Annotated in this window: 46 protein-coding genes (1 of these 46 running past the window's edge); 15 read left to right on the plus strand and 31 right to left on the minus strand. The window is 38.6% G+C overall.

Features of this window, described 5'->3' with window-relative positions; genetic code table 11:
* The 5 genes from GA0116959_RS12715 to GA0116959_RS12735 form a co-directional block, all read right to left on the minus strand.
* Window positions 1-288: isocitrate lyase/phosphoenolpyruvate mutase family protein (locus tag GA0116959_RS12715; protein WP_171256923.1), on the minus strand; the 288-nt coding region annotated here is incomplete at its 3' end.
* A gap of 39 nt (window positions 289-327) precedes the next feature.
* Window positions 328-1,959, minus strand: a complete 1,632-nt coding sequence (locus tag GA0116959_RS12720; RefSeq protein WP_092720990.1) for a long-chain-fatty-acid--CoA ligase — start codon at window positions 1,957-1,959, stop codon at window positions 328-330.
* 354 nt (window positions 1,960-2,313) lie between these two features.
* Window positions 2,314-3,351, minus strand: a complete 1,038-nt coding sequence (locus GA0116959_RS12725; RefSeq protein ID WP_092720991.1) for an AraC family transcriptional regulator — start codon at window positions 3,349-3,351, stop codon at window positions 2,314-2,316.
* 133 nt (window positions 3,352-3,484) lie between these two features.
* Complete coding sequence (locus tag GA0116959_RS12730; protein WP_092720992.1) at window positions 3,485-5,320, minus strand: DUF1302 domain-containing protein; 1,836 nt, start codon at window positions 5,318-5,320, stop codon at window positions 3,485-3,487.
* 368 nt (window positions 5,321-5,688) lie between these two features.
* The gene (locus tag GA0116959_RS12735; protein WP_092720993.1) at window positions 5,689-6,255 is read right to left on the minus strand and encodes an RBBP9/YdeN family alpha/beta hydrolase; all 567 of its coding nucleotides are present in this window, start codon (window positions 6,253-6,255) and stop codon (window positions 5,689-5,691) included.
* 460 nt (window positions 6,256-6,715) lie between these two features.
* On the opposite strand from GA0116959_RS12735, the gene GA0116959_RS12740 reads away from it, so the two are divergent.
* Window positions 6,716-7,729, plus strand: coding sequence for an AraC family transcriptional regulator (locus tag GA0116959_RS12740; RefSeq protein ID WP_092720994.1), 1,014 nt, complete (start codon window positions 6,716-6,718; stop codon window positions 7,727-7,729).
* Window positions 7,730-7,944: 215 nt separating this feature from the next.
* Here GA0116959_RS12740 and GA0116959_RS12745 read toward each other — a convergent pair whose 3' ends face one another.
* From GA0116959_RS12745 to GA0116959_RS12775, 7 genes are all read right to left on the minus strand, one after another.
* The gene (locus GA0116959_RS12745) at window positions 7,945-8,937 is read right to left on the minus strand and encodes a YeiH family protein (RefSeq protein WP_171256924.1); all 993 of its coding nucleotides are present in this window, start codon (window positions 8,935-8,937) and stop codon (window positions 7,945-7,947) included.
* A 37-nt stretch (window positions 8,938-8,974) separates the two neighbouring features.
* Window positions 8,975-9,292, minus strand: coding sequence for a Rieske (2Fe-2S) protein (locus GA0116959_RS12750; RefSeq protein ID WP_092720996.1), 318 nt, complete (start codon window positions 9,290-9,292; stop codon window positions 8,975-8,977).
* Window positions 9,289-9,945, minus strand: a complete 657-nt coding sequence (locus GA0116959_RS12755; RefSeq protein ID WP_092720997.1) for a DsbA family oxidoreductase — start codon at window positions 9,943-9,945, stop codon at window positions 9,289-9,291. The genes GA0116959_RS12750 and GA0116959_RS12755 overlap by 4 nt, the downstream gene beginning before the upstream one ends.
* Window positions 9,939-11,267 carry an MFS transporter gene (locus GA0116959_RS12760; RefSeq protein ID WP_092720998.1) on the minus strand — a complete coding sequence of 443 codons (1,329 nt, stop codon included), beginning with the start codon at window positions 11,265-11,267 and terminating at the stop codon, window positions 9,939-9,941. The genes GA0116959_RS12755 and GA0116959_RS12760 overlap by 7 nt, the downstream gene beginning before the upstream one ends.
* Before the next feature lie 127 nt (window positions 11,268-11,394).
* Window positions 11,395-12,447 (minus strand): beta-keto acid cleavage family enzyme, encoded by a 1,053-nt coding sequence (locus GA0116959_RS12765; RefSeq protein WP_092720999.1) that lies wholly within the window; start codon window positions 12,445-12,447, stop codon window positions 11,395-11,397.
* Window positions 12,448-12,508: 61 nt separating this feature from the next.
* Entirely contained in the window at window positions 12,509-13,357 is an 849-nt protein-coding gene (locus tag GA0116959_RS12770) for a TauD/TfdA dioxygenase family protein (protein WP_092721000.1), read from the minus strand.
* 13 nt (window positions 13,358-13,370) lie between these two features.
* Window positions 13,371-14,357 (minus strand): quinone oxidoreductase family protein, encoded by a 987-nt coding sequence (locus GA0116959_RS12775; protein WP_092721001.1) that lies wholly within the window; start codon window positions 14,355-14,357, stop codon window positions 13,371-13,373.
* A gap of 293 nt (window positions 14,358-14,650) precedes the next feature.
* Between GA0116959_RS12775 and GA0116959_RS12780 the strand changes: the two genes are divergently transcribed.
* The gene (locus tag GA0116959_RS12780) at window positions 14,651-15,349 is read left to right on the plus strand and encodes a DUF1826 domain-containing protein (protein WP_092721002.1); all 699 of its coding nucleotides are present in this window, start codon (window positions 14,651-14,653) and stop codon (window positions 15,347-15,349) included.
* 187 nt (window positions 15,350-15,536) lie between these two features.
* Here GA0116959_RS12780 and uraH read toward each other — a convergent pair whose 3' ends face one another.
* Together uraH and GA0116959_RS12790 are read right to left on the minus strand one after the other, a co-directional pair.
* The gene (uraH, locus tag GA0116959_RS12785) at window positions 15,537-15,935 is read right to left on the minus strand and encodes a hydroxyisourate hydrolase (protein ID WP_092721003.1); all 399 of its coding nucleotides are present in this window, start codon (window positions 15,933-15,935) and stop codon (window positions 15,537-15,539) included.
* Window positions 15,936-15,961: 26 nt separating this feature from the next.
* Window positions 15,962-16,441 (minus strand): heme-binding protein, encoded by a 480-nt coding sequence (locus GA0116959_RS12790; protein WP_092721004.1) that lies wholly within the window; start codon window positions 16,439-16,441, stop codon window positions 15,962-15,964.
* 118 nt (window positions 16,442-16,559) lie between these two features.
* On the opposite strand from GA0116959_RS12790, the gene GA0116959_RS12795 reads away from it, so the two are divergent.
* A complete protein-coding gene (locus GA0116959_RS12795; RefSeq protein WP_053577938.1) occupies window positions 16,560-17,231 on the plus strand; it encodes a heavy metal response regulator transcription factor in 672 nt (223 codons plus the stop codon).
* Complete coding sequence (locus GA0116959_RS12800) at window positions 17,228-18,601, plus strand: heavy metal sensor histidine kinase (RefSeq protein ID WP_092721005.1); 1,374 nt, start codon at window positions 17,228-17,230, stop codon at window positions 18,599-18,601. Before GA0116959_RS12795 ends, GA0116959_RS12800 begins: the two co-directional genes overlap by 4 nt.
* A 158-nt stretch (window positions 18,602-18,759) precedes the next feature.
* On the opposite strand, the gene pobA is transcribed toward GA0116959_RS12800, so the two are convergent.
* The gene (gene pobA / locus GA0116959_RS12805) at window positions 18,760-19,962 is read right to left on the minus strand and encodes a 4-hydroxybenzoate 3-monooxygenase (protein ID WP_092721006.1); all 1,203 of its coding nucleotides are present in this window, start codon (window positions 19,960-19,962) and stop codon (window positions 18,760-18,762) included.
* A 140-nt stretch (window positions 19,963-20,102) separates the two neighbouring features.
* On the opposite strand from pobA, the gene GA0116959_RS12810 reads away from it, so the two are divergent.
* Window positions 20,103-20,918: an IclR family transcriptional regulator domain-containing protein gene (locus GA0116959_RS12810; RefSeq protein WP_092721007.1), complete on the plus strand. Its 816-nt coding sequence runs from the start codon at window positions 20,103-20,105 to the stop codon at window positions 20,916-20,918.
* A 274-nt stretch (window positions 20,919-21,192) separates the two neighbouring features.
* On the opposite strand, the gene GA0116959_RS12815 is transcribed toward GA0116959_RS12810, so the two are convergent.
* The 10 genes from GA0116959_RS12815 to GA0116959_RS12860 all read right to left on the minus strand — a co-directional run bounded on the left by GA0116959_RS12815 (window position 21,193) and on the right by GA0116959_RS12860 (window position 35,853).
* The gene (locus tag GA0116959_RS12815; protein ID WP_092721008.1) at window positions 21,193-21,684 is read right to left on the minus strand and encodes a flavin reductase; all 492 of its coding nucleotides are present in this window, start codon (window positions 21,682-21,684) and stop codon (window positions 21,193-21,195) included.
* Window positions 21,685-21,879: 195 nt separating this feature from the next.
* Window positions 21,880-22,908, minus strand: a complete 1,029-nt coding sequence (locus GA0116959_RS12820) for a methionine synthase (RefSeq protein ID WP_092721009.1) — start codon at window positions 22,906-22,908, stop codon at window positions 21,880-21,882.
* A gap of 24 nt (window positions 22,909-22,932) precedes the next feature.
* Window positions 22,933-23,925, minus strand: a complete 993-nt coding sequence (locus tag GA0116959_RS12825) for a DUF1852 domain-containing protein (RefSeq protein WP_092721010.1) — start codon at window positions 23,923-23,925, stop codon at window positions 22,933-22,935.
* 762 nt (window positions 23,926-24,687) lie between these two features.
* The gene (locus tag GA0116959_RS12830) at window positions 24,688-26,082 is read right to left on the minus strand and encodes an efflux transporter outer membrane subunit (RefSeq protein ID WP_092721011.1); all 1,395 of its coding nucleotides are present in this window, start codon (window positions 26,080-26,082) and stop codon (window positions 24,688-24,690) included.
* Window positions 26,083-26,094: 12 nt separating this feature from the next.
* Window positions 26,095-29,199, minus strand: a complete 3,105-nt coding sequence (locus tag GA0116959_RS12835) for an efflux RND transporter permease subunit (RefSeq protein ID WP_092721012.1) — start codon at window positions 29,197-29,199, stop codon at window positions 26,095-26,097.
* Window positions 29,196-32,291, minus strand: a complete 3,096-nt coding sequence (locus GA0116959_RS12840; protein WP_092721013.1) for an efflux RND transporter permease subunit — start codon at window positions 32,289-32,291, stop codon at window positions 29,196-29,198. Before GA0116959_RS12840 ends, GA0116959_RS12835 begins: the two co-directional genes overlap by 4 nt.
* Before the next feature lie 3 nt (window positions 32,292-32,294).
* Window positions 32,295-33,500: an efflux RND transporter periplasmic adaptor subunit gene (locus GA0116959_RS12845; protein WP_092721014.1), complete on the minus strand. Its 1,206-nt coding sequence runs from the start codon at window positions 33,498-33,500 to the stop codon at window positions 32,295-32,297.
* 9 nt (window positions 33,501-33,509) lie between these two features.
* Window positions 33,510-33,863: a DUF3325 domain-containing protein gene (locus GA0116959_RS12850; protein WP_092721015.1), complete on the minus strand. Its 354-nt coding sequence runs from the start codon at window positions 33,861-33,863 to the stop codon at window positions 33,510-33,512.
* Complete coding sequence (locus tag GA0116959_RS12855) at window positions 33,860-35,545, minus strand: PepSY-associated TM helix domain-containing protein (RefSeq protein WP_092721016.1); 1,686 nt, start codon at window positions 35,543-35,545, stop codon at window positions 33,860-33,862. The genes GA0116959_RS12850 and GA0116959_RS12855 overlap by 4 nt, the downstream gene beginning before the upstream one ends.
* Window positions 35,542-35,853 (minus strand): hypothetical protein, encoded by a 312-nt coding sequence (locus tag GA0116959_RS12860; RefSeq protein ID WP_092721017.1) that lies wholly within the window; start codon window positions 35,851-35,853, stop codon window positions 35,542-35,544. Before GA0116959_RS12860 ends, GA0116959_RS12855 begins: the two co-directional genes overlap by 4 nt.
* A 223-nt stretch (window positions 35,854-36,076) precedes the next feature.
* Here GA0116959_RS12860 and GA0116959_RS12865 point away from each other — a divergent pair, with 223 nt between their 5' ends.
* The 4 genes from GA0116959_RS12865 to GA0116959_RS12880 all read left to right on the plus strand — a co-directional run bounded on the left by GA0116959_RS12865 (window position 36,077) and on the right by GA0116959_RS12880 (window position 42,814).
* Window positions 36,077-36,592: a sigma-70 family RNA polymerase sigma factor gene (locus GA0116959_RS12865; protein ID WP_092721018.1), complete on the plus strand. Its 516-nt coding sequence runs from the start codon at window positions 36,077-36,079 to the stop codon at window positions 36,590-36,592.
* Between the two features lie 21 nt (window positions 36,593-36,613).
* Window positions 36,614-37,585, plus strand: coding sequence for a FecR family protein (locus GA0116959_RS12870; RefSeq protein WP_092721019.1), 972 nt, complete (start codon window positions 36,614-36,616; stop codon window positions 37,583-37,585).
* Between the two features lie 57 nt (window positions 37,586-37,642).
* The gene (locus GA0116959_RS12875; RefSeq protein WP_092721020.1) at window positions 37,643-40,138 is read left to right on the plus strand and encodes a TonB-dependent siderophore receptor; all 2,496 of its coding nucleotides are present in this window, start codon (window positions 37,643-37,645) and stop codon (window positions 40,136-40,138) included.
* Between the two features lie 168 nt (window positions 40,139-40,306).
* Window positions 40,307-42,814, plus strand: coding sequence for a TonB-dependent siderophore receptor (locus GA0116959_RS12880; RefSeq protein WP_092721021.1), 2,508 nt, complete (start codon window positions 40,307-40,309; stop codon window positions 42,812-42,814).
* A gap of 189 nt (window positions 42,815-43,003) precedes the next feature.
* On the opposite strand, the gene GA0116959_RS12885 is transcribed toward GA0116959_RS12880, so the two are convergent.
* The 3 genes from GA0116959_RS12885 to GA0116959_RS12895 all read right to left on the minus strand — a co-directional run bounded on the left by GA0116959_RS12885 (window position 43,004) and on the right by GA0116959_RS12895 (window position 47,231).
* Window positions 43,004-43,999, minus strand: a complete 996-nt coding sequence (locus GA0116959_RS12885) for an SUMF1/EgtB/PvdO family nonheme iron enzyme (protein ID WP_092721022.1) — start codon at window positions 43,997-43,999, stop codon at window positions 43,004-43,006.
* A gap of 77 nt (window positions 44,000-44,076) precedes the next feature.
* Window positions 44,077-45,777, minus strand: a complete 1,701-nt coding sequence (locus GA0116959_RS12890; RefSeq protein WP_342341714.1) for an arylsulfatase — start codon at window positions 45,775-45,777, stop codon at window positions 44,077-44,079.
* 638 nt (window positions 45,778-46,415) lie between these two features.
* The gene (locus GA0116959_RS12895) at window positions 46,416-47,231 is read right to left on the minus strand and encodes a hypothetical protein (protein WP_092721023.1); all 816 of its coding nucleotides are present in this window, start codon (window positions 47,229-47,231) and stop codon (window positions 46,416-46,418) included.
* A 386-nt stretch (window positions 47,232-47,617) separates the two neighbouring features.
* Between GA0116959_RS12895 and GA0116959_RS12900 the strand changes: the two genes are divergently transcribed.
* Both GA0116959_RS12900 and GA0116959_RS14435 read left to right on the plus strand, forming a co-directional pair.
* Window positions 47,618-49,042, plus strand: coding sequence for an aminotransferase-like domain-containing protein (locus GA0116959_RS12900; RefSeq protein WP_092721024.1), 1,425 nt, complete (start codon window positions 47,618-47,620; stop codon window positions 49,040-49,042).
* 202 nt (window positions 49,043-49,244) lie between these two features.
* Window positions 49,245-49,355 (plus strand): hypothetical protein, encoded by a 111-nt coding sequence (locus GA0116959_RS14435; RefSeq protein ID WP_092721025.1) that lies wholly within the window; start codon window positions 49,245-49,247, stop codon window positions 49,353-49,355.
* A 305-nt stretch (window positions 49,356-49,660) separates the two neighbouring features.
* On the opposite strand, the gene GA0116959_RS12910 is transcribed toward GA0116959_RS14435, so the two are convergent.
* A complete protein-coding gene (locus tag GA0116959_RS12910) occupies window positions 49,661-51,823 on the minus strand; it encodes a TonB-dependent siderophore receptor (RefSeq protein ID WP_092721026.1) in 2,163 nt (720 codons plus the stop codon).
* Between the two features lie 1,128 nt (window positions 51,824-52,951).
* Between GA0116959_RS12910 and GA0116959_RS12915 the strand changes: the two genes are divergently transcribed.
* The 4 genes from GA0116959_RS12915 to GA0116959_RS12930 are packed head-to-tail and all read left to right on the plus strand — an operon-like array spanning window position 52,952 to window position 56,569.
* The gene (locus tag GA0116959_RS12915) at window positions 52,952-53,905 is read left to right on the plus strand and encodes an ABC transporter permease (protein ID WP_092721027.1); all 954 of its coding nucleotides are present in this window, start codon (window positions 52,952-52,954) and stop codon (window positions 53,903-53,905) included.
* Window positions 53,898-54,860, plus strand: a complete 963-nt coding sequence (locus GA0116959_RS12920; RefSeq protein WP_092721028.1) for an iron chelate uptake ABC transporter family permease subunit — start codon at window positions 53,898-53,900, stop codon at window positions 54,858-54,860. The genes GA0116959_RS12915 and GA0116959_RS12920 overlap by 8 nt, the downstream gene beginning before the upstream one ends.
* Window positions 54,845-55,609 carry an iron ABC transporter ATP-binding protein gene (locus tag GA0116959_RS12925; RefSeq protein WP_092721029.1) on the plus strand — a complete coding sequence of 255 codons (765 nt, stop codon included), beginning with the start codon at window positions 54,845-54,847 and terminating at the stop codon, window positions 55,607-55,609. Before GA0116959_RS12920 ends, GA0116959_RS12925 begins: the two co-directional genes overlap by 16 nt.
* A gap of 9 nt (window positions 55,610-55,618) precedes the next feature.
* On the plus strand, window positions 55,619-56,569 hold the full coding sequence (locus tag GA0116959_RS12930) for a siderophore ABC transporter substrate-binding protein (RefSeq protein ID WP_092721030.1): 951 nt from the start codon (window positions 55,619-55,621) through the stop codon (window positions 56,567-56,569).
* A gap of 373 nt (window positions 56,570-56,942) precedes the next feature.
* On the opposite strand, the gene GA0116959_RS14440 is transcribed toward GA0116959_RS12930, so the two are convergent.
* Window positions 56,943-57,206 (minus strand): TIGR03643 family protein, encoded by a 264-nt coding sequence (locus GA0116959_RS14440; protein ID WP_053577924.1) that lies wholly within the window; start codon window positions 57,204-57,206, stop codon window positions 56,943-56,945.
* Between the two features lie 267 nt (window positions 57,207-57,473).
* Window positions 57,474-57,671, minus strand: partial view of a DUF4385 domain-containing protein gene (locus GA0116959_RS12940; protein ID WP_092721032.1) — the 3' portion only. Its footprint extends 393 nt past the window's final position; only the last 198 of its 591 coding nucleotides appear in the window; its start codon lies beyond the right edge, outside the window — the gene reads right to left on this strand; its stop codon occupies window positions 57,474-57,476.

Here is a 57,671-nt window from a genome sequence, read left to right on the forward strand (position 1 = left end):
GTTGAATGCTCCACCCCAACCTGTATCAATATCGACCAGTAAAGGCGTATCGACACGTTCGGTAATTCGGCGTACATCTTCCAAAACGTTATCTAAACTGGTCATTCCCAAGTCAGGTAAGCCATAGGAGTAGTTGGCAACACCTGCTCCTGAAACGTAGATGGCTTTGTAACCCACTTCCTTCGCCATCATCGCGGCATAAGCATTGACCGTACCAATAATTTGTAAGGGTTTTTCTATTTTTAGTGCTTCTCGAAATCTTAAACCTGCAGATCTTTGTGCTGTCATATTCCTTTCCTTAAGCATTTATTCATTGAATAAAAATGTTTATTCCACTGCCAATAAAATTGAACCATAAATTTCACGTAAATCTTTTTTTAGCACTTTACCTGTACCGCCAACAGGAATTGAATCTACAAAAACAACTTTGTCAGGAATTTGCCATTTCGCAATTTTGTTGGTGTATAAAGCTAAAATTTGATCTTCAGTAATTTGACTTGTCGTAGATTTTTTTGCAATTAAAACAGGTCTTTCATCCCATTTTGGATGCGTTGCTGCAATAACAGCAACCATGTCAATTTCAGGATGTGCGATGGCAATATTTTCTAACTCGACGGATGAAATCCATTCTCCACCTGATTTAATTAGATCTTTGGAGCGGTCACTAATCATCATATAACCATCTTGATCAATGGTTGCCATGTCACCTGTATCAAACCAGCCATCAGCTGTTAAAGCATGCGTGAACTGATTAAAATAGGATTCAACAATCCAATGCCCTTTAACTTGTAAATGTCCTGTAGTTTGCCCATCTCTTGCTAATTCTGTATGTCCTTTTTCATCATCGCTGAGACGAATATTGACACCAAATGGTGGGCGACCTTGTGAAAAGCGCAATTTAAATTGTTTGGATTCATTCAATTTTAAATGTTTGGCTTTAAGTTGATTAATGACTCCGACGGGACTGGTTTCAGTCATTCCCCATGCATGAATCGTTTCACATTGAAATTCATCTTTAAATGCTTGTACCATTGATGGTGGACACGCTGCACCACCCACAACATTACGTTGTAAACTTTTCAGCTGAGAATTTAACTGGCGGGCAGCAGTTAATAAAGATTGCCAAATGGTTGGCACGCCTAAAGCATTGGTTACCTGATATTGGTCAATCAGCTGTACTAAGCTTGCACCATCCAGCATCGGCCCCGGTAAAACCATACTGCATCCTGCCATAGCTGAAGCATACGGCGTTCCCCATGCATTGACATGGAACATAGGCACCACAGGTAAGATGCGGTCTTTGGCTGAAAAATTAAAAGAATCAGGCAAACATGTGGCATAACTATGCAAGACAGTTGAACGATGGCTATATAAAACCCCTTTCGGATGTCCCGTAGTTCCCGATGTGTAACACAGTGAACAGGCTTTAGCTTCATCTAATGCGGGCCAATCAAAATGTGCAGACTGACTTTCAATTAATTCTTCATAGAACAGGACTTCAGGAAAAGCGTTGTGAATTTCTTCATCATATGCATCTAAACAAATAAAATATTCAACGTATGGAAGTGCTTGTTTAATTGACAATACTAAGTTGAGAAAAGTTTTATCAAAAATCAGAACTTTGTCATTTGCGTCATTAATAATATATGTGAGTTGTTCAGGAAAAAGTCTTGGGTTAATGGTATGACAAATTAATCCACTGCCTGAAATGCCATACCAAGTTTCTAAATGACGATGATTATTCCATGCCAACGTGGCAATTCTATCGCTCACCGTAAAACCGAATGACTGTAAAACATTGGCAAATCGTTTAGAGTTTTTGGCAATATTTCCCCAAGAACTATGTGTCATCGAACCATCGGTGTTTTTTGAAATAATAGCCGTATCTGCATGATAAGTTGCCGCATGCTCAATGAGGCTACTGATCAGTAAAGGCTGAAACATCATATTTCCAATCATCAAGAACATCCTTATTTAAAATCTTTTTCGACTTATTGTTGAAGATTCACAGTGCATTCATTCAGTGATCGGTGTTTAAAATACAATTTTTTTTTATTCTAAATTTGTCATTTGGTTATCATGATTTGTCATTTCGTCACTTATAGACAAAAAAAACTAAATATTATAATAGTTTGTTTTAATTGATTATTTGTATAAATAAATGATATTCAAAAAAGTAATATCGATAAATCGAAGAAAAGCATGGACGTTCATCACGGCATTTGAGGTTTAATCTCAAATATAGTTATAAAATAATGATTTCATCAAATTCAGGACACCAAAATTACAGCATTTAAAAATAATGTGATGTGTTCAAACTACCGTTGATACATGAATATTTATCCGTCGCCAGCGTCCCGGTGTAATACCGTACCAACGCTTAAAAGCACGAGTAAAATTTGCCTGATCGTCATACCCCACTTGATTTGCAACTTCTATAATCATCAATTTTTTATTCTTTAATAATTTAACTGCAATTTTTTTTCGAGTGGCTTCCAGTAATGATTCAAAATTGGTTTGATACTGATTTAAATAGCGGTACAGCGTAAAACGGTGGATAGAAAAATACTCAGCGACTCGTTCAACATTACAATTTCGATGAGGTAAGAGTTCTTCAATAATTTTACAAATCTGGCTAATCATATCGACATGATCATGACTTTGCAGTTCTGAGAGATGTTGACGCAAAAATTGATCAAGTTGGTGATCATGTCCGACCCTGTTTTGATCTAGTTGCTCTTGTGGAAACAAAATTTCATGCTGAGATTGACCAAACCAGACAGGACAACCAAACTCTTTTTCATACAAATGCGCACATTTTGGCTTTGGGTAAGAAATACGCACAAAGGATGGACGCCAAGACTTGCCCAAAATCAGTTCAATAATCGACACCATTGCCACTAAATACGCTGTTTGATATTGTTCTTTTCCGGGAATATCCCCATCAATATGCATACAAATGCGTGCATAGCCCTGATCCTCCTGTAAATCTAATTTTTGTCCTCTGTACCACATGCTACCGTAATGAAATAGGCTTTGTATTGCATCACGCATGGTGGCTGCATTGAGTACCAAAAACCGTAAAGGACCAATATTTGAAAATTGTGCTTTTTTCCCGATCAATAAACCTAAATGATCACAGCGGGTTAATTGTTCTACTGCTTGAAAAATACGACCTTGTGTCTGTAGCGAAATAGGCAATAAGTTATTTTTTAAATCTTCACGCTGAATATCAAAACTTTCAAAAATAGTTCGTGCGTCAAAGTGAAGTTCTTCTAAGTAATGAGCAATAAGGTTCAAAATACCAATCGGATTAGATTGCTCTTGCAGTTTTAATTCGATGTTGTGCATATTGATCTCTGCTCCAAACCTGTACGTAATTATTTCATCAATTTTTAAAATTTAACTTACAAAATCAGTCATGTGATTTACACATGACTGATTCAGGTTTAATCTTAATTAAGCAACCAGAGTTTGAAATGCATTAGAAACTCGTTTTAAATACCAATGAAGCAAAATCACGGTCATCTAAAATACTAAACTCATTGTTACCAAAGAAGTTGGTATAACCAATTTCAGCGGTATATTTCTTTTGATATGTTGCAGAAACACCGACAGAAATTGCCATTTGACCTTCTTGGAAATTTGGACCATAGCCATGCACATCATGGCGAAACATTAAACTTGGTGATACTGTGGTTTGAGGAAGTAAATCGTTATAACTCAAGGCTCCACGCAAACGATAACCTGCTGACCAATCTTCAAAGTAACCATCATCATTGCAATATTTTTCATTTAAGTTTTTAATTTCTTCATCTGATAGGCCACCAGTTTTAGAGGCAATACAATAGGTCTCTGGTTTTGATGGATCATACGCCCCCGTAGATAAACCACTACGACCAAATGCACCACTACGACCAAAATTATACTTATCGGTATCACCAATATGATTGACGCCCAGCTCACCCACTAAAGATAAAGCACTTGCCCCAAGTACATTAGGAATCGTACTTGCAGCACCCAATGTAAACTGAGTGACAGGCACACGAGCAAAACCATTAATTCGTTGACCCAATGCGAATGTTTCACCAGGTTGGGTCAATGGCGTATCAGGGTATAAAGCCTGAGCATAGACCATATCTGTACTGTTAAAATGCAGTGGCATATTCGGCTTATAATTTAATTCACTGAAAATAGCAGTTTTACCCACTTTTCCCATTAAACTTAAGCCATACATTTCAATATCTTCAGGATAAACTGAAACAATACGGGCTGTATGATAATTGGCTGCACCTGGCGCAGAAACCACCACTCCATCAAAATGCAAAATGCGACTGTGATAATTTGCATAATAAGCGCCAAGTTCAGCGTTATTAAGACTTGGAATCGTTTGTTTAATGGCTATACCAAATTGACCGCTATCCTTTGCATATTCACTTGGTAAACGCGCCACAGTAAAATCTAGAGGACCATTGATTGCCTGATCTGTGGTAAACCCGGGACCACCAATTAATAACGGGCCACAGTTCTCTGCAAAAACATCAGAGACTTCGAAGAATGTCCCGCAACCATCCACCACGGAAGGTCTAAATTTAAATTGATAAAAACCTTCGACTTTAAGTTTATCAGTCAACCCAGCAACAAAAGAGAACATTTCCACGGGAATGATTCGTTCTTTCACCTCCCCACCCGGTCTATTCATCGCAGCATAATCAAATGCACTAACACTATTGAGTCCATTTTGGAAAAATTGAGATTTCCCCCAATTCAATGCATGTTTGCCCAGTTTCAACTCTAAACTTTTTGAATTTTCAAAATTAAAGTTTTTCCAGATATAAGCATCCCAAAGATCAATGCCTTTATATTTTACGAGGCGCGGCCACTCAGAATCATCAAATTGAGTAAAATCCCCTTGTCCTGTTTCATAGGCATGGTCATACCAGTATTTGGCACTCAATACAGCACCTTGCTGCTGACCTTCTAGACGAACTTCAGTCAAACCTTTAAAGATTTGCGATATCGGATCACCTTTCTGAAAATTAGCACGGCCATTGTCACCATTGATATCAATCCCTGTACCGACCTTACCAATGTCTTGCGCATCTGGCTTATAAAGCATAAATGAATCAGGGTCTTCAGTACTCCAACTATGCCCAAGACTGATATTGGTTTTGGTTTCAAGCTTCCATTGATCATTCAATGTATAACTGGTGGCTTGAGCATAAGAAACCGTGAATATTAGTCCCATCAAGACACTCAATTTTGTCAATTGGGTTTTTGGGGAATCATCTGTCTTATTTTTTACAAATTTACGGGCCATACCATCTCCATATCGATATGTTTTTTTATTCATTGATGAATATGCCTACGTTACACCGGGACCAAATCAGAGCGATATAGCTCACATCCTGAATCTATTTCGTAGAGATAATTCACGTCATTTGATCTTTATTGTTTAAGCCATCCTTTAGCTTGAGATATAAATTACCTGTTCTAAAATGTGCAAATTTGTCATTTGGTCACAAAAATTAGTCTTTCAGTCATTTGTTGTTAAACCATTTCAACACCATCATTTTCTCTATATTTTTAATTTATTCATGCTCATATAAACAAAAAAAAAGAACAGAAAAATTAAAAATAATGAGTTAATTTATATATTTAAATTAATAATTTTTGAGTTTTTATGTTTTAGGCATCAAGTTGCAGAATCAACTGTTCAGCCTGAGGCCAAGGGCCAAAACCAGCAGCAGGGTTAAGATGACCGACCGCACCAGCATTTACCAGTTGACTGCCCCAAGTTTTTGCCATGTGTTGTACCGCTTCGAATGTTGCTAAATGGTCATTGGTACTTGCAACAACAATACTGGAAAAAGGTAGTTTTTGATTTGGTAAAGGACTCCAACCTTCCGTTTTTAGTACATCTGGACTTGGATAATTGACTGGCCAATTTTGTGAAAGATCAGGCGGTGCGACAAGCAACGCGCCTTGAATATTGTGCTGATGTTGCATCGCCCAATGTAGCGTCATCAATACACCTGCACTGTGTGCCACCAAAATGATCGGCCCTTCAATTTTCTCCAGTTCTGTCTGAATTCGTGCCACACGTCTCGCGCAATTGAGCTTATCTATTTCTGCAGGTGGCACAGAACGGACTTTAGCCAAGCGGGATTCAAGTAAAGTCTGCCAATGTTCTGCAACGTGGTCTCGCAAGCCAGGAATAATTAAAATCGTCGCTTTAGTCAGTATTTTTTCCATATGTATGCCTTTATACTTTGCCATTCTTTGGGAAAAGGCTTGTTCTTATTCAACATAAATTGATGGCTGATGAAACAATACACTTTGAGCGACACTGACTTATCATTTAATGACAAATTATTGAATTCATTTTCTTTTAAAAGCACCAATTGACCCATTACAGAATGAACTTAGATTGGTCTTTAATTTTTAACGAGCTTGGTGATGATATCTAATAAATAGACAATACTTGAGGCTTCAATTGAATAATCATGAGCAAATCTAAAGTCATGATTCAATGCAAAGCTTAGGAACTATCAGCTAAGAACAAAGAGGAACTTTTATTTAAAATATAAATGAGGTTAATTTTGAACAAAAATCAGCACAATTTAGTCGCAAAAACTGATACTTTTAAAAGTAATGGATATTGATTAAAAATAAATTCAGTCAGGATGGCTGATTGAATGACAGGGAGAGAACCATGGTCCCACTTGCTCATACAGCAGTACTCAAAAACTATTTTGATGTTAGCCAGCGATTAGACCTTAATCCATATTATTTATTATCCAGTGCAGGTATTTATCCTGCGCAGCTCAATGATACTAAGCAGCGTATTCCAGTGGATAAAGCCATCAGTCTACTCGAACAATCTGCAGTTATCAGTGGCTGTGAAGTGTTTGGTTTACATATGGCCGAACAGCGTCAATTGTCAGATTTTGGCGAGCTGAGTCTATTATTAAGTTATCAACATACTTTACGGGACGCGCTACAAACCATTGTGAGATACCGTAATATTATCAACAATGCGCTTGAAATTTATTTGGAAGAAATTGGCAATACTGTGGTTATTCGTATAGAAGTTATCTCTGAATTTTCAGCCTATAGCCGTCAGGCCATTGAATTGGCTTTAGGTATTACGCATCGTTTTTGTGGTGCGCTTTTGTCTCAAAAATGGCATCCTTTAAGTGTACACTTTACCCATAATGCACCTCATGATCTGTCTGTACACCAACGCATATTTGGTTGTGCTTTAAATTTTGGAAGTGAGTTTAATGGCATTGTTTGCACCATTGCTGAGCTGGATAAAACCAATCCTCAAGCCAACACTGCAATGGCGGATCATGCACAGCGTTATTTAGATATTGATTTATTACAAAATGAAAATGAATCATCAATTATTTTTGATATTCGTAAAAGTATTTATCTACTTTTGCCTATGGGCCGTGCCACCATTGCACAAGTTGCAAATACGCATGGAGTGAACGTTCGCACCTTACAGCGTCGCTTGGAAGCCTCTAATACCAGTTTTAGTACATTAATTAATGATGTGCGACGTGTTCTGGTTTTCCGTTATCTTAAAAACCTGAATTACTCACTGGGTCAAGTGTCCGATATTTTAGGTTATTCTATGCCAAGTTCTTTTACACGCTGGTTTATCAGCCAGTTTGGTACTTCCCCTACAACTTGGCGTAATAACCATTCAAACAGTCATTAAGAGTTCTAAAACAACTTACTACACTAAAAAAAGAGGCATTTATGCCTCTTTTACTTCTTTATTCATTAAATCCACACATCGCGATGGAGAGTTGCTTTAAATCGTATAATTAAGCACACGATTTAAAAATGAAGAACGTCATTTGTATTATCAATCAACCTCATTCATTAAGCGACCAATTGTGTTAATTTTTATGTCGTAAAACCAACATAAATCTAAAATAACCAATGCATTAATGTTAAGACCAATATCACCAGAAAAATACTTTCTCCTACCATGAAGAGTACAGGCTTAATACCCACTGTGGCCAGCTCCTTGAACTGGGTCTTCATTCCAAGTGCGCTAATCGAAATAATCAAACACCAACGGGATAATTCATTGATACCACCTTGCACAACTGGTGGTACCCAACCTGTACTGTTAATGCAGGCTAGAATTAAAAATCCTACCGCAAACCAAGGCAATAAGGGTGGTCGCTGACCATTTGATTCAGTACCTTGCATTCGGGTAATCATAGCCGCGCAAACAATGACAGGTAACAGCATAGCGACACGCATTAGTTTAACCACAGTTGCCGTATCGCCTGTTTCTGTCGACATGCTGTATCCTGCACCGACTACTTGTGCAACGTCATGTATCGTTGCACCTAGAAATATCCCAGCTTCCTGAGGTGACAAATCAAGCCATTGCGCAATCATGGGATAAACAATCATCGCAATGGTAGACAAAGCAGAAACACCAATCACGGTAAATAATGTTGCTTTTTCTTTTTGTGGATGATTCGGTAACGCAACCGAAAGTGCCAAGGCTGCTGAAGCACCACAAATTGCAGTTGCTCCTCCTGTTAACATGCCGAAAAGCCGCTGAAAACCAATGATTTTCGCCACCACAATCGATAGTGAAATGGTGACAATAATGAGTGTGACCACCAGCGCCACAGGTTGCCAGCCCAAAGCTGTAATTTGCTCTAAAGTAATACGCATTCCGAGCAGTGCAATACCAATACGCATTACGGTACGTGCAGTAAATTCAATTCCAGCTTTACAGCGCCCTTCAACAGATAAAAAACTAAGTCCCATCCCCAGCAACAAAGCAAATAACATGACGGGTGCGCCATAATGCTCTGATAAAAAACTGGCAGCGGCAGCAGCAACTAAACTCACCGCAAAACCAGGCGCTAATTCACGAATCTTTTGTGCCAAATTCATTTTATAACTAGAATTAATTCGACTTAAACCATTCATGTCACTCTCCCTGATTTAATACAATGAATAGTTTTTCTTCTACAATTTCAATTGCATAAGAAGAGAGTTTTAAATGGGTTGAATTCATCATAAATCCACTGGCTAAATCAAAACGTAAGCCATGTGCACCGCACTGAAGGGTACAGCCTTCTAATTTACCGCTAAATAACGAGGCTCCCTGATGGGGACAGCGATCATCAATGGCATAAAAATGATTATTAATATTAAATAACACCAAAAATTTATCTTCCACTTTTAAAAAAGTACGCCCACCTAATTCAGGTACTTTTTCGCGTGATACTTCAAAACGCAATGTCATACGGCCTGTCCTTGTACTGCGAGGGCATCAAGCATGGCTTTATAAAATGCATCTGCTGGATGTGCACCCGCCATAGCAAAACTGCCATCAAAAACGAAGTATGGGACTCCTTTTCCGCCCGTATCTTTGGAGAAAAAAGGAAAGTATGGTTGCGTTAAAATTTGATCTATAACGTCTTCTGCATAGCCACAATAGGTGGCAATTTTATGTAGTACCGCAGATTCGCCAATATTTTCTGAATGTTGAAAATAAGCTGAAAATAGCCCTTCCAACAGTCTTTCACTTTGTTCAGGACTGGATATTTTTAAAGCATTTATCAATAAACTATGGGCTTTGGCCGTATTGGGCATGCGATAAATACGTTCAAAATCGATGTCTACCCCCACAGCTTTTGCAGCTTGACGTACTTGAGTTTGACGCCTCCGCATCGCCGTTACACTACCCAATCTTTTTAAATAAAAAGCTTCAAATGGAAGGCCTTCCAGTGGAATCTGAGGCAGCAGTTGTACACCGTGCCATCGCAAAACCACTTCTACATCTGGATGACTGTGCTGTAGCTTTTGAATAGCTTGTTGCAACTGGCGCTTTCCAATGAGACACCACGGACAAATAAAATCAAAAAATACATCAATTGGTAATTGGCGGCTCATGATTGATCCTCCATCTTCTGTGAATTGTTCTGAATTAAAGTCTGCTGATTCGCATGTTCCATATCACGGTGGTAATGGCGTTTTGCGTAGAAGAATACTGCAGCGGCTGCAATGCTCATTAAAGGCATTAATTGGAACGCGTTATGTAAACCAATAACATCGGACAATCTGCCAACCAATAGTGGTCCAAGCGCAAGTCCTAAGAAATTATTGGCTAAAGTTAAAGTCGCAAAAGCTGTTCCATGCACAGAGTTATGGGTTAAATTGGCAACCATTGCACTGGATGGACCATTGGTGCCTAAGGCAATAAACATTCCCAAACAAATCAGTACGAGTTGAGGCGTTCCTGCTTCTAATGAAAATGCCGTCATTAACAAACCACAACCACCTAAACAATAAATGATGGCCAAAAGTACTTTACGGTCAGGGCGATCTTTGCCTAAACGATCACAAAGCATGCCACATAAAATAGTACCAACAGCGCTGAACAACACAATAATGGCTGCTGTAATACCCGCTTTGTCTGTGCTCATGCCATAGTATCGATTGAGATAACTTGGCATCCACACAATAACCGTACCACCAACGAACAGCTGTAAACCACTCGCAATATAAGTTGCTACTACAGATTTGCTTGAATAGAGGCTTCTTAATGGGCTTTTTTCTGGTTTAATTTTTTGACCATTCGCATCTTTTACACGCGGTGATGCAATTCTTTTTTCTTTAACCACAATTGGATAAAGCAAAGCTAAAATAAGACCGAATACCGCCATGCCAGCAAAGGCCCAACGCCAACCAAAATGCTCAGCCATTACGCCCCCTAGGGACATGCCTAAAAATGAGCCAAACACCCCGCCTGCCATAAAGGCACTGGCCAATGTCGCCCGCATTTCACGTGGAAATACTGCCACCACAACTGCAATACCGACACTGCCATACGCGGCTTCACCCACGCCGACCATAAAACGGGCAATAAACATCTGTTGATACGTTTCAGCAACAGCACAGCCTAATGTTGCTAAACTCCATAGCACCGCCATGATGGTTAAACTTTTCACACGTCCAAAACGGTCTGCCAGTAAAGATAAAGGCAAGGTGAGTAAACCCACCATCAAGGCAACAATTCCACTGAGTAAACCCAGTTGGCTGTCAGTCAATGCCCATTCACTTTTAATTAAAGGAAACACGGCATTCAGTACTTGCCGAGACATATAATCAGAAATGAGCAAGCCAAAAGTTAAAGCGAAAACCAACCAAGCATAACGGCGCGGTATATCGATCGACGAATCTGCACTACTTGCAGACACATATTGATGTGCACCCATACAACCTCCATGTATTTTTATAATTTCTATTGAACTGGTTTGAGCGATGAGTGCACTCTTTCAAAGCAGTGCATTCATTGTTTTACGTTATATATAAGCAGACCAAAACTCCATTTGGTCTACTCTATTATTTACGCTGTGGCACACCTTTTTGACCGACTTGACGATTCGGTGCCATACCATTTGCGAGCAAAGTTTCTTCAATACTATTGTACTGCACGCCTATACGGTAAATTTCACGTGCTTCTTGACCACTTGCAATATCACGACCTAACTCATGCGCAATACGTACGGTTTGTTTGATCTGATCAACCGAACCGAAACGCTCACCTTTATGATTAATGATTGTATCTTCATTACCCACACGTGCATGCATACCCATTGCCATGGACATCGTGTTAAACGGCAGGACATTCTTCAGTAAAGATTCTGAGGTTAAAGTACAACCATCTGGAACACGATGAATAAAGTTAAAGAAATTAAATGGATTTGGCCCATCAAAACCACCGCCAATACCAATCCAAGTTAAGTTCATTGGACCCATGTATTGACCTTTACGCACCATGCGTTCAAGCGTTTCCAAGCCATGCATACCAGTCAATTGGAAATGGGGTTGGATCCCATTTGCTGCTAAACGCTTCAAATGCTCAATTAGCCATTCAGGACCTGCAGGAACTGTCATTTCCGCGTAAGCCGCTTGAATTGCAGGATGCTCAAGTGATGTGCCTTTTAAATATTCTGGATATAAAAGCTCCATAATATTCATTTGTGTGGTGTTCACGGCAACTGTTACTTGGTCAGGTTTAGGATCGAGTTCAGCCAATTTATGACGAGTATCATCACTCAACCACATTGCCGCTTCACCGTCACTTTCAGGTGCAAATGAAATTGAACCACCGACCTGAATAATCATGTCAGGTACTTCTGCACGTACACCTGCAATCAGTTCATTGAACTTAGATAAACGCTTTGAACCTTTACCATCTAACTCACGCACATGTAAATGTAGAACTGTTGCACCTGCTTCGTAGCATTCTACAGCTTTGGCAATTTGCTCTTCCATCGTGACAGGAATATCTTCAGGGAAATCTTGAGGCATCCACTCAGGGCCATAAGGTGCAACTGTAATTACCACTTTTTCCATGTTTTCTGGGTGCAAAGAATCATCTAAGAATTGCATATCCAAATTCCTTTTATATTTTATAAATTGAGAATTAAATAAAATGGTTTCGTGTTAAAACCTAGTACGTGGCATCGCCAATAATCCCTGCTCGCTCCATTTTGCGGTGACACGCTGGATAATCCATGACGGCATAATGCTGTGTACTACGATTATCCCAAATGGCGATACTATTGGGCTTCCAGCGCCAACGAACTTGATACTCTGGAATAGAGGCTTGCGAAATTAAATAGCGCAGTAAATCTGCGGCTCCCGGATTGGCATCTTGCCCGAAGCGAACCCGCTCTTTGGTGTGGTAATTGGTGAAATGTGTTGTAAATGCATTTACATACAGTATTTTCTCACCCGTTTCTGGGTGAGTACGCACCACAGGATGTTCGGCATCTGGGAACTGCGCTTTCAATGCTAAACGTTTTTCAATCGGCATTGCTGCACCAAAACTGGCTTCGATACTATGACGTGCACGTAAGCCATCAATCTTCGCTTTAATTTCTTCTGGTAAGTTTTCATAAGCCAAAATCATATTGGTCCACATGGTATCTCCGCCGACCTGTGGCGCTTCTACACAACGCAACACACAACCCATTGGGGGGATTTCACGCCAGCTCGCATCACTGTGCCAAGCATTTTCATAGCGATCAACTGGACTATCTGGACTTTTGTAAATTTGCACCAGACCGGGATAATCTGGATGACTACCGACTGCAGGATGATCTTCCAATTGTCCAAAACGCTGAGCAAAGGCAATATGTTCTGCCCGTGTTAAATCTTGATCTCTAAAAAATAAAACACGATTTTTGAGTAACTGAGTACGAATTTCAGAGAATAAGCCATCATCATAAATGGCATCTTTCAATCGTACACTGCTGAGTTCTGCACCGATGTTGCAGCTTAATTGTTCAATTTGCATAAGAAATTCCTTTTCAAATTACAAAAATTGATGATCCTGTGGTTTTACGTGCTTCTAAGTCAAGGTGGGCCTGAACTGCATCCTTGAGTTCATAGCGCTGATTAATTTCAATTTTAATTCGACCATTTAAGACATGATCAAAGAGTTCGTTGGCCAATTCCTGTTTCTCTACGGGGTCTGCAATGTAATCTGCCAGTGCTGGACGGGTCATATACAGTGAACCTTTCATTGCCAACAAAACTGGGTTGAATTCTGGAATTGGACCGGATGCTGTACCGACACACACCAACAAACCACGTCGCTTTAAAGAGTCTAAAGATGCCATGAAAGTATCTTTACCAACACTGTCAAAAACGACATTGACACCAAGGTCATTGGTTAGTTCACGTACACGTTCAGCCACATTTTCATGACTATAATTAATGACGTGGTCACAACCATGAGCGCGCGCTATCGCTGCTTTTTCTTCTGAAGATGTTGTCCCAATCACAGTTAAACCAAGTAGCTTTGCCCATTGTGAAACGATTAAGCCGACACCACCTGCTGCTGCATGTAATAAAATCGTATCGCCTTTTTTAAAATCATAAATCCGGCGCATAAGATAGGCAGACGTCAAACCACGCATAGTCATGGCAGCAGCAGTTTCACATGAGATTCCTTCAGGAAGCTTGATGAGAACATTTGCATCAATTAATCGTGATGTGCTGTAAGCACCCAAGGTATTTAAAAAGCCGGTATAAGTGACACGATCGCCGACTTGAAAGTCGTTAAAACCCTCACCAACTGCTTCTACTACACCAGATGCTTCTACGCCCATGCCATTTGGCAATGGAATTGGGTAAGTACCGTTACGGAAATATGTATCTGCGTAATTCAAACCAACAGCAACATGGCGTAAACGTACTTGCCCAGCCGATGGCTCTCCGACCTCTACATCTTCATAACGCATTACTTCTGGTGAACCAGATTCGTAGAACCGTATCGCTTTATTCAATGTCATTTTCCTATCCATGCTGTATTTTTATTGGGTGCTTCAAAAGCATTCATTAAAACTACAACACTCAGAATAGCCCTCACTTTACATAACACGACAGGCACTTAGCATTTTGCGACAAATCTATTAAAAACTTATAATCAAGTTTTTATGATGATTAAGATTGGTTGAACCCCCTTTCTTTCTGTCATTGGGTATTTGCTAATACTCTGTAAGAGTATTCAACTCGTTAATTAGTCTCTCTCTATCTATAAAACTGAGTGTATATTACTAGCCATAGTGGATTATTTAATTATGATATGAAGAATACATTTTCTGGCAACGCTCAAATTGGAGTCGTTTCTACTTTTTCTGAACTTATAAATTCGAATTTTAATGGAGATATGAATGCCCTTTGCTGGCATAGAGATTTAGTTGGCGATTTTAAAGAGATTGTGGCTAAACTTGAGCTAAAAGAGAATATTACAGAAGTTTCAGTTGAGGACCTTTTGGTATTAAAACTTTCAGAAAAAGGTCATTTGGCAAGAGAAATGATCTTAAAAGATATCCAGTTATTAACTGATTTCGGAGCATCACCTTGTCTTAATTTACTCAAAAGTTACGAACGAGATGAAGAGCTAAATTTCATTTCAACAGATGTATATTCCTATCATATTGATCGCTCCCCTATCGAAACAGATACTTTTTTATGTACTTATCATGGTCCTGCAAGTGATATCTTGCCTCATGATCAAGTTGAACAAAAAATTTTGATTCCAGATATCAGGGAAAAACTCAAAAAATTACATGATGGCCCAGAAGCTGAATTTGAAGCATTTTTGGAAGACTATTTCTTTGACTTGCATTATCAGCCTAAATCTGCTGCAAAACCTGTGAATTTAGGCTCAGGTCATCTTTGGCGACTGGCAGTAGATCATCCAACACAACAGGTATTACCTTGTGTTCATAGAGCTCCGACTGAAAAAGAGGGTGAGTATAGACTGTTATTGATTTGTTGAAGATTTATTTTCTATATCGTTAAAGCGCTCCATAATTTAATTCCACTTGCCGCCTAGTGATTGATGCTTTGCTAGGCTACCTTTTTCAAAGTAGCACTAGCAGCGTACTATTCAGTATGCACCGTCATATCTGATGTCTCGGATGCGCTACTTAGTTATACATGTTGGAGCTACGATTTTACTTAGCTTAGTTACCCCGATAGGTTGAATATCCATAAGGACTAAGCAATAAGGGAATGTGATAGTGTTTTACCGAAGCATCCGTTTGGAAAATGACAGGAACTTCAGGAAAGAAAGAAGTTTGCTTGTTTTTCTTAAACCAGTCTCCCGTTTTAAACGTGACTTTATATATCTTATTATCTAAAGTTTGATTTTCTGGAAATAATGCGGTTACACGACCTTGCTCATTGGTTTTAGCTTCTGAAATTTGTATCCACTTTCCATTTTTTTGCTCTTCTAAAGTCACTTTTACTTCTGGCGAAGGCAATCCACTTTCTAAGTTAAGTACATGTACACTGAGAGGGTTTTGCGCCATAGCCCAACTTGAAATAAATAAACTGCCAGCGAATAAAAATAACTTGTTCATATAAAATTATCCTAAATTAAATCGAGTTAAATTTGTTTAAGTGTGATTTCTATACCCTGTTGAGCACACTGATCATCTTGAATTGACCCACCAGCACCCGCTACGCCAACCGCACCTAATAGCTGATTTTTATACATTACAGGCACGCCACCTCCTAAAAGTAATAATTCAGGTAAGCTGGTTAAATTCTGTGAATCAACGCTATTCTGCGCATTACGCATAAACTGTAATGTGGTGACTTTGCTCGAATAAGCAGTAAATGCTTTTCTTTGTGCTGCAATCAAATTATGAACACCTACTGCTTCGCGACGTTGACTCGTCATGACATTGCCACCCTGATCAAGAACTACAACCGCCGCAGGTTTTGCACTACCTATACAAGCTTGCATAATGTTTATCACAAGTTGATTCGCAATAGCTAAGTCCATTACATAACTGCTTTGAAGAGCAGAATATGTGATTGAACTAAATAAAATTGCAGGAATAAATAGAAGTTTTTTGATCATTTCTATTCAGCTAAATGAAGAGATAAGTTAGCTTATATAAAATAAAGTCGTTCTTGCATGACAATCAGATTACGAATTTGTAATGTAGTCTTAGACAAATCCAGATAATATGATTTAGATGCACATACTTATTGTTGAAGATGAAACCAAAATTGCTCAATTTCTAGCAAAAGGTTTAAATGAATCTGGTTATTTAACTAGCATTACTCATAATGGATTAACAGCGCTAACGTTGCTGCAAGAAAAAAAAATAGATTTAGTGATTTTGGATGTAATGCTACCTGAAATTGATGGTTGGCAAGTATTAAAGACCTTAAGAACATTTTCTAAAATTCCAGTCCTTATGCTCACTGCCAAAGATCATGTCTTAGATCGCGTGAAAGGTTTAGAACTGGGAGCAGATGATTATTTAATTAAACCCTTCTCTTATATTGAACTATTAGCACGGATCAAAAGCCTCTTGAGACGCAGTGTAAGAGATGAATCTGAATATTATCAAGTTGAAGATCTAATTTTATATCGGCTTGAACGTACTGTTTATAGGGATCAACAAAAAATCGACTTAAGCGCTAAAGAGTTTTCCCTTTTACACTTACTCATGCAACACCAAGGTGAACTACTCACCCGATCTCAAATTTCCTCTGAAGTGTGGAATATTAACTTTGAAACGGATACCAATGTGGTAGATGTCGCTATTCGTCGTTTACGTGCCAAAATTGATGATCATTTTCAACCTAAATTAATTCATACTGTCCGAGGTATGGGATATCGTTTAAGCGTAAATAAATGAAAAATCTGCTAAGGAATCTGAGTCTAACAACACGCTTAAGTATTGCCTTCAGTGTTATTTGTTGCATTGTATTTTTTGGTATTGGTTTACTTTCTTTTCACAACATGCAACATCTGTTCGCTAAACAACGGGATCAGAATTTAATTGCGCGTGTTGAACGTATCGAAATTTTTTTACAAGATCAAAAAAGTTTCCAAATTCTCGTCCAACACCCTCGTCTGTATGAAAATATGCTGGGAAAAGAAGATAATCTTTTAATCTTAAGGAGCCAACACCAAACCTTAATTGAGATTAATCCATTGAAAGTCCATATTCCAGATATGGCCGAATCAAAAAACATTACTTTTTTGAACAATCAATCTGAATTTGCCACAACGCGTTTGGCCTATAAAACAGTTTTTTTTAATCAACAATATTATCAACTCATTGCTGGTACACAACTTGATGAAGCTCAATCTACTCTAGATCAATATTTATGGAAATTGATTCTCTATAGCTTATTGGGAATTGTGATGGCAAGCCTACTCGGACGTTGGGTGGGTTTGTACTTGCTAAAATCTTTAAATAACTTGATTGAACAGACTCATAAAATCAAGGGAACTCAACCACATCAGCGAATCGAAGCTAAAAGTACTACTGTTGAAGTTGAACAACTCCGTTCAGCAATGAATGCAATGTTAGAAAAAATTCAAATTAATTATGATCAATTGGCACGGTTTTCTGAAGATATTGCCCATGAATTAAGAACCCCGTTAAATAATTTAATGGGCCAAACACAAATTATGCTCATGCAATCTCGGTCAAAACAAGAACTGGAACAGCTTTTATATTCTCATCTTGAGGAATATGAGCGACTAAGTAAGATGATAGACAATATGTTGTTCATCGCTCGTTCTGAAGACAGTGACTATATTATAGAAAAAGAAAATATTGACTTATCCAACCTTATTTTAGAATTGGTCCAGTATTTTGAATACTTGGCTGAAGATAGGCGAATGACATTTATTTTAGAATTAGAAAAGGGAATTCAAATATATGGCAATGCAGATTTATTAAAAAGAGCGCTGTCTAATCTGATAATCAATGCAATTGATTATGGCGTTGAAGGTCAAAATATTGTTATTTCAACAAAATCCACAAAAGATCATTTTGATATTCAAGTATTAACTACAAATATTTTTATTGATAAACAACATTTAGATCACTTATTTGAACGCTTTTATCAAATTGATAGTAGTCGGCATTCCAAAGCGAAAACTGGTGGTTTAGGATTATCAATCGTTAAATCTATCATGCTTTTACATAGTGGGGAAGCAAGCGCATATAACAATGATAAAGGAATTGTATTTAGTCTAAAGTTTAAATATTAAAATTGAAAAAACTATAGCAACTTAAGTTCAGAAAATAGGATATGTATTTTGCTCATTATTTAAGTCTCATTATATTAATTTTAATGCTGATCAGTATATTTTTAAATAAATACGAGAACTTTTTTAATCTCGTATTCATAATATAAAAAGTATTTTTACTAGCGTTTACTTAGATTCTGAATTTCATAAGGTAACCCAACATAATTTTCTGCTAATGTCATTTGTCCTGCTTCCGAACCCAATATATAGCTTAGTTCCGCTTGCTTGATCTTATGATCAAACTCACTTTCGGTTTCAAAACGATGTAATAAATGGGTCATCCACCAAGAAAAACGCTCTGCTTTCCAAACACGTTGTAAGCACTTTTCCGAATATTCATCAATCCCCTGCTCAGAGCCTTCTTGGTAGTACTGAATAAGTGCACTGGATAAATAAGCAATATCTGAGGCAGCGAGGTTTAAGCCTTTTGCCCCAGTTGGCGGCACAATATGCGCAGCATCCCCCGCCAAAAATAATTTTCCAAAACGCATAGGTTCTGTCACAAAGCTACGTAACGGCGCAATACTCTTTTCAATCGATGGACCCGTTACCAATTTTTTCTGACTTTCAGGATCTAAACGATTTTTCAGTTCATCCCAAAACTGTTCATCAGACCAGTGTTCGACTTTATCAGTAACTGGAACTTGTAAATAATAGCGACTACGTGTTTCGGAGCGCATGCTGCATAGTGCAAAACCACGTTCAGATTGTACATAAATCAATTCATCCGCTACAGGTGGTACATCCGCCAGTACACCCAACCAACCAAATGGGTAAATTTTTTCAAAAGTCTTAACTTTATCTTCCGGTACACTGGCACGGCAAATACCATGGTAACCATCACAGCCTGCTATAAAGTCACACTCTATTTGATAAACCTGATTTTGATATGCAAAACTAACGGTCGGTTGATCATAGAAGTCATCAATTTTAACATTATGCGCTTCATAGAAAGAAACCAAATCCGCCTGTTCACGTGCCTGCATTAAGTCTTTAGTAACCTCAGTCTGCCCATAAACCGTCACTTGTTTACCACCAGTGAGTGCAGCTAAATCTACGCGGTGCTTTCGTCCTTGAGCCAGTATTTCAATACCGGAATGCGGTAATCCATGTGCTTTGAGATTTTGATCGACATCTGCTTTTGTCAGCAAATCTACAGAAACCTGTTCCAAGATGCCTGCACGAATGCGTGAAGCAACATAGTCTGCGCTACGTTGTTCTACAATAATGTGATCAATCCCTGCTTTATAGAGTAACTGTCCCAGTAAAAGTCCTGCCGGACCTGAACCAATAATCGCCACTTTGGTTTTTAAAGTTTGCATGACTTCATCCTTGTGTATTGATTATTTAAAATTACGTGCAGATGAGCTTTTAAACTATATAGAAAAATTAAAATTGACCGTATATCATTATGATTGTCCGATAGTCGGACAAAACCATCTCAACATTCTGGAAATAAATCATGGATGATCAACATCAGTATGTAGTACATCCTCATTCACAAGATGTGATTCGACATGCAGATTACATTGCAGGCTTGGCCAAAGGTTTACAAATATTAGAAGTATTTGGGGTTGATCGTCAGCGCTTGAACGTAACCCAAGTGGCTGAACGCACGGGCATTAGTCGTACTGCAGCTAGACGGCATTTAAAAACCCTGAAATTTTTAGGTTACTTACACACCGATGAGCATTATTTTTGGCTCACTCCGAGAGTATTACGCTTTTCTAGCGCTTATTTAAGCTCGGCACACTTACCTAAAGTAGCTCAGTCCTTACTTAACTTACTTTGCGCTCAAACCTCATTAACCTTCTCTATGGTGATTTTAGATGAACATGAAGTGGTCCCAATTGCACGTAGTGACCTACCCCCAAAAGACTATTTTAGAGTCAATCCTTATGGTATGCATTTAGGCAATCGCTTACCTGCACATGCCACTTCGACAGGCAAAGTTTTGTTGGCGGCTTTATCTTTAGAACAACAACAGATGTGGGTTGAAAAGTATGGGCTCAAACGATTAACACCTTTGACTATTACGGACAAAGAAATATTTTATACACAACTCAAAACGATTGCTTTATCAGATGCTTGTTTATCAAAAGAAGAACATGAACTAGGGATTATTGCACTGGCCGTACCCGTATTAAATACAAAAGGACAAGTGATTGGCGCTCTAAACTGCATGTCCCAAACCAACCTCACAAGCGAAGAATATTTGATTCAACAGGTATTGCCATTATTGCGTCAGACAGCCAATGAACTTCGTAGCTTAATTTAAAAAATAGTATATGAACCACTCTCGTGGAGGTAGCAATTTGATGCATTGAGCAATTGAAATGAAGATGGTTAAGCACCCCACCGAATTATTTCTCATGTATCCGTTGAAGGAAATTCTAGAGTGAATACTGAACGCTCTGTCAATTGAGCCAAAAATCTGAGTCGTTCACATTATTCATATTTGTAGATTGACTATTATAATCGTCAAGATAACTCAAGACTAAATGCTTTCATGCTACGACCTGCTGATGATCATTTGATATGAAATATAAAATTTAAGCAGTTTCCATCTCACCGACAGTGTGATAAGCACGATTAAAGTAAGCTAGACCATGTTCATGCTCACTGCGTTGAATTGCAACAGCACGACACATTAAAATAGTGTGCGTTCCGACTTCCTGAATGTGGTCGATTTCACAATCGAAACTCACCAAAGCATCTTTTAAAACAGGTGCACCAGTTTCTAATTGTGTCCATGTTGCATGCTTAAAGCGTTCCTCTGAACTAATTTTAGACGAAAATGCTTTAGACAGATGCTCATGATGAGCAGCCAACACATTCACTGTTAAAATTTTATTTTCAATAAAGTGTGCATGTGAGCTAGAGGCTTTATTCATGCAGACCAATAATGTTGGAGGGGTGTCAGTGACACTACACACAGCAGACGCAGTAAATCCGTGACGACCTGATGCACCTACCGTGGTCACAACATTGACTGCACTTGTTAAAAAAGACATTGCATTTCTAAAGTCTGTTGCTTCAATCATCACTTTGTTCCTAAATTGAACCGTAGCTTTTTTCGTATTGAGCTCTATCTTATGATTTCATAACATAGAGATGGTTTAAATGAGTTCTGCCATTACTTGCACTGCGTCTGCATTGATGTAAGGACTACCAGTTCGATCATAAATAATAAATTCAACAAACAGGTAACCCTTTTCATCTCACACTATAGCTAATTTCTATGTTGTGAGTTCTTTACGAATAATTTCTGCACCTGCACTTAAAGCATTCAGCTTGCCTCTTGCGACTTGGCGGGATAAAGGGGCCATGCCACAGTTGGTCGAAGGATAGAGTTTATCTGCATCAACAAACTGAAGTGCTTTTCGCAAAGTATTCGCGACTTCCTCTGGTGTTTCAATCGTATTGGTTGCGACATCAATAGCCCCAACCATGACTTTTTTACCGCGAATAAGTTCAATCAGATCCATGGGTACACGAGAGTTTTGACATTCAAGTGAAATAATATCGATTTTAGATTGTTGTAGCTTAGGGAAAGCTTCTTCATATTGGCGCCATTCTGAGCCCAACGTCTTTTTCCAATCTGTATTGGCTTTGATACCGTAGCCATAGCAGATATGAACAGCTGTCTCACATTTCAGGCCTTCAAGTGCCCGCTCTAGAGTCGCAACACCCCAATCATTCACTTCATCAAAGAATACATTAAAAGCAGGTTCATCAAACTGAATGATATCGACACCTGCAGCTTCTAATTCTCTTGCTTCTTGGTTGAGAATTTTGGCAAACTCCCAAGCGAGTTTTTCGCGGCTTTTGTAATGGTTATCATACAGGGTATCGATCATGGTCATCGGACCAGGCAGTGCCCATTTAATTGGCTGATCGGTTTGGCTACGTAAAAACTTAGCATCTTCTACAAAAACTGGCTTTTGGCGACTCACAGCACCAACGACTGTCGGGACACTGGCGTCATAACGATTACGAATTCGAACAGTCTCACGTTTCTCAAAATCAACACCATCAAGGTGCTCAATAAACGTGGTGACAAAATGTTGGCGAGTTTGTTCGCCATCACTAACAATATTAATCCCTGCATGTACTTGTTCTTGCAATGATAAACGCAAAGCATCTTGCTTGGCTTCAATCAGTTGCTCACCTTCTAACTTCCAAGGTGACCAAAGTTTCTCTGGTTCTGCAAGCCAAGACGGTTTTGGTAAGCTACCAGCAGTTGAAGTCGGTAATAATATTTTCATCATAATCTTCTATATTTCGGTTAATTAAGCAGCATTTTGTTTGGCGGTGTAGCTCTTAGCCCATTGCGCAAGAATTTCTTGGTACGGTTTGATGAACTGCTCTTCAGTAAATTTGCCTTGCTTAACTGCCAATTGGCTACGTTCTTCACGGTCATACACAATTTGAGTCAATGAATAATCTTGGTATTTCAAACTTGGTTGATACACTAGACCTGCCGCTGAATTGGCATTGTAAATTTCAGGACGGTAGATCTTTTGGAATGTTTCCATCGTGCTAATCGCACTGATCAGCTCAAGATCGGTGTAATCATCGACCAAATCACCGCTAAAATAAAATGCTAAAGGTGCAACACTGTTTGCAGGCATGAAATAACGAACAGTTAAACCCATTTTCGCGAAATATTGATCTGTCGGCGAAAATTCATTTTGTTGGTACTCAACACCCAAAACAGGATGCTGATTTGCAGTGCGATGATAAGTCTTACTGCTTGAAACACTAAGACAAATGACAGGTGCTTTATTAAATTTTGCCTTGTATGCCTCTGAATTTACAAAATATTGAAACAGCTTACCGTGTAAATCGCCAAAATTTTCTGGGGTACTCAATTTGGTTTGATTTTTATTATGCTCGGGCAATACCACACTAAAATCATAGTCACGCACATATGAAGAAAAACTATTTCCGACCATGCCTGCAAGGCGTTGATTATTTTTGTGATCCACAATATTGGTTTTCAATATTTCAATCGCTGGAAAGTTTTCACCGTTGCCCTCAATATCAATATCAACGGAAATAATTTCAAGTTCGATAGAATAACGATCTGCTTTAGGATTATCCCAATGTGCTAAGCTATTGAAGCGATTGTTCATCATTTTTAAAGTTTTGCGCAAGTTCTCTTGGCGACTCTCTCCTCTCGCCAAATTCGCAAAATTGGTCGTAAGACGGGTATTGTCTGAAGGGCTATAGTTTTCATCGAAACTGATGCTCTTAATCGAACATGTAAATTCTTTACTCATGGTGATCTGCTACCCTAATTTCTTAGATAAAACCTGAACTTCTTTATGCAGTAATTTATACCTGAAACATTACATGAATAAAAATGATTTTATCTAACACCAAGATGAGTAAAATTCATGTTTGTTCTTTTGTTTATTAAATAAGCATTAAAAGTAGACCGTTTGTTACACACCATATTGAATACGTAAAGTCAGTAAACTTGCATGAAATAGTTAAAATTAAAGGTTTGATATTGATCATGCCAGATGTCGGATAACAGCATGTAGAATGAAAATGGCCAAAAAATGCAAGACTTATCAAAATACGTGTATAGAAAATTCTGCTTCAATAAAGTAGAAACAATCCTGTGTTTAGCTTGATAGAGTTATTTAAAAGATAATTTTATTGCCTAATTAGTAAGGCTTAGCATTTACACCAGATACGGATGATGAAGCGTTTAAAACTAGACCTAATAAATGTACTTCATCTTAACTTTAGAAAATATCAGCACCCGCAATAACTAAACTTAAACCTTGATTGATAAATACCAATTTTTTTAGCAACGGATTTTATCTACTTTAAGAGAGATGAATGGAATCAATTTCTGCTTTAAAATTTGGGGTTCACTGAACTACTTTTATAAGCTGTAAGGTGCATAAATACATTCACGATCACCCCAATCTAAAAAAAATCTAAGGTCATTTTCAGTATAGTCTATCCGCTAAAAGTGCTTGAACCAGTTTTCAGAATCAATATACAAAGTACCTCTCAAATGAGATTAATCAGATTTCTCCACCTGATGCCGCAATTAACTGTGCTGTATTTTTAAGTTGTAATTGCATGAGTTCTAAAGCTGCTTGTTCGGCTTGCAGTCTTAAATTTTGAGCGTTCACTACTTCTAGGTAGCTGACTAAACCTGCATTATAACGTCGCTTAACGACTCGTTCATTTTCCACAGTCAACGCAGATAATTTAGCTTGCTCCATCTGCTGCTGCCTGAAACTAGCAGACTGCATCAGCGCATCTTCGACTTCTTTCCAACCGTTGAGTACAGCCTGCTTATAAGCTGCAGATTTTTCATCATAATTTGCTTGTGCTGCAGCTATTTCGGCTTTCCTTTTGCCGCCATCCCACAATGCAGTAGCAGTTTTCAGTCCAGCCGACCACAAATACTGTGGAGACTGCAACAATTGATTAAAAATTTGACTATTGACGGTGCTGTTTAAACCAATACTGACATCTGGCAGCCATGCAGTTTGCGCCAATCCAAGTTGTGCATGTGTAGCAGCTAAATCACGTTCAGCACGTATTACATCAGGCCGCTGTATTAATAAACGACTAGGAAGTTGTGTCGGCAGCTTCGGTACTTGAAACACTATTTTTTGTGGCAACAGTTGAAATTGAACAATGCTCAGACCCTGTAGCGTTGCCAAAATACTTTCTTGTAAGTGCCGTTCTCTATGTATTTCTATTTGCTGTATTTGTACCTGTTTTAACTGGGTTTCGGCCTGTATAACATCTGCACGTGCAATCAGCCCTGCCATATACTGATTTTTTAGAATTTCCACTGAACGAGTATAACTGTGCTGCGTTTGCTGGAGAATATTGATTTGCGTATCCAGTATGCGAACATTCCAATAGGCTTCTGTGGCCAGTAGCTGCTGACTTAATTTGACCGCCTGCAATTCTGCATCTGTGGCTTCAAGATTGGCTTGCTGACCTTCTAAACCCTTACCTACCCGTCCCCATAGATCTAATATCCAACTGGCCTGGACTTCGCTGCCGAATTGGCTATTTGATGCTGTATTTTTGCCACCGCTGCGATTTACAGCGGTATTCAATGACAGACTTGGCTGGCGGGCAGCCTGCTGTTGTTCCAGCAATGCATTGGCGTAACGGAAACGAGCCTGTGCCTGCTGTAAGCTTAAGTTTTCCTGATTCAACTGCTGCATGATCTGGCTGAGGATTGGATCATGATAAATCTGCCACCATTTCGCACCAGTCGGCTGCAATGTGTTGGTTGCTGTCCAGTTTAAATCGGCATATTTATACTGTTCATCTACTTGAACTTTAGGCACTTGATATTCTGGCGGACGCAGAACAGCAGTCGAAGTACATGCGGTGAATATGATTAGTCCGCTGAGACAAATTGCATTTTTATAGAACAAACTCTGCATCCCACTTTATTCCTATTTTCCTAAATTTAAAGCATTTTTTATATTCAAATATTGTACTCGCTGTGCTATTTTTTCCAGCAATAGATACATGATTGGCGTGGTGTATAGCGTTAGTAGTTGCCCCAGTGCCAAGCCGCCAACAATCACAACACCTAGAGGCTGACGAAATTCTGCACCTTCGCCCCAACTGAATGCCAAAGGAATTGCACCCAACAGAGCTGCTGTATTGGTCATTAAAATTGGGCGAAAGCGCAATGCAGCGGCTGACAATACTGCGTCACGGGCAGATTTACCTGCACGACGTTCCTGCAAAGTAAAATCAATCAACAGAATGGCATTTTTCACTACAATGCCAATCAACAGGAACATGCCCAGCAGCGCAATTAAGGTAAATTGAAAATCAAATAGCCACAGCGTTAGCAATCCACCTAAAGCGACAGCTGGAATCGTAGATAAAATCGTCAGAGGATGAATTACACTTTCATATGTCACCCCTAGTAGGATATAAATCAAACTAATCACCGCTAGAATGAGTAATGGTGTACTTAATCCTGCCTGTAAGCTGTCTGCTTCAACATCTTTATCTGCGGTTATGAAAATCTCATTCGGTAGCATGATATTTGGCAAAACAGCTCGAATGGCTGCATCTGCCTGTTCAGCGCTGTAGCTTTGCTTTATCACATATCCAATACCCATGGCAGCATACTGGTTACGTCGATAAATTCGGTCATTGCTTATGCCATAAGACCAGGTAGCGAAGTTACTGAGTGGTACATATTCACCGTGTTGATTCGGAACTTTCACATTGGTTAGCGATTCTGGCTGTTGGGTAAAGTGCTGATCAACTTCCATCACCACATGGAATTGATTACTTTGGTCGTAAATGGTAGAAATCTGCCGCTGTGAGAATGAATTATTCAGCACGCTAGAAATACTTTCAATGTCTACGCCTAAACGCTGTGCTGCTTCTCGGTCAATATCTAGCATGACATGCTGCGCACCTTCATCACCTGCAGTTTCAACTTCTTCAAGTTGCGGCAATTTCTGCATCGCTTGGGCAACTTTGGGCGCCCATTCGCGTAGCAGCGCAACATTATCTGATTGGAGCAGAAGCATATGATCTTGTCCGCTACCACTGGAAAATGGATCATCCAGTTCAAGCTCCTGCTCGACCCATGCTGAAAAAACCGCACCAGCCTGCCATGGCGCATTCTGCTTTATTCGCTCGACAATTTCATGTGAAGTTTTACCCTCACGCTCAGCTTTGGGCTTAAGGTTCACCATTAAAAAGGAATTACTTATTCCTCCAGCCCCCCCCGATGTACCGATCACATCCTTAACGGCTGGATCACGTAATAGACTTTGGCTAAACGCTGCAATTTTGGGTTGCATGATCTGAAAAGAAAATCCGTCATCGCCTCGGATAAATGCTACAACTCGTCCAGTATCCTGTTCAGGTAATACCCGTTTAGGCAGTGCTTGATACAAGTAGGCCGATGCTGCTATAGCACCACTCCACAATATAATCACCACATAGCTATGCCTGAGCATCCATTTTAAGGAATGAAAATAACCATGACTGAGCTTCTGCATGCAGCCTTGGCTGATTCGGTATAAAGTATTGTTTCTAGCACTTTCAATTGGTTTCAGGCAGCGAGCTGACAAGCTTGGCGTGAGTACTAAAGAAATGAAAACCGATAAAAGCACGATAAACACCAGCGTTAATGAAAATTCTCTGAACAGTCGTTCAATCACGCCCCCCATAAACAACACGGAAATAAAAATCACCACTAAAGCCAAATTCATGGCGATTAAGGTTAGGCCCACTTCCTGAATACCTTTGAGCGCAGCTTGCACAGGTGACTCATCCTGTTCAATGTGGCGCTCAATATTTTCCAGCACGACAATCGCATCATCCACCACCAAGCCAATCGCTACAATTATCGCCATAATGGATAGATTGTTTAGGGAGAAGCCAGCCAGATAGATCAAGCTGCATGCGCCAATCAGTGTAACCAGCATCGCAATACTAGGGACCAGTGCACTTTGTAGGCGTCCCAGCATCAATGCAACTACCATAATCACCAACAGCATTGAAAAAACTAAAGTATCACGTGCTTCATTCAGTCCAGAGCGGATAATTTCTGAACCATCCATCACAATATTGAGCTGGGCATCGGTGGGAATCTGTGAACGTAGCTGTGGTAGTTTCTGTTTAATTTTTTCAATCACAGCTACAGTATTGGCATTCGGTTGCCGACTAATTTTAATAATCACCGCAGGATCGCCATTATGAAAACCGCTGACATAACGGTTTTCTACAGCATCCTGAACCTCTGCTACATCTTTAAGCCGAACGACAGTCTGGCCATGCTGATGGATGACCAAATTGGCAAAATCCGCTGCATTTTTCAAATTGGTCGAAAGTGCCACTTGCCAACGCAGCTGCTGAGTTTCCACTATGCCCAAAGCCTGCACTGTATTACTTTTGACAACCACTTCACGGACTTGTTCTAGCGATACGCCTTGTGAAATGAGTGCATTTGGATTCAAGATAATCCGTACCGCTGGCATTGATGCCCCGTCAATGCTCACATCACCAACACCGTTGATTTGTGCTAGATTCGGTTGTAGCTGGTTACTGGCAATTTCATACAGTTTGCCTGCCGATAAGTATTTTGAGCTAAACGCCAAATAAAAAATTGGACTTTGGCTTGGATTGATCTTGAAATATTCAGGTGGACTGGGCATGCCTGAAGGCAGCTGCGGCATAGCGGTATTGATAGCGGCCTGCACTTCCCGTGCAGCTTCATTGATGTCAATATCCAAATCAAAATGTAGTATTACCTGCGTTGCACTTTGGTTGCTGGATGAGTTAATGCCTTTCACTCCCGAAACACCCATCATGGCGCGTTCCAAGGGTGTGGCGACCGTAGCTGACATACTTTCAGGGCTAGCCCCGGGCAAGCTGGCCCGAACCACAATAGTAGGAATATCCGCTTGAGGTAAGGCCGCGACCGGTAAGCGAAAATACGCCAATATACCCAGCAGTATAATCGCAATGGATAGTAAGATAATGCCCACTGGACGGTGAATAAGAGTGGAGTGTAAGCTCAAGGCGCATCTCCAGTTTCATTCATGACTGATCCAACTGGCTGGACTTTTTGATGCGATCTTTGCAAGCGATCAAAGAATAGGTAAACCACAGGTGTGGTAAATAAGGTCAGCAGCTGGCTCAAAATCAATCCGCCCACCATCACAATACCTAAAGGTTGACGCAGTTCAGCGCCAGAACCTGAAGCCAGCATAAGTGGAATGGCACCTACGAGTGCCGCAAGCGTAGTCATGAGAATTGGCCTAAATCGAATTAAGGCAGCTTGATAAATTGCTTGTTGTGCTGAAAGACCTTCATTACGCTGTGCATCTAAAGCAAAATCCACCATCATAATTCCATTTTTCTTCACCAAACCAATCAATAAAATGATGCCAATTAAAGCAATCATATCCAACGGACGGTTGACTATAAAAAGCGCCAGCAATGCACCAATAGCCGCCGAAGGTAAAGTCGAAAGAATGGTAATCGGGTGAATAAAGCTTTCATACAATATGCCTAACACCAGATACATGGTTACGATGGCAGCCAGTATCAGCCAAAAAGTATGCTGTAATGAGTTTTCAAAGGCCGCCGCTGTACCTTGCAGCTCTAGGCTGACTCCTGCTGGTAAATTCAGAGTGTTTTCAACACGGCGTATGGCCTGAATTCCTTCACCTAAAGAAATTCCCTGTGCTAAGTTGAAAGATATGTTATATGCTGGGAACTGCGCCTGCTGTTGCAAAATAACGGGAGTACGCTTTTGTACAATCTCAGCCACCGAACTGAGCAAAACGGATTCACCGCTGGCATTTTGGATATAGGTTTGATTCAGCGCATCCATCCCTTGCGTCAAACCGGGGGCAAGTTCCAACACAATACGGTACTGATTCGCCTGCGTATATAAAGTGGCAATTTGGCGTTGTGCAAACAAATTCTGTAAAGCTTGACTGATATCCTCAATAGTTAGGCCTAAGCGGGCAGCTGCATCGCGGTTAACATCAATAAATGCTTGTAGCCCTTGACCACCATCGTCAATGGCTACGTCCGAGAACTCTGACTGTTGGCGTAAGGCTTCTACAAAGATAGAACTAAACTGCTGCAAATCTTCAGCTTTAACCGCGGTTAGACTGAGCTGGTATTGGGTACGACTGATTTTGTCCTCAATACTCAGCTCCTGCACGGACTGCATCCAGCCTTTAATTCCCTGTACATGGTTGAACTGATGTTTTAAACGTACCATCACTTGATCCGCACTGTCGCGATCGTGATGTGCTTTTAAGTTAATAAGAATGCGTCCATTACTGAGTTTAGGATTCTGCGCATCAATACCGATAAATGAAGATAAGCTCTCAACGGCAGGATCTTTTAAAATCTGGCTGGCTAGCGCCTGCTGCCGTTCACTCATTACTCCAAAAGAAATATCATCTGGTGCTTCAGTTATCACTTGTATGACGCCACTGTCCTGTATTGGGAAAAAACCTTTAGGAATCACCCAGTACAATATGCCAGCCAAAACTACTGTGCCAAGCATCACTGCTAATGTTAGTACCTGATGCCGAAATACCCACTGTAACGCCTTGCCATAATGTTGAATAATCCGGTCCAAACTCCAGCGGCTGCGGCGCGGCGCATGCTTTGCATCTTTAAGCAAATAAGCACACATCATGGGAGTCAGGGTTAAAGAGATAACCAGTGATAAACCAATTGCCGCAGCCAAAGTTACAGCAAATTCATGGAATAGTCTGCCTACAACATCGCCCATGAATAGCAACGGAATCAACACAGCAATGAGCGAGATGGTTAAAGAAATTAAGGTAAATCCAATTTCTTTTGATCCGTTGAGCGCGGCCTGCATTAGACTTTCACCAGATTCGCGATGACGAGCAATATTCTCCAGCATCACAATCGCATCATCCACTACAAATCCTGTGGCAATGGTTAAAGCCATCAACGTCAAGTTGTTTACCGAGAAGCCAAGAAAATGCATCAAAACAAAGGTGCCAATAATGGACAATGGCACCGCGATGCTCGGAATAATAGTGGCAGATAAGTTTCTTAAAAACAGAAATGTCACCATCACCACAAGGCAAACAGCAAAGACCAGCTCTTTTTGCACATCCTGAATAGCACTGCGTATACTTTCCGTGCGGTCTGTCAGTACTCTAATTTGTACATTTTCAGGCAGATTACGCTGTAATTCTGGCAAAACCTGCTTAATTTGATCAGCTACATCTATAACATTGGCATTCGGTTGACGCTGTATATTAACCAAAATGGCCGACTGACTGTCTGCCCATGCTGCCATGTAGCGGTCTTCACTACTCTCGATCACCTGTGCTACATCTTTCAGACGGATTGGTGCACTGCTATTCCAGCGTAAAATTAGATTTTCATAATCCGCAATAGAGCGAATTTGTTCGTTTGCATCCAACATGGTGGTGCGGTAAGGCCCATCAAAACTACCTTTGGGCTGATTGGAATTCGTTGCATTGATTGCGACACGGATATCCTCAGCACTCATTTTATAAGATGCAAGCGCAGCAGGATTTATTTGCACCCGTATAGCTGGACGTTGTCCGCCAGCAAGGCTGACCATACCTACTCCAGAAAGCTGTGAAAGCTTCTGTGCCACTCGCGTATCCACCATGTCATAGACGGTGGGGAGTGCTAAAGTCTTGGAGCTAATGGCCAATGTAATAACAGGAACATCTGCTGGATTGACTTTGCGATAAATCGGCGACGTCGGTAAATCGTTGGGTAGTTTGCTGCTGGCTGTGCTCAGCGCAGATTGCACTTCCTGCTCGACCACACCCAATTCTGCGCTCAGATCAAATTGTAAAGTGATCACTGATGCACCAACCGAGCTGGTCGAAGACATTTGCTTCAGACCAGAAATTTTACCCATCTCACGTTCTAACGGCATCGTCATTGTGCGCTGTACGGTATCTGGATTGGCCCCCGGCTGAAAAGTATAGATTTGAATAATCGGATAATCCACTTGCGGCAAGGCGGAAACTGGTAGAAGGCGCCAGACCAACAAACCACTGAATAACAGTGCTAGCATGAGCAACACTGTTGCAACTGGGCGTAGAATGAAGAAACGTGAAATATTCATGCTTTATCCAGTGGCCGATCGTGTTGAAGTCGCTTTTATATTTTCCTTCACAATTTGTACTTCATGCCCCTCAGAGAGTCGGTCAATACCCTCTAAAACCACGCGCTCAGTTCCGTTTAACCCAGTTAAAATTTCGGTTTGTCCTTGTGAAGTCACACCTAACTTCACTATGCGTATTTCAGCTTTATTTTGAGTATTAATCACATAGACATAGGTGCCTTTTGCGCCATGCTGAATAGCATCACTGGGGATACTGACCGCATCTTGAATGGTGTGAGCATTCAGACGGATATTGACAAACTGGTTTGGAAACAGCGCATCATCGCGGTTATCGAATACTGCTTTTAATTTTAAGGTGCCAGTATTAAGGTCTATCTGGTTATCCAAAGCCTGCACCTGTCCTGAAGCCAATTGTTTTTGATCAGCTTTGTCCCATGCGCTGACTTGTGCTTTCTGTCCTTGACTGGATGCTCCACGTAAGATGTCTAAATAGTTTTCTGCGACCGCGAATTGCACATAAATTGGATGAACCTGCGTTACTGTGACTAAGCCTGCTTCTTCATTGGCTTGAATTAAATTACCAGCATCCTTCTGCTTAAATCCTACTCGCCCTGCAATAGGGGAATAAATTTTGGTATAAGACAGGTTCAGTTTCGCAGCATCCACTTGCGCCTGATTGGCTTGAATTTGCCCTTTTAACTGATTCACCAAAGCTTGTTGCTGCTCCACCTGTTGTTTCGCAATTGAGTCTTGCTTAAACAGCAATTGATAGCGCGCCAGCTCAGTCTCGGCATTGCGTAGTTGTGCCATATTCTGTTGCTGCGTGCCTTGTGCCTGAGCCAATGCCACCTTAAAAGGTGCTGGATCTATTTGTGCCAGTAACTGACCTTTGGCAACTAAATAACCTTCTTGAAAATAAATACCTTGCAGCGCGCCTGAAACCTGACTTTGAACATTCACCATATGTGCGGGAATAACAGTTCCAATTGCTTTCAATTCAACACTTAAATCACGGCGCTCGACTGCAACTACTCGTACGGGTACGGGCTTGCTCCATTGGCTGAATTCTTCTGTAGGCTGAGAAGACGCCGTAGCCCAATATCCATAGCCTGCGCATAACGCCAGAATAAGAATAAATCCGATTAAATATATAAATTTAGGGACAAGAGGCTTTTTTTTGTGGTTTAAATTTTCAGTTAGATCACTCATGAACAACACTTACCCATATATTCGAAAAAATTGCAGCCCAAGTACCAAACACAGCAAAACTATACAAAAATTTAAATTCAACTTGGGCCGATATGACTGAATAAAAATGATGCAGCCTGCGGCCGCAGTAGCAATGCCAAAGCATGCCGTAATCCCCACTGCGCCTCCCCATGCTAAAATGCTAGTACACAGCGCAAGTATCAAACAGCACCAGCCTAAGCCATAGCTGAGTTTGGCTAGCTTGAAAGAAAGTGCATGATTGAGGATTAATTTGGCATTACGTTCCATGGAAAAGTTCAATGCAAACATACCTAAATAACTGAGTAAGCAGGCAGTTGAGATATTGACTGTATCAAGGCTCATGACAACTCCTTACTGGTCTGAATTACATCCGACTGAACCTGTTTTGGCATGCGCTTCGCTTTAGGTACTGGTTTTTTTAAAATTACGTTACGCTTCAACCAAACTTTGTAGGTAGCCCATGCCAAAAGACTACCCAAAAACAGAAATCCAAGGTCAATGCTGGCCAATTCATAATCCTGATGCATGAGTGAAGCGGCTAAATGTCGTTCTGTCGTCAGCGCATTTAGGAGTGGCAGCAATAGATAAGCCAGAGAAGCAACGCTTAGAATTTCCAGCCAAGCGCGTGCAATTGGCCTGCACAACGCATAAAAGAAACTCAATGCTAAAGTGATATACAAACTGTGGATTTCCCAAGCAGCCCGATCAGCTAGATTTATGGGAATTAGGCGGTTAGCCCAAAAATAGACTGCAATTGCTAAAGGCAACCCCGCAATCATGGCAATGTTCAAGCGCTCTACCATTACATGACCAAAACTCATCCGCTCGGCTTTTAGCTGTTTTGTTCTGCGTTTTACCGTCCACAGTACTAAACCGGTCGCAACCATCGCTGTACCCAATAATCCAGTAATGACATAAAGCATCCGAATCAGCGGTGAAGCAAAAGAGCCTTCATGCAGCCCCAACACAGCCAAGGCAAATTGCATTGGTGCTTTGTCTTCATTGGAGGGATTTTCAATAATTTTTTTCCCGTTGGATAAATCAAAACTCAGAGATGCGCGCTGTCTGGCAATACTGTCATGACTAATTTGATAGAACTCTGCTTTAGGAGGTGCATCACCTTTGGCAGGATAGAAATTCACGCTGCCAATGCGATGTACTCCCCATTCTTGTTGCACTTGCTGCAATATAGGTTGGACTGGAACAAAATGCTGTGCGCTCTGCCCCATCGGCTTCGCAACATTTGATGCATTGGTATCAAAGCGCGAACTGGGATACAGTTCTGCATAGTAGCGCTCTGAATTTTTCTCGCCAAAACCGTAAACCATTGGCACGCCAAACGGCATATAGGCATTGGCAAAAAAAATTAGGCCGCTATAAGTGATCATCAAATAGAATGGCAAAGCGATCACGCTGATGACATTGTGTGCATCCAGCCATGAACGCTGGCCTTTGGCGGGACGGAAAGTGAAAAAGTCCTTGAAAATCTTTTTATGGGTGATGATGCCCGAAATAATCGCCACGAACATGAACATGGTGCAGATCCCGACAATGCGGATGGCCCAGTCATAAGGAAGATAATGCAAAGCATAATGCATGCGGTACAGCGCATCGCCGCCACCAGTTTCCCGCGGCTTGAGCTGCTGCGCCGGCGGCTGCCCACTATTAATATCTAAAACTTGAGTACGGTATTCGCCGTAGCGTTGGCCTTCTTGCGCGGGCAGCGACCAGTTCACGGAGAATTCATCTCGGTCGCGAGCACTTGACATTAAATTGATGCCCCAACGTTCAGCCTGCTGTGCTTCCGGCAGTTGCTTCAAATAAGCATAGGCTTTACCCAATTGATCTGCTTCCGCTGGAACGGCTGCAGTCTGCATAGCCCTTTCCGGCTGCATCCAACGGGTCAGTTCAATCTGCACATAACCTGCTGTTCCAGTTAAAAACACAAAGAACAGTACCCAGCCGACCACCAAGCCAGTCCATGTATGCAACCAAGCCATGCATTGGCGGAAGCCTTCCTTCATAGTGTTCCCCACGGCTTGAGCAATACCGCCAACAAACCTAGGCCCGCAATGCAGCCTAAAGTCAGGCAAAACGCATGCAATGCATTTTTAATACTGAATATAGCCAAGATAAAAATCAGCCACACTATAAAACTCATCTGCAATCCAGCATATACAGCAAGAGCCAACTGTTCTGGAAACATAAGTCCAACCACTGGCACGGTTAAGTTGGCAATACAAAAACCGCCCAAGGAGGCAAGCAAAATACGCAGCAGTACCATAAAGCGGTAGCGCTGCTGATCATTAAGTTTAGAAATCACGGGCTTCATCTATTTATTCACTACTGACATGCAGAAACTTCTGTATACCCATTACGGGTATTTACTACTAAGACGAATGAAAAGAAAAAACAGCTCACAATAAATGTTGCGATTTGTAATTTTTAGTTGTTGTGTTTAATAATGATTATTATTAACATTATCAGGTAAACCTTCACCTCCTAATTTTCAGGACAAATTTTAGGATTGTTGTCTCAAGCCAATAGGCAAAAATATGAATCTGAATGTACAAAAACAGCTATGGCTCAGCCACGTTTATCAAACGCATCAAACTACATTATTGTCTTGGTTTAAGCATAAACTTCAGCATCACCATCAATCAGAAGATTTAAGTCAGGAAGTTTTTTATCGCGCTTTAAAAAGTAATTATTGTTTTACGAGCATTAAAGAACCGCAAGCGTGGTTAATGGGTATAGCGAAACATGTGATCATTGACCATTGGCGTCGTCAACATATTGAACGTTTATATTTAGAAGCACTGGCCTATTTACCCGAAGAATTTTATCCTTCCGCTGAGCATGAGGTTTGTATTCGCGAAACTTTATATCAAGTTCATCTCATGCTAGAAAAACTCCCACAACGTACAGCTCAAGTTTTTTTATTATCGCAATTAGATGGTTTGACTTATTATACGATTGCTGAAAAATTAGGTATTTCTGAAGCGACGGTTAAACGCGATATGAAACAGGCTTTCCTTGCCTGTATAAATCTTTATAATTCCGAACATTAATTCAATTTCATCTGGGTATTTATGTCTGCTCCTCAGCCCATTCCTGAGCATGTTATAGATGAAGCTACAGATTGGCTGGTCTTGTTGAATTCAGGGGAAGTCACTGAACTGCAACTTCAACAATTCGAGCAATGGAAAGCAGAAAAACAACAAAATGCTTTAGCTATTCAGTACATTGAAAGGCTGACTCAGGGCCTATCTAACCTTCCTTCAAACTTTCAACCTGAACTTTTAGTGAGTTCCGAAAAAAAATTTCATTCAGCGCTTAAAAGAAATATTTTACTTAGTCTTTCTGGATTATTTCTTCTTGGGTTTCTAGCCTCTTGTATTTCGTGGGAAAAATGGCAAGCGGATTATCATACTGAAGTAGGTGAAATTAAATCAGTACTTTTAGAAGATGGTTCACAACTAATTTTATCCAGTGACAGTTATGTCAAGATTAAATTTTCAACACAAAAACGTCAGGTCAAATTAATTGAAGGTGAAATTTATATTCAAACCGCCAAGGATCAACAAAAGCATTATCGTGCTTTTATTGTGGAGACACAGGATGGTCAAGTTGAAGCTTTAGGTACACAGTTTACGGTTCGTCAGGAAAATAGTCACAAAACAAAAGTAAGTGTTTATCAACATGCTGTCGCGGTACACGCAGAGCAGTTGACAGAAAGCCATGTTATTCACCAAGGTCATCATGTGGTTTTTGATAACCAATATATTTCAAAATCGACTGCTTTACAAAATGAGCATCCTTATTGGACTCAACGACTTTTAGTGGTTGAAAAATGGCCATTAGAAAAAGTGTTATCTGAACTCTATCGTTATAAGAAAGGAACTTATTTTTTGGATGAAAGTCTTAAAGCAATCCCCGTTTCTGGTGTTTTTTCACTACAAAATACACAGCAAAGTTTAGAAACATTGGCTTATTCACATCAACTTGACTTGAATTTTTATAGTCCTTATGTGCTGAAGATTAAAAAAAAGATAAAAAATTGACCTTTTTTTCTGCTACATCCGACTTATAGAGAAATACACTCTTAATCGAGAAACAGCATGAAGGATTATCAGGCAAAAAATACCTTGGCAATGGCTATACGGGCAGTATTATGGGGAATGCCCTTAGTTGTAAGCAGCTTTACTCCCACTGCTCTCTATGCGGCCAATATATATGCTATTTCGATTGCTCATACTTCCCTTGACCAATCTCTTAAACAGCTTGCTATTCAAACAGGAACAACCATTAGCTATGATGCCGCATCCCTCTCTAAAATAAAGAGCGCAGCACTTAAGGGAAATTATTCTGTAGATCAAGCATTGGCTTTATTATTGCAACCAAATCAGTTAAATTCCGTGAAAACATCCAGTGGCGGCTATAGTATTCAAGCTCAAATCAATACTGCAAAATATCAAATTTCCAATCAGAATCAAGCAAATGAAAGTTCAGTTACAGGAACAGATTCGGCACAATTAGCAACCATTTCTTTAACGGCAAATCAAGGAAAGTCTCTAACAACCGAAGGCTCTGGTTCATATACAGCAAAAGCAACCACTGCATCAACAGGCTTGGCACTGAGTCTAAAAGAAACACCACAATCTGTAAGTGTCATGACACGTCAACAAATGGATGATCAAAACTTAACTCAAATTACTGACGTGGCCAATCAAGTCGCTGGTTTGACTGTAAATCAATCGGGTAATGTAGGGTCAGATAGTTCACCCATCTATGCACGTGGGAAAAGTGTTGATAGTTATTTACTCGATGGGGTGAAATTACTCAGTACGTATTCTTCTATTTTTCAAAGCCAAGATACTGCTCTTTTCGACCGAGTTGAAGTCGTTCGTGGTTCAACAGGCTTAATGACGGGTGCTGGAACGGCGAGTGCCAGTATTAATATGGTCAGAAAGAAACCATTACAAGACTTTAAAGCGTCTGTAAGTGCAGATGTCGGTTCTTGGAATTCATATCGTACTGATCTGGATGTGTCTTCCCCGCTTAATGACTCAGGCAGTGTTCGGGGGCGTACAGTCTTTGCTTATCAAAATTCAGATTCCTATATAGATCGTTTTAATGAAGAACGTAAAATTGCTTATGGTGTTGTTGAAACAGATCTAACTGAAAATACTCAAGCGAGTTTAGGTTTAAGTTATCAACAAATTTATATCACAGGTCAAGCACGTGGCGGGTTACCCGCGTTTAATAGCGATGGAACACGGACAAACTGGTCGCGCTCTGATTCAGCTGCACCCAATTGGTCATATTCTGACAGAGCAACCACTTCAATATTTGCAGACGTGAATCATCAATTGTCTGATCATTGGAAATTAAAAACATCTTTAGCGCATATTATTACAGAGTCAGATGAATTGGTGGGTTACGCCAGTGGAGGAACACCCAATAAAGACACTGGAAGCGGTGTTTCACTTTATTCAACCCATTGGGCATATAAGCCCATCCAAAATTTATTCAACATCACATTAAATGGCTCATTTGACTTATTGGGGCAAACGCATGACCTTGTTGTGGGTTCAACCTTAACAAAAAGTAGTAATAGTCAGCCCTACTTCACCAATTGGTGGATTGATGGATGGAGTGGAACGATTAAAAATATTTATGAATGGGATGGCAATACACCTAGCCGTCCTTACAATCCTGCTGTAGGTTGGACAAAAGAAGATAATACAAGCTCATCAATATTTGCAGCTGCTCACTTTAAATTGAATGATGACTTGGCATTATTGGTAGGTTCACGATTAGAAAACTGGAAACTTAAAAAAGAAAATAATAATTATAAAGAAAATACGATTACCACCACAACGCGACAAGAAAATAATAAAATTATCCCCTATATCGGTCTCATTTATGATTTCAATGATTATTGGTCAGCCTATACCAGCTATACCAATATCTTTTCACCTCAAGATAGAAAAACTTTGGCTGGTAATTATATCGATCCATTAGACGGAAATAGTACTGAACTCGGTATAAAAGGTGCTTTTTTTGATAATCAATTCAATATTGGCGTGGCAATATATGAAACTCAAGAAGATAATCTGGCGGTTGCTATCCCAGACAATTCAAATGGTTCTAAAGTGCTTGCTCCAGATGGTTCCCAAGCTTACCGAGCCGAATCTGGAACAAAAACTCGCGGTTTTGAATTAGAGGCAACTGGAAAATTAAGTGACACTTGGCAAATTTCGAGCAGTTTTTCGCGAAATTTAAGCAAAGATAGTAAAGGAAATTTATTAAATCCAAATATTCCAAGCAATACAGCCAAAATTTTTACGACATATACACTCCCTTACTTGGATGAAGCAATCACGATAGGTGGTGGTATTCGTTGGCAAAGTGAAATCCATTCTGCAGATCGAAAATTCACACAAGGTGAATATAGCGTTGTAGATTTAATGGCACGCTATAAAATAATGAATAATTTAACGGCAAACTTAAATTTAAATAATATTTTTGATAAAAAATATTATTTAACAACAGGTAACAGTTATTATGGTGCACCCACCAATTTTAGAGTTGGGTTAAAATATGATTGGTAAGTGATCATATTATTGCAAGGATTTAATAGGCATCTTTGGGTGCCTATTTTTATTTCACTCAAGATTAATTTGATTAAATTATAAATTAAAAAAAACTACAGAATAAATGAGCTTTTATTTGTACTTGTTCGACTTATTAGAGAAACATACTCGCAGACGAGAAATCTCATGAAGGAATATCGAGTAAATAATGCATTGGCCCTTGCCATGCAGACCATTTTTTTAGGCATACCACTCACTGTATGTAGCATGACAACAACATCTATATATGCAGCGACTGAACATAATATTTACATTGCAAAAACTTCACTTGATCAAGCTCTAATAGATTTGGCCATACAATCAGGTATTACGATTAGCTATGATTCCGTTACTCTTTCTAAATTGCAAAGTTCGGGCTTAAGTGGTCATTATTCAACTGAGCAAGCTCTGGTATTATTGTTAGCACCACATCACTTACAACCAGTAAAAATAGCCACTGGTGGATATGGTATTCAAGCCAAGGTCATCACAGAAAAAAAAGATGCTCAAATAGTGCAATTAGCACCGATTTATAGCCAAGCGGCTCATTTAAGCAATAAAAACCTCGTATCCGGCAGTGAAAATGAATTCGGGGTATCTCAATTACCCACTATTTCAATGGTTGCAGCTTCTGACAAACATATGGTTAATGTTGGAAAATCAGCACAAAACTTAAAAGAAGTGCCCCAATCCGTCACGGTCATCTCGCGTGAACGTATGGATCAACAAGGTTTAAAAACCTTAGATGATGTGATGCTGCAAACCACAGGTGTGACACGAGAACAACTCTGGTTAAATAACAACTATAGTTCTCGTGGTCTAAAAATAGAAAATATCCGTTACGATGGCGGTGGTACATCAAGCGTTCAGGATAGAAACAATAATGCAGACATGGCGCAATATGAATCCGTGGCTTTACTTCGTGGTGCTGACGGGCTATTTGGTGCAGGAGAAGCTGGCGGGGTCATTAATCTAACCTCAAAACGCCCCAAGGCTGAAACTGAAATCAATTCTACTCTAAGCATCGGTAGCTGGAATAATTATCGTGCTGAAATTGATGGCACAGGCACGTTAAATACTGAGCAAACTATTCAAGGCCGTGCTGTTGCGGTTTTCCAAGACCAAGACTTTTTCTATAAGCCGACTCATAACCGCCGTGAAATGTTATACGGAGCACTCAACTTTGAACTGAGCCCACAAACCACTTTATTTACGGGTGCAAGTTACCAAAAAGATAAAACCGATGCTTTTAATGCCAGTTTACCCCGTTGGCAAGATGGCGAAGATTTGAATTTACCACGTAGTACAACCATGGGCGCACCTTGGGGATGGATGGAACGTGAAAATATTTCTCTGTTTGCAAATGTACAACATGTATTTAATGACGACTGGAAAACGCAATTTAATGTCCGTCACAATATTGGTGATGATGGGATTAATACTGCCGAAATGGAAGGTGCTGTCAACTATGAAACCCTTGAAAGTCAATGGTGGCGTAACCAAAGTAAAACTGATTTTAAAGAAACCACTGTCGATTTAAACCTACAAGGCAGTTTTAATTTATTTGATCAAAAGCATGATGTGATTTTAGGTATTGACCACAGTAACAGCACGAAGGACTATAAAGAGAACTGGATTTACTATGGAAATGGTAATGCTTTTGAACATGTTGCTCCACCAGAATGGGCTTATCCGCCAACTGAGTGGGAAACCATAAATCAAACAACCAATAAAAAAACGGGTTTATATGGTTCGCTACGTTTCCGTCCAGTTGAAAATCTTGCGCTGATTACTGGTGGACGCTATATTTTAAAAGATGATAATAATGTTCATAATTTTAAAGCCCCCACTGGCAGCAACCCCGATACAAGGACATTACAAGACAAACTATTTATTCCTTATTTTGGCATTGTCTATGATGTGACCGATGTAACAACACTGTATGCGAGTTCAACGGAAATTTATAAAAGCCAAGCCAACTTGTTGGATGTTAACAATCAACCTTTAGAGCCGATTACAGGTACAAACTATGAAATAGGGATTAAATCGACCTTATTTAATGATCAATTGAATACCAGTTTTGCTTTATACCAACTCAAGAAAGAAGGTGAAGGGAATAGAATAAGTGGAAATTGGAGTAGTCCTTGCTGTTATATCGATAGTGGTTTATATGAAAGCAAAGGTTTTGATATTGAAGTAAATGGCAACATCACACCTGAATGGGACATGTCTATAGGCTATACTTATAACGACAATGAAAATAAAAACAATATCAGTAAGTCACTCAATAGTTACACACCTAAACACCTCCTCAAAATTTGGACAAATTACAAATTAGATCAATTCGTGGAGGGGCTTGAAGTTGGTGGCGGTTTAACAGCACAAAGTAAAAATTATAAAGATGGTTGGGTTCAAGCATATAACCCACTAACAGGAAAATATGATGGGGCATGGAATGAAATGCAAGTCGTGCAACCCAAATATTCACTTTGGTCATTACGAGCGGCTTATGCAATCAATCCTAATCTCAATTTAGCATTCAATTTGAATAATATTTTTGATAAATGCTATTACAGTACAATCGGTCAACCTGGCTATGGCAGTTTCTATGGTGAACCCAGAAGTTTTCTTTTAACACTTAAAGCTAAATATTAAAACAATCAAGTCAGTCATATAAAGCTATGACTGACTCTTCTTTTTTTCTTTATATTCAGAGGTCTTAATATATGATTATAGATTCCCTTAAGAATGATATTGTATGGCTTCCTAATATTAGGTTTAAAAAATCTACAAAAATGCTATCAAAAATATAGAGGTCTATTCAATTTTTGACATGTATTATTTCTAATTTAACGTATTTTTGTGTTTTATGGTCCGAAATCCTACATGACTGATGGCCAAATTCGCTTCCTGCGATTGTCTGGCGCTGGCGCGATATCGAGCACAATAATTATCGGAACAAAGATAAGAACCACCTTTGATGGTGTAATTATTGGCTATATTGGAGAACTCTGTTTTGATTTGTGCATGATTGCCCATGTGATCATCATGATTTCCAGAAAATGGACTTCGCGTATATTCCCAAACGTTACCGATCATATCGTATAAGCCATAAGGATTGGCTTCAAAACAACCGACTGGAGCAACATCAGGAAAACCATCCTGAACCTCATTTTGATAAGGGAAATTACCTTGCCACACATTGGCGTTAACATGCTTTCCCTGATGTTCGGCCGCAACATCTTCTTCTTTGGTAAAGGACTTTGCAGCATACTCCCATTGCTCTTCAGTCGGTATTTCTCGACCTAACCAGTCTGCGTATGCAATGGCATCTTTTAGTGTAGCTAATCGAACGGGTTCATTCGGTAAAATCTTTCTTTTTGCTTGCTTGCCCCAAGGATATTTCCATGAGATTCCTTTTTCTAGCTTCCACCACCCCAAATCATTAACAGTCTGATCTGGCTGAATAAATACAGCAGCTTCGCCCTGCTTTTCGGATTCCGTGACATAACCTGTAGCATCGACAAAAGATTGGAATTGGGCATTGGTAACTTCAGTGGCATCAATATAGAAATTATCCACTTTACGCTGAGAATTTGAGATTGATTTTTCTTCAGGATAGGCATGATTGTTGCCTATATTAAAACTGCCGCCTTGGATTGAAACCATACCCGAAGTTTCACTTTCCAACCAACCTTTAGGTAATCCCGAATAACTTTTACAAGCTTCCAAACTACCTAATTTAATCACTGGGTTTACATCTTCCTGAGGATTCGAAGTATGTTGTGAGCATGCAACCTGTAGTAGGCTGAACGAAAGAGTAAGAGAGATATTTTTCATCTGACTTCCTGTCATATTAAATCCGTTAGTGGGTATACATTAAATTCAAAATTTAACATATACCCGATAAATTTAGATTAGTTGGGATTCTTTAAAAAGTCGGGCTGTATGCACGTATTATAAAAACAGTTCATCTGACCATATTTATAGCGAACAGGTGCGTTCACCACACCTACATGTTGAGCATATTGATCCCACTCTTTTGCAAGCTGCGCGGTTTTTCCAACTTCTTTATCTGCTAGATTATTGATCAAAATTGGATCATTTTTGCGATTGTAAAGTTCCCATTGACCGGTTCCATAAGGTGGAGCTTGCATCTGAATAGCCCAATCACCCTTATAGTATGCACGTCGTGTATTAAATTCCCAACCAATTCCACGTTCAGCCTGTTTTTTACCTTTCAATGTTGGTAGGAATGAACGACCTTCTAGAGCCAATAATTTATGACCATCGTTGGTTTCAGGACGTTTAATTTTGGTGATATCCAAAATAGTCGGGGTAAAATCCATTGCACTCATAAAATTATGATTAATATCATTCTTTTGTTTCGAATTTGGATATTTAATAATTGCTGGAACGTGAATTCCGCCATTCGCTAAATAACTTTTAAAATATGGATACGGTGTAGAGGAAACCTGCGCCCATTGTGGACCGAGTGCTATATAGGAATTTGTTTTACCCATATTTTCAATACTATTATCAAAAGTTTCATCAACCCACTTACGAATACCATCAGTGTGATCTTTTGTTCCTAATGATTCAGGTGTTGAGGATTCTGCTCCATTATCGGACATAAACATGACAATAGTATTGTCTAACTCGCCCGATTTTTCTAATTGATCCAATATTCGTCCGACATTATGATCCAAATTATCAATCATAGCCGCATAAACCTGCATGGTTTTGGTTTGTTCCGCTTTTTGTGCAGGTGTTAATTTATCCCATGAAGGTAATTTATCCGCAAAAGGATTATTTGCTTTGGTATTTTTTGGAATAAGACCAAGTTCAATTTGTTTGTTTAAACGCTTTTGACGAATAGCATCATAGCCATCCTGATAAGCGCCTTTGTATTTATTCAGATATGCATCAGGGGCTTGTAAAGGCCAATGAGGTGCTGTGTAAGCGACATAAGCGAAGAAAGGTTGATCTTTTTTTCGATCATCTTTTAAATAAGATAAAATCTTATCAGTATAAAAGTCTGTTGAATAAAAATCTTTAGGTAGCTTAGCAACTTGACCATCTTCTTTATATTTTGCAGGATAGCCCTGAAAGAGTCCCTGATCTTTAAAATGGTCTGCACCACCTGGAACTAAAACAAAGGAGCGATCAAAACCTCTAGCATTGGGTAAACTATCATCACTTCCACCTAAATGCCACTTCCCTGCAATATAAGTACGGTATCCATTATTTTTTAATATTTCAGGTAAAGTCATGACCTGTTTATTGAGTTTTCCCTCATAACCCACTTTACCCATTTGCTCTGGTTGTAAATATTCAGCCATCGTGCCTAAACCAGCTTGATGGTTATCATTACCAGTTAATAGCATAGATCGTGTGACTGAACAGGTTGGACCAGCATGAAAATCAGACATGATTGTCCCACTTTTTGCTAGCTTAGTTAAATTTGGAGTGGAAATCTCTCCGCCAAAAGGCGCAATATCCGAATACCCTAAATCATCTGCTACAATGAGTAGCACGTTAGGCTGTTTAGCCGTAGCAGACCATGCTACCGTTGTTAATGTCATGGGAATTAAAGCCCACATTAATTTTTTCATCATAAAATATTCCTTTTTTACGATACATCTTATATTCGGTTATATAAACCACAGATATTTACCTAAATCATGCTGTATAGCCGTTTTAGTGGCTATTTCAAATTAAGATCAAACACCTTTAATTCAACAATAATTCAGTTAATCAATTTTTTTCTATGCACAATTGAAGCATGAGAAAATACTTATTTAGCAATTCTAGTTTAACCATCATGTGTAATATTCAGTATAGAAATCCCTATCCACTTATTCATGATTTACTGTTCATTTAAATGGACAGAATGTTTTTGATTACGTGTTTTAATTGTTCTATTGAGTTCTTGGGTGTTTTCGGTGTAATCAAAATGAACGCTATCGTCGTTCACTCACTACATTTGAATGCAAAAAATGCAAATAGGCATAATGAACATACATAGTTAATGAACATTGTACTTATCAGAGAAGTTGGTTGGGCAAAAGAAATCACCTTTAGACTCCGATCTCAAGAATGCTTAAAATGATTCAATATTCTTTTTCTATAAATGAAATTTTTATGAAGTGAATTATAGATGTTCTGAATTTATTAAATTTCCAATAAAATTTTAGCAAAATTTAAGAACAGCACCCTTCAGAATATCTCAGACCATTTACTGTTATTCATACAGCTAAAAATGGGGTCTAAATACAGACTTTTGATGTTGTAAACAGGTTTGCATATATTCAGCATAAACAGATAATTTTTCATAAATATGTTCAGAATAGAACATATCTTCAATTAAATGGATGGATTGATGCTTATTATAACTATCACAATACTGAAGTAATTCGGCATTTATAACTGAAAATTTTTCACACAATTCAGTATATTCTGCATTTTTGTTTTTAAATAATAATTTGCGCATATTCAGCGCATCACTATCGATCATTTTTTGATGATGTTGAGTATTAATTAAATAGATATTCACTTTAAAAAATATTTCTAATTCCTCTCTTTTTGCAGGATCAATTTTCAAATTTGTAATGATAAAAATACTTGAAATATCTGCTCTACACAGGGCCTTAATCATCGAAAAATATAAGAAATCACTTTCTTCTAATTCAGTGAAACTGAGATCTAAATAAATATTTAAAGTGTTCAAAACGTCATCTATTTTCACGTTTTGCTTTTGTTCAAGCGGATAGTACTTATTCAAAATATTCAGAACAGGTAAGGATGCTGGTGTATTATAAATAACTGTTTTATTGAGGTTCGCTAAAATAAAGGGTGAAAAAAGAAAAGCCAAACTTGCTTGCTGTGCTTGAATTTCAGATTGAATAATATAGTGAACTTTCAACTTTGAAAATTCACGTAAAACTTTGGCACGTAATAAGGTTGCTTCTAAATTGACATATTGCTGCTGCAATTTATGCTTCAATTGTTCAGAAATAACCTGTATTTCTATAAGTTCTAAGAGTGTATTTAATTTCTCTGTCACACACATTGCATCACCCTTTAGCTTAAATCTGCAGGTTCATCGAGCTACTCACCTTTTTAATCAATATGTAGCATCATATTAGATACAGACATCTTCAATAAAAAATAATGGCTCAATAGAACAGACAGATTTTGGTGGGATGCAAAAGAAAAGTATAGCTACAAAAATAGCAGGATAAAATATAACAGATGAAAATAGCATTTATATCACTGTTATATTTTCTCTCTTTTTGCTTTGTCCACTCTCCTTGGCTTTGGAATTACCTCTCGATATTTGAATAGAAAAATGAGGATTGGGCTGAGTTGACTTGCTATAGGAGGGAACTATGATAAAAGAATATGAATAGCTTGATCTATCTATATTCTGCTTACATTATGATGAACTGAATTTTTATGTATAAATCTGAAAAACTTGCGAACAGCCTGAAACTGCTAATTGAAAATGGAACTTGGAAAGCCAATGAAAAATTGCCTTCCTTACGCCATCAAGCAGAACAATCAGGTTTGAGTTTGATTACTGTCATGAATGCATATCAAGAACTTGAAGCACAGGGACTCATTTATTCAAAAGAGAAGTCAGGTTATTTTGTCATCGCACAAGAACTTTCAAATAATGAACAAAATCAAAATGTCACACTAAATCCTAAAATTGAAATTAACTCGACTGTATTTCAATATTTAAAATCTATCCAATCCGATCATCTCATTCCTTTCGGAACCGCTTTTCCGAATAGCCAATTACTCTACTCACCCAAATTAATTCAGACTTTGGGACAACTTGCTCGTCATAGATTGAGCTATGAACAAACCCCTAGCCTACCACCCGGTAATTTTGCTTTACGTAAATTGATTGCTCAACGCTATTGTATGCAAGGAATTCAAACGGACCCATCAGACATTGTTATTACCTCGGGTGGATTGGATGCCTTGAACTTGTCCTTACAGGCGATGACAAAAACAGGTGACTATATTTTATTACAACAAACGATTTTTTATGGTGCTTGGCAAGCAGCAGAACGTTTAGGTTTGAAAGTGATCACTATTCCGACACATCCCGAACACGGAATTGATCTGAACGCCTTTGAACAAGCCATTCAAAAATATCCCATTAAAGTCTGCCTACTCATGCTGAATTGTCATAATCCTATTGGTTTTACAGTCAAGGATGAAATTAAATTTCAATTGGCAAAGTTGCTTCATCAGCATGAAATTCATTTGATTGAAGATGATGTTTACGAAGAACTGTATTATGATCAGAAAAAACCTTTATCAATGAAATACTTTGATCAGCAAAATTTGGTTCTACATTGCTCTTCCTTCTCTAAAACATTAGGCGCAGGCTTTCGTATTGGTTGGGTCTATGCGGGGAAATTTTCTGAACATATTCAACATATTCAATTGATGAGTACGCTATCGGTCAATCCATTTATTCAAAATGCATTAGTTGAATATTTATCACACCGCCATTATGAGAAACATTTAAAAAACTTACGCGTGTCTTTACAACGAAATAAAAAACAATTTTATCAATATCTTAAAGAAAATTTACCCATGGGTTGTGAAGTTGAATATTATCCAGCGGGTTATTTTTTATGGATTGAACTACCCGAATATATCGATAGTACACATATTTATCAGGCATTATTAGATCGAAATATTAGTATTGCACCCAGCATTTTATTCAATGCAAACTTTGCGAAACAAAATAATTTTTTACGTATCAATTGTTCTTTTGACTTTAATGATCGGATTGAATCAGCTTTATCTCATGTCGTTGAGTGTATTTATGATGCTATCAATAATAATCATCTTAGATAGTCATTTATACTTTTTACCATTTTAAAGTCTTAATTCATTCTCAAAATTTGTATGCATGTTATTGTATTTGTCCTTACAACTATAACAGATGAATTAAAACACATAAATCTGTTATATTTTTTTAATCATTTTTTGTATCTATATGTTTAAATCTAAACATTAGATAATTATTTCATCTTAAAGATACAGTAGAGATTTTTACATGAAAGCGTTAAAAAGAAAAAATAATGCTCTTTTTGTGTTTTTTATCATCACCATTTATGCATTTCTTGGCTTTGGTTTAGGCTATATTATTTGGGAATATTTTTTATAAGAAGGATAGAGAGCAATCAAAGTCAAAGTTTTGATGGACACTCTACATCTTGATATGGCGATAGTCCAAATTTCCTTTTAAATAATCATACCGAGATACTTTAGCGGCAGTCAGATGAATTATGGCCTCCTCTCCCATATCTATATATTACTTGACCACTACGGGAATGCTTTTAAATATAAAGGTGAGTGATTCTCTTGCCTAATTTTAATTTAAAGACATAGTTTAAAGCATTGAAATACTCAAAAATAAAAGCTATCTGCATTAAACACGCAGACAACTTTTATTTTTAACACACTGTTCAATTAGAAACTCATGCTCCATGCTAATTGTGCGGTACGCGGTGCGCCGAGGAATAAATAGTCATCCCCAAAGAAACTACCTACATCACGCCAGTATTTTTTATTGAATACATTATCAACGTTGAATCGAACTGTATTCTCATTACCATAGGCTCGGAAGTTATAGGCTGCACCTGCATCGAATACGGTATAGCCTGATACTTTTACAGTGCCAGATTTATTGGCGTATTTGCTGCTGCTGTATTGCATACCTGCAAGTAAACGTAACCCTTCGACTTGAGGCATTTGGTAAGACACATGGCTAGCAAATCTAACAGTCGGTACATTTTGAGTTTGATGGCCTTTATAAGCATCTACCTGTATATCTTCCAAACGTGAACGAGTCACAGCCAAAGTCGATGTCATATCTAGATTTTCAGCAACGCGACCTTGCAAGCCCAATTCCAAACCGAGATTATGCTGTTCACCATCGGTGACATAATAATTGTCTAAGTTGGTATATTGATGGTCTTGTTTTAAATCAAACAAAGCTGCAGTAAACAATAGCGTTTGCCACTGCTGTTTAAGCCCTAACTCATATTGGCTTGAATGTCTAGGTGCTAATGTTTCAAAGGCATTACCTGCGATGCCTTTATCCGGATTACCATAGGCAGACCACGGTGCTTGACTGCCGTCGCTGATCCCTTTGGCATACGAAGCATACAGATGAGTGTTCTGCCAAGGCTGATACATCAACGCAAGCTGTGGCAAGAAGCGATTGAAGTCGGTGTCACGAATGCTGTTGCCATCCGCTGCATAGGCACTTTCATTTAAATGTAAAAGCTTACCGCCCAGCAAAACTGACCATGCATCATTAAATTCGATTTGATCCAACACGTTGAGGGCTGTTTGTTGACTATCCAATGATTTGTAATGATTACCTAAGGCTTTATCCGTAGGCGTATAGGTAACAGGATCATTATCAATATTTCCTGAACCTATCCATTCATTGATTGCATCATACTGAGTATGGCGTTTGTAGGCATGTGACAATTCTAAACTCAGGTTGTGTTGCCATGCTCCAGTGCTGAATTTTCCGTTTAAACCTGTTTTAAATTGATTGGATAGATAACTGTCATCTGGGCTGCGGAAATCATAAATGTCATAGTTACCATCAGTGTAAAAGGTGTATGCAAAGGCTGAATAATCATCTACAACCACACGACTTTGTGAAGCAGACAGATTGCTGCTCCAGTTATCATTGATTTGATAGCTATATTTCAGACTCGTATTTAGACTTTCATTGGTGATTGGTTTGCTCCAGCTTTGATAGCCCAGCAAACGATCCCATTCCACTCCTGTCGGTACAGTTTCACCACCAAGTAGCTGATAACCTGGTACCGAACGCTGTTTTTGATGCTGTGATTCAATATCAAATTCAAGTTTTGAACGATCTGAAATTTTCCAGTCTAAAGCCAATGAACCAAACAAACGCTTGCCATCGGCATGTTCAACATACGGGTGAATGTCTTCATAAGCTGCATTCACACGATATCCAAACTGTTGATTGTCTCCAAGCCATCCACCAAGGTCAGTCGCCACACTGCTGCCGCCATGACTGTCTGCTTCAAGGGTTAAAGACTGGACATCTTTGGGGCGTTTGCTCACGTAGTTCACTACGCCGCCCGGCGTTGACATCCCACTTTGAATCGCACTTATGCCTTTTAGTATTTCAACTTGCTCTTTATTTTCAAGCGCTATATTTTGCTCACCGCGTAGCAAATTACCGTTTAGTAAATAACTTGATCCCGCATTTAAGCTAAATCCACGCATCACAAAGTTTGCATAGTAACCAATGGGTGCATAGCCATCACCAACAGACGCATCATTCTTTACCACATCACTCAATGTTTTCGCATGTTGATCTGCTATCAGTTCAGCAGTAACAGTGTTAATAGATGCAGGGATTTCAGCAATGTTTTGCTGAATAAAACCTGATAAATTCACTTGTGGTTGATAGTAAGCAGTTTCTGCGGTTTGAGCAGTCACTGTGATTGTGGCAAGCTGCGCTGTATTATTTTCACCCTCAGCATGTGCCAGTTCTGCACTTAACCCTAAACATGAAAATGAACCAACGGCCAGCAATGCTTTTTGTAAACGAGAAAATGAAAATGAATACTTTTTCACAGTAACTTCCTAACCCCAAAAGATAATTTTATAGCTTGAATTATGCGAGCATGAGTATTCACAATTTTCTGAGATTGAACAAGCATTACTAAAATATATCTCAAAAAATTTGCAGTGAACTTCCCTCTCAAGCTCAAACCAGAAACTAGGTGTTAGCGCTATAGAATTATGTCAATTTTTAATACAGTAATACGTTAAATTCATTGAGATCAATTTAAGAAAAATCTCTAATTATTTGATCATTTTTCAACCAAAATAAAATTTAATTGATTATTATCAATTGATTTATGTCTGAATTTATCCCCAATTTCTGCGGATAAGATTAGGGATAATTTTTTATTGATTTTGTACGTTAAAGCTTACAAGAATTTAGGTATGTTGCGAGTATACCATTTCGTGTTTATTTCTTATTATAGGGATATAGAGAACAGGATGTTCCGCCAATAACAATAATAGAATCAGCATAAGGAATATGAGGTACGACAGGAGTTCTACCTAAGGCATCAAATATGAAAAACCCTGACAGGATGTCAGGGTTTTTTTATCTCTATATTTCTGAAATCAAGAATAGTTTTATACATCCACAATATGAATTAAGGCTGCTGCTGAGCCATTCTGATATCTACATACTCTACTTAAAGCCTCCTTGAGCTGACATGCAATTGCTTCAAATCTCATTTGGCTTGGAAACTCTTTGGTGCAAATTTTGACAGCAAGCTTGATATTTCAGCTGAATAAAGCAGAAGATTTTTCTTGTTTAAGCATGATCTTGATGAATTCGGCTTTAAATTATGCTCTATAGCTCAGACAAGCATGTTAACTCATCATATCACTCCTTTTGATTAATTCTATCTCTTTTAAAATCTCTGATTTTTTAGCAAAAATTCACGATAAAAGCACTGCAATAAAAAGAATAAAATATGAGATAAATAATGGAAATTATTCAGCGTAAAGTAGCCATAATCGACAAATAAGTAATTATCATTTGTTAATATTTAACAAATAGAAACAATTATCATTTTTCTGAGTTGTAAGATTTATGTTATTTTTACTTTAATTATTTATTAATAAATCACCTTTTTTATTCACTTTTCTCATGATGTATTCAATATATGAAACAGGTATCAGATGATTAAGTGCCGCTACCTGTTGGCCTTATTATTACCATGTGCGCTAATTTCCTTGTTTGTCGGAGTCGGTAATATGACTTGGCAAGGCTTATTAAATGGGCAAATGCAAGACTGGCAAATTTTTTGGACCAGTCGGTTTCCACGTTTAATGGCGATTGTTGTAGCAGGCGCAGGATTGAGTGTTTGTGGTCTGATTATGCAAACATTGACGCGTAATCGTTTTGTATCTCCTACTACAGCAGGGCTTTATGACTGCGCGCGTCTAGGAGTATTGGTTTCAATTATTCTAATCCCTACAGCATCTATATTTTTAAAAACTGGATTCGCAATTGGAGTGACTCTGCTTGGTGCATTGGCATTCATGGGAATTTTATCAACATTAAAACATCGAGATACTGTATTTGTTCCATTGGTAGGGATGATTTTTGGCAGTATTATTTCAGCTTTTACTACATTTATTGCCTTACAAATGGATTTGCTACAAAGCCTCTCAGGTTGGTTACAAGGTGATTTTTCCACTATTCTCAATGGACAATATGAACTGATTTATTTCAGTGTCCCAATACTCGTATTAATTTATATTTTCGCAAACCGATTTTTACTTGCAGGTTTAGGCGAAGATTTTGCTGTTAATCTAGGCTTAAATTATAAAAAAACCTTATTCGTTGGCTTAGCTTTAGTATCTGTAATTACAGGTGTAGTCATTATTACTGTGGGAGCAATTCCTTTCCTTGGTCTTATTGTTCCAAATATTGTCAGCTTATATCTAGGCGATAATTTACGTAAAACCTTACCTCACACGGCTTTGTTAGGGGCCTTATTGGTACTAATGTGTGACATTTTTGGTAGAGTTGTTATTTATCCTTATGAAATTCCTATTAGCTTAATTATGGGAGTATTGGGTAGCGTAATTTTCCTTGCACTACTGATTAGGAAATATCGCCATGTCTAATCAACTTAAGTTAATGCTTCTCGTACTTTTAATTTTTATCAGTACCGCCGTATATTTATTTTGGGACATGGGTGAAGCTTGGCAATATGCTTTATCTCTTCGGTTGAAAACGGTTTTGGGGATACTCGTTACAGGTGTAGCTGTCGGTATTTCTACCCTCATCTTTCATACTATTGTAAATAATCGCGTGGTTACTCCTCAAACATTAGGTTTGGATAAACTTTATGATTTATCCAAAACCCTGATTATCTATATCTTTGGTGCCAGTACCTTACTTTCGTTAAATATAGTAGCCGACTATTTTATTAGTCTGTTTCTCATGCTGATTTTTGCTTTAATGTTATATCGTTTTATCTTTCGTAAAGTTGCCGATCAAAATATTTATTTTCTCTTATTAATCGGCCTTATTTGTGCAACTTTATTTGATAGCATGACCACATTTTTTCAAGTTTTACTTGATCCCGATGAATTCCAAGTTGCAGCTTATGCGGGTTTTGCAAGTTTTAATTTTGTCAAAATAGAACCTTTAATTCTTGCGACTTTGACTATATGTCCTATTTTAATGTATTGCCTTTCTAAACTTCATATTTTTGATGTGATGGCATTAGGTCGAGATCATGCTCTGAATTTAGGAATGAACTATGACAAAACCAGTCGTACCTTTTTAATTTTAGTCGTATTGGCTTTAGCTTCGGCGACCGCATTGGCAGGCCCGATGATGTTTCTCGGCTTATTGGTGTTGAATATTAGTTTAGAAATTTTTAAAACACATCAACATAAAGTTTTATTGCCTGGCATTATTTTAGTTTCAATCGCATCACTTTTAATTGGTCAATCGATTGTTCTCCATGTTCTTAATCTTAAAACCACTTTGAGTGTCATCATTAACTTTGTTGGCGGCATTTATTTCTTCTGGATTCTACTGAAGGAGAATAAAAAATGGCAATTGTCTTAGAAAATATTGATAAATCTTATCATGGTACTAAGGTGGTCGATCAGGTGTCCTTAGAAATTGCTAAAGGTCAATTTACTGCATTTATTGGCCCAAATGGCGCAGGCAAAAGTACAGTTCTCGGCATTATGAGCCGTTTACTCTCTGCCGATTCAGGTACTGTTTATTTAGACGGTCAAAATCTTTATAAAATGAATCATGCCGATGTGGCTAAAAAAATGGCGATTTTAAAACAGGCAAATCATACAGAACTCCGCTTATCGATAGAAGACTTGGTTGCATTTGGACGATTCCCCTATTCTCAAGGACGTTTAACTGAGCAAGACCATCGCGTCATTAATCAAGCGATTGGCTATATGGATTTAGAAGAAATGCGAACCAAGCAGTTGAGTGAACTCTCAGGAGGGCAACGACAGCGTGCTTATATTGCAATGGTATTGGCACAAGACACAGATTACATTCTTTTAGATGAACCACTCAATAACCTAGACATGAAACATTCAGCGCAAATTATGCGTGTATTGAAAGATCTTAGTCTAAATCATGGAAAATCTATCATTGTGGTCATTCATGATATTAATTTTGCTTCAGTTTATGCTGACCAAATTATTGCAATGAAAAATGGTGCTCTTGCTTACCAAGGTTCGCCAAAACAAATTATGCATGAAGATATTTTAGAAGATATTTTTGATTTTCATATTCCCATTCAAGACATTCAACAACACAAATTAGGCTTATTTTTTATTAGTTAGGAGATTGTTATGTTTTTAAAAAAAACACTCATTGCGCTTGCTTTTGCGAGTGTATTGGTTGGATGCTCTCAACAAAATACAACATCGGCATCTCAATCCCAAAGTGCTGCATCTACCGAGATGCAAACATTTTCCAGTAAAGCTGGTGAGATTAGCATTCCTAAAGAATTAAGCCGTATTACCGTTTTAGATACCAACTCTTTAAATACTATTCAAGAATTAGGCGCAAGCGATAAAATAGTTGCATTACCTAGAGGTACTCCACTTCCTAAAGCGCTTAGTCGTTTTTCTAAAGACCAATATATTGATGTCGGAACCGCAAAAGAACCAAATTTAGAAAAAATTGCGTCAAGCAAACCACAATTAATTATCATGAGTGCACGTATGGAAAATCTGATCGATCAGATTAAAGGTATCGCACCAACTTATTTTAACCAATTGGACTATAAGGATCGGGTTAATTCTTTTAAACAACAAACTTTAAATATTGCTGAAATGGTCGGTAAAAAAGCGGAAGCTGAACAACAACTCGCAATATTAGACCAACAGATTGCAACTTTAAGAGAAAAAACCAAAAACAAAACTGCATTAGTGATTTTAGTTAATAATAATAAATTATCTGCTTATGGTGTAGGGTCACGCTTCGGGCTGATACATGATCTTTATGGTTTTTCACCTGCCGACCCTGCGATTAAAGTCGGTACGCATGGCATGTCTGTTTCGCATGAATTTATTAGTGAAAAAAATCCAGATTACTTATTTGTTATTGACCGTAATGCAGCTATTACTGATGGTGATGGTGGAACAAAAAAAGTCTTAGACAACAATCTAATCAATCAAACCAACGCTGCTAAAAATGGCAATATTGTATTTTTAGATTCAAGTACTTGGTATCTAATGAATGAAAGTTTAGGCGGAATGAAAGCAATGGTTAAAGAGGTATCTGCAGCAGTAGAATAAAATTTTAATAAGTATGGATATCTCAAATATTCATACTTTATTTAATTTCAGTTTGAGGGTTCCATTAAATTATGAAAAATAAATTTACAGATGGGTCTTATCATATCAAGTTCATATTTGACTCATACTACATTACTTTATTCTCTGGGTTTCACCCGTCATAGACTCCTTCATTACGCGTCTAAAACTGGATCTGTAATGGTTCTTGATTTTATCAATCAGTCAAAATCAATCATACAGTCGTCACACAAACGTTAATCCACTTATGACAAGTTTATCAACTTTAAATTAGAAATCACTTATCTAAAAAATAAACCTAATTTAAAAAATAAATTTAATTTAATAAAGTTAAGAACCTTGCCATTTTTAATCCTTAATGGTGCTTATATTGGCGTGTACAGTAACCACGGATTACCTCTGGCATGCGTAGTTGCAAATGCTTGGTTTTACGCCCTGCCACCCGCTCACGCCATAACTTAAAACTACTCGACTTTAAATTTTTCCGCATTAAACGAACCACAGCAGATTCATTTAACCCAAACTCACGCTCTATGGCTTCAAAAGGGGTTCTATCCTCCCACGCCATTTCAATAATTCGTGATAGATCTGCACCATTAGATTCGACAGTATTATTCACAGCATGGTCCTGATCATTTGAAAATAAAAATATCTTAAAGATGGAAAAGTTGCCGATCTGTATCGGTCTATCTACTTTTTTAATCTTGAAGAAATCATGTTTACACATTTGTATTTTAAAAAATACGAAATGAAGAATTTGTGATTTTTTTAAATTTTACCTGATTATTCATATTTAATTTCAATTTTATAAACCATATTCAAACTCTTAAATGCATTTGCTTTAAAATTGAATATGATGAAAAAAAAAGCATCCTTTGAATCTCATTTAGTGTGAGTCTTTTTTATTTGTTGCAATGTCTATTTCTTTCATAAATTGTTTAAATTTCAACTTTAATTGAATATACTTTTGATTTAATTTAGCTTCATCCCATTTTAGCTTAAAGATTTTAGCAGCAGCTACTTTTTCGGGATCTTGATCTTCAAAGTTTTCTCTTAATAATTGTTCACGGCCATGTGCTCCACT

The sequence above is a fragment of the Acinetobacter albensis genome, assembly GCF_900095025.1.
Taxonomy (GTDB): Bacteria; Pseudomonadota; Gammaproteobacteria; order Pseudomonadales; family Moraxellaceae; genus Acinetobacter; species Acinetobacter albensis.

What these genes read in the sequence shown, in the direction of transcription:
- GA0116959_RS12885 (WP_092721022.1), bottom strand. Translation starts at nt 43,999, where the DNA reads ATGAAAAATATCTCTCTTACTCTTTCGTTCAGCCTACTACAGGTTGCA.
- GA0116959_RS12790 (WP_092721004.1), bottom strand. Translation starts at nt 16,441, where the DNA reads ATGATCAAAAAACTTCTATTTATTCCTGCAATTTTATTTAGTTCAATC.
- GA0116959_RS12875 (WP_092721020.1), top strand. Translation starts at nt 37,643, where the DNA reads ATGAAGGATTATCAGGCAAAAAATACCTTGGCAATGGCTATACGGGCA.
- GA0116959_RS12750 (WP_092720996.1), bottom strand. Translation starts at nt 9,292, where the DNA reads ATGACATTGCGTTTTGAAGTATCACGCGAAAAAGTACCTGAATTAGGT.
- GA0116959_RS12735 (WP_092720993.1), bottom strand. Translation starts at nt 6,255, where the DNA reads ATGGAAAAAATACTGACTAAAGCGACGATTTTAATTATTCCTGGCTTG.
- GA0116959_RS12770 (WP_092721000.1), bottom strand. Translation starts at nt 13,357, where the DNA reads ATGCAAATTGAACAATTAAGCTGCAACATCGGTGCAGAACTCAGCAGT.
- GA0116959_RS12895 (WP_092721023.1), bottom strand. Translation starts at nt 47,231, where the DNA reads ATGTGTGTGACAGAGAAATTAAATACACTCTTAGAACTTATAGAAATA.
- GA0116959_RS12825 (WP_092721010.1), bottom strand. Translation starts at nt 23,925, where the DNA reads ATGAGTAAAGAATTTACATGTTCGATTAAGAGCATCAGTTTCGATGAA.
- GA0116959_RS12725 (WP_092720991.1), bottom strand. Translation starts at nt 3,351, where the DNA reads ATGCACAACATCGAATTAAAACTGCAAGAGCAATCTAATCCGATTGGT.
- GA0116959_RS12860 (WP_092721017.1), bottom strand. Translation starts at nt 35,853, where the DNA reads ATGAAGCCCGTGATTTCTAAACTTAATGATCAGCAGCGCTACCGCTTT.
- GA0116959_RS12775 (WP_092721001.1), bottom strand. Translation starts at nt 14,357, where the DNA reads ATGACATTGAATAAAGCGATACGGTTCTACGAATCTGGTTCACCAGAA.
- GA0116959_RS12900 (WP_092721024.1), top strand. Translation starts at nt 47,618, where the DNA reads ATGTATAAATCTGAAAAACTTGCGAACAGCCTGAAACTGCTAATTGAA.
- GA0116959_RS12795 (WP_053577938.1), top strand. Translation starts at nt 16,560, where the DNA reads ATGCACATACTTATTGTTGAAGATGAAACCAAAATTGCTCAATTTCTA.
- GA0116959_RS14435 (WP_092721025.1), top strand. Translation starts at nt 49,245, where the DNA reads ATGAAAGCGTTAAAAAGAAAAAATAATGCTCTTTTTGTGTTTTTTATC.
- GA0116959_RS12840 (WP_092721013.1), bottom strand. Translation starts at nt 32,291, where the DNA reads ATGAATATTTCACGTTTCTTCATTCTACGCCCAGTTGCAACAGTGTTG.
- GA0116959_RS12730 (WP_092720992.1), bottom strand. Translation starts at nt 5,320, where the DNA reads ATGGCCCGTAAATTTGTAAAAAATAAGACAGATGATTCCCCAAAAACC.
- GA0116959_RS12830 (WP_092721011.1), bottom strand. Translation starts at nt 26,082, where the DNA reads ATGCAGAGTTTGTTCTATAAAAATGCAATTTGTCTCAGCGGACTAATC.
- pobA (WP_092721006.1), bottom strand. Translation starts at nt 19,962, where the DNA reads ATGCAAACTTTAAAAACCAAAGTGGCGATTATTGGTTCAGGTCCGGCA.
- GA0116959_RS12865 (WP_092721018.1), top strand. Translation starts at nt 36,077, where the DNA reads ATGAATCTGAATGTACAAAAACAGCTATGGCTCAGCCACGTTTATCAA.
- GA0116959_RS12810 (WP_092721007.1), top strand. Translation starts at nt 20,103, where the DNA reads ATGGATGATCAACATCAGTATGTAGTACATCCTCATTCACAAGATGTG.
- GA0116959_RS12720 (WP_092720990.1), bottom strand. Translation starts at nt 1,959, where the DNA reads ATGATTGGAAATATGATGTTTCAGCCTTTACTGATCAGTAGCCTCATT.
- GA0116959_RS12745 (WP_171256924.1), bottom strand. Translation starts at nt 8,937, where the DNA reads ATGAATTTGGCACAAAAGATTCGTGAATTAGCGCCTGGTTTTGCGGTG.
- GA0116959_RS12760 (WP_092720998.1), bottom strand. Translation starts at nt 11,267, where the DNA reads ATGGGTGCACATCAATATGTGTCTGCAAGTAGTGCAGATTCGTCGATC.
- GA0116959_RS12820 (WP_092721009.1), bottom strand. Translation starts at nt 22,908, where the DNA reads ATGAAAATATTATTACCGACTTCAACTGCTGGTAGCTTACCAAAACCG.
- GA0116959_RS12890 (WP_342341714.1), bottom strand. Translation starts at nt 45,777, where the DNA reads ATGATGAAAAAATTAATGTGGGCTTTAATTCCCATGACATTAACAACG.
- GA0116959_RS12850 (WP_092721015.1), bottom strand. Translation starts at nt 33,863, where the DNA reads ATGAGCCTTGATACAGTCAATATCTCAACTGCCTGCTTACTCAGTTAT.
- GA0116959_RS12925 (WP_092721029.1), top strand. Translation starts at nt 54,845, where the DNA reads ATGGCAATTGTCTTAGAAAATATTGATAAATCTTATCATGGTACTAAG.
- uraH (WP_092721003.1), bottom strand. Translation starts at nt 15,935, where the DNA reads ATGAACAAGTTATTTTTATTCGCTGGCAGTTTATTTATTTCAAGTTGG.
- GA0116959_RS12915 (WP_092721027.1), top strand. Translation starts at nt 52,952, where the DNA reads ATGATTAAGTGCCGCTACCTGTTGGCCTTATTATTACCATGTGCGCTA.
- GA0116959_RS12815 (WP_092721008.1), bottom strand. Translation starts at nt 21,684, where the DNA reads ATGATTGAAGCAACAGACTTTAGAAATGCAATGTCTTTTTTAACAAGT.
- GA0116959_RS12800 (WP_092721005.1), top strand. Translation starts at nt 17,228, where the DNA reads ATGAAAAATCTGCTAAGGAATCTGAGTCTAACAACACGCTTAAGTATT.
- GA0116959_RS12855 (WP_092721016.1), bottom strand. Translation starts at nt 35,545, where the DNA reads ATGAAGGAAGGCTTCCGCCAATGCATGGCTTGGTTGCATACATGGACT.
- GA0116959_RS12880 (WP_092721021.1), top strand. Translation starts at nt 40,307, where the DNA reads ATGAAGGAATATCGAGTAAATAATGCATTGGCCCTTGCCATGCAGACC.
- GA0116959_RS12780 (WP_092721002.1), top strand. Translation starts at nt 14,651, where the DNA reads ATGAAGAATACATTTTCTGGCAACGCTCAAATTGGAGTCGTTTCTACT.
- GA0116959_RS12930 (WP_092721030.1), top strand. Translation starts at nt 55,619, where the DNA reads ATGTTTTTAAAAAAAACACTCATTGCGCTTGCTTTTGCGAGTGTATTG.
- GA0116959_RS12870 (WP_092721019.1), top strand. Translation starts at nt 36,614, where the DNA reads ATGTCTGCTCCTCAGCCCATTCCTGAGCATGTTATAGATGAAGCTACA.
- GA0116959_RS12845 (WP_092721014.1), bottom strand. Translation starts at nt 33,500, where the DNA reads ATGAGTGATCTAACTGAAAATTTAAACCACAAAAAAAAGCCTCTTGTC.
- GA0116959_RS12740 (WP_092720994.1), top strand. Translation starts at nt 6,716, where the DNA reads ATGGTCCCACTTGCTCATACAGCAGTACTCAAAAACTATTTTGATGTT.
- GA0116959_RS12765 (WP_092720999.1), bottom strand. Translation starts at nt 12,447, where the DNA reads ATGCAATTCTTAGATGATTCTTTGCACCCAGAAAACATGGAAAAAGTG.
- GA0116959_RS12920 (WP_092721028.1), top strand. Translation starts at nt 53,898, where the DNA reads ATGTCTAATCAACTTAAGTTAATGCTTCTCGTACTTTTAATTTTTATC.